Origin of the sequence: Pseudomonas sp. I2, assembly GCF_040984075.1 — a bacterium.
In the GTDB taxonomy this organism is placed as follows: domain Bacteria; phylum Pseudomonadota; class Gammaproteobacteria; order Pseudomonadales; family Pseudomonadaceae; genus Aquipseudomonas; species Aquipseudomonas guariconensis_B.
Genome location: NZ_JBCGFQ010000004.1, coordinates 55,039 through 110,830 on the forward strand (window position 1 = coordinate 55,039; position 55,792 = coordinate 110,830).

General features: G+C 66.1%; 49 protein-coding genes and 2 tRNA genes (2 of these 51 running past the window's edge). 22 read left to right on the plus strand and 29 right to left on the minus strand.

The window, feature by feature from the left end; translation table 11 throughout:
- Positions 1–1,051 carry the 5' end (the start) of a PAS domain-containing hybrid sensor histidine kinase/response regulator gene (locus tag WCE05_RS03340; protein WP_225788285.1) on the minus strand. The gene continues 2,426 nt to the left of window position 1, outside the view, so the window shows 1,051 of its 3,477 coding nt (coding positions 1–1,051); it begins with the start codon at positions 1,049–1,051; its stop codon lies off the left edge, out of view.
- Between the two features lie 359 nt (positions 1,052–1,410).
- Between WCE05_RS03340 and WCE05_RS03345 the strand changes: the two genes are divergently transcribed.
- The gene (locus WCE05_RS03345) at positions 1,411–3,285 is read left to right on the plus strand and encodes an MFS transporter (protein WP_225788284.1); all 1,875 of its coding nucleotides are present in this window, start codon (positions 1,411–1,413) and stop codon (positions 3,283–3,285) included.
- A gap of 15 nt (positions 3,286–3,300) precedes the next feature.
- Here the strand turns inward: WCE05_RS03345 and sugE are convergent, their stop codons facing one another.
- The 3 genes from sugE to rdgC all read right to left on the minus strand — a co-directional run bounded on the left by sugE (position 3,301) and on the right by rdgC (position 5,840).
- Positions 3,301–3,618 carry a quaternary ammonium compound efflux SMR transporter SugE gene (gene sugE / locus WCE05_RS03350; RefSeq protein ID WP_225788283.1) on the minus strand — a complete coding sequence of 106 codons (318 nt, stop codon included), beginning with the start codon at positions 3,616–3,618 and terminating at the stop codon, positions 3,301–3,303.
- A 205-nt stretch (positions 3,619–3,823) separates the two neighbouring features.
- On the minus strand, positions 3,824–4,786 hold the full coding sequence (locus WCE05_RS03355) for a bile acid:sodium symporter family protein (protein ID WP_225788282.1): 963 nt from the start codon (positions 4,784–4,786) through the stop codon (positions 3,824–3,826).
- A gap of 133 nt (positions 4,787–4,919) precedes the next feature.
- Positions 4,920–5,840: a recombination-associated protein RdgC gene (rdgC, locus tag WCE05_RS03360; protein WP_225788281.1), complete on the minus strand. Its 921-nt coding sequence runs from the start codon at positions 5,838–5,840 to the stop codon at positions 4,920–4,922.
- Between the two features lie 205 nt (positions 5,841–6,045).
- Between rdgC and WCE05_RS03365 the strand changes: the two genes are divergently transcribed.
- From WCE05_RS03365 to WCE05_RS03375, 3 genes are all read left to right on the plus strand, one after another.
- A tRNA-Val gene (locus WCE05_RS03365) sits at positions 6,046–6,121 on the plus strand.
- Between the two features lie 15 nt (positions 6,122–6,136).
- A tRNA-Asp gene (locus tag WCE05_RS03370) sits at positions 6,137–6,213 on the plus strand.
- Between the two features lie 160 nt (positions 6,214–6,373).
- A complete protein-coding gene (locus tag WCE05_RS03375; RefSeq protein ID WP_253091401.1) occupies positions 6,374–8,080 on the plus strand; it encodes a molecular chaperone HscC in 1,707 nt (568 codons plus the stop codon).
- Between the two features lie 84 nt (positions 8,081–8,164).
- Here the strand turns inward: WCE05_RS03375 and WCE05_RS03380 are convergent, their stop codons facing one another.
- The 3 genes from WCE05_RS03380 to map are packed head-to-tail and all read right to left on the minus strand — an operon-like array spanning position 8,165 to position 12,305.
- Positions 8,165–10,810 (minus strand): molecular chaperone DnaJ, encoded by a 2,646-nt coding sequence (locus tag WCE05_RS03380; protein WP_368815442.1) that lies wholly within the window; start codon positions 10,808–10,810, stop codon positions 8,165–8,167.
- Positions 10,807–11,499 (minus strand): DUF1266 domain-containing protein, encoded by a 693-nt coding sequence (locus WCE05_RS03385; protein WP_253081104.1) that lies wholly within the window; start codon positions 11,497–11,499, stop codon positions 10,807–10,809. Before WCE05_RS03385 ends, WCE05_RS03380 begins: the two co-directional genes overlap by 4 nt.
- Before the next feature lie 14 nt (positions 11,500–11,513).
- On the minus strand, positions 11,514–12,305 hold the full coding sequence (gene map / locus WCE05_RS03390; RefSeq protein ID WP_225788277.1) for a type I methionyl aminopeptidase: 792 nt from the start codon (positions 12,303–12,305) through the stop codon (positions 11,514–11,516).
- Positions 12,306–12,629: 324 nt separating this feature from the next.
- Between map and WCE05_RS03395 the strand changes: the two genes are divergently transcribed.
- From WCE05_RS03395 to WCE05_RS03430, 8 genes are all read left to right on the plus strand, one after another.
- Positions 12,630–16,673 (plus strand): molybdopterin-dependent oxidoreductase, encoded by a 4,044-nt coding sequence (locus tag WCE05_RS03395; RefSeq protein ID WP_368815443.1) that lies wholly within the window; start codon positions 12,630–12,632, stop codon positions 16,671–16,673.
- Positions 16,674–16,944: 271 nt separating this feature from the next.
- The gene (gene nirB / locus WCE05_RS03400; RefSeq protein ID WP_368815444.1) at positions 16,945–19,497 is read left to right on the plus strand and encodes a nitrite reductase large subunit NirB; all 2,553 of its coding nucleotides are present in this window, start codon (positions 16,945–16,947) and stop codon (positions 19,495–19,497) included.
- Positions 19,497–19,856 (plus strand): nitrite reductase small subunit NirD, encoded by a 360-nt coding sequence (gene nirD, locus WCE05_RS03405; protein ID WP_368815445.1) that lies wholly within the window; start codon positions 19,497–19,499, stop codon positions 19,854–19,856. Before nirB ends, nirD begins: the two co-directional genes overlap by 1 nt.
- A gap of 52 nt (positions 19,857–19,908) precedes the next feature.
- Complete coding sequence (gene pcaQ / locus WCE05_RS03410) at positions 19,909–20,841, plus strand: pca operon transcription factor PcaQ (RefSeq protein ID WP_253081100.1); 933 nt, start codon at positions 19,909–19,911, stop codon at positions 20,839–20,841.
- Positions 20,842–20,994: 153 nt separating this feature from the next.
- Positions 20,995–21,735, plus strand: a complete 741-nt coding sequence (locus WCE05_RS03415) for an FKBP-type peptidyl-prolyl cis-trans isomerase (RefSeq protein ID WP_225788272.1) — start codon at positions 20,995–20,997, stop codon at positions 21,733–21,735.
- A gap of 291 nt (positions 21,736–22,026) precedes the next feature.
- The gene (locus WCE05_RS03420; protein WP_225788271.1) at positions 22,027–22,467 is read left to right on the plus strand and encodes a YkvA family protein; all 441 of its coding nucleotides are present in this window, start codon (positions 22,027–22,029) and stop codon (positions 22,465–22,467) included.
- Positions 22,468–22,567: 100 nt separating this feature from the next.
- Entirely contained in the window at positions 22,568–22,918 is a 351-nt protein-coding gene (locus WCE05_RS03425; protein ID WP_225788270.1) for a helix-turn-helix transcriptional regulator, read from the plus strand.
- Positions 22,915–23,283, plus strand: coding sequence for a hypothetical protein (locus WCE05_RS03430; protein ID WP_225788269.1), 369 nt, complete (start codon positions 22,915–22,917; stop codon positions 23,281–23,283). The genes WCE05_RS03425 and WCE05_RS03430 overlap by 4 nt, the downstream gene beginning before the upstream one ends.
- A gap of 103 nt (positions 23,284–23,386) precedes the next feature.
- Here WCE05_RS03430 and WCE05_RS03435 read toward each other — a convergent pair whose 3' ends face one another.
- Positions 23,387–25,468, minus strand: coding sequence for a carboxy terminal-processing peptidase (locus WCE05_RS03435; protein WP_225788268.1), 2,082 nt, complete (start codon positions 25,466–25,468; stop codon positions 23,387–23,389).
- A 142-nt stretch (positions 25,469–25,610) separates the two neighbouring features.
- On the opposite strand from WCE05_RS03435, the gene WCE05_RS03440 reads away from it, so the two are divergent.
- Positions 25,611–26,573, plus strand: a complete 963-nt coding sequence (locus tag WCE05_RS03440; RefSeq protein ID WP_225788267.1) for an NAD(P)H-quinone oxidoreductase — start codon at positions 25,611–25,613, stop codon at positions 26,571–26,573.
- A gap of 55 nt (positions 26,574–26,628) precedes the next feature.
- On the opposite strand, the gene WCE05_RS03445 is transcribed toward WCE05_RS03440, so the two are convergent.
- The 6 genes from WCE05_RS03445 to WCE05_RS03470 form a co-directional block, all read right to left on the minus strand.
- Positions 26,629–27,282, minus strand: coding sequence for an HAD family phosphatase (locus tag WCE05_RS03445; protein WP_225788266.1), 654 nt, complete (start codon positions 27,280–27,282; stop codon positions 26,629–26,631).
- A 12-nt stretch (positions 27,283–27,294) separates the two neighbouring features.
- Positions 27,295–28,284, minus strand: a complete 990-nt coding sequence (locus WCE05_RS03450) for an ABC transporter ATP-binding protein (protein WP_225788265.1) — start codon at positions 28,282–28,284, stop codon at positions 27,295–27,297.
- Entirely contained in the window at positions 28,281–29,078 is a 798-nt protein-coding gene (locus WCE05_RS03455) for an ABC transporter permease (protein ID WP_225788264.1), read from the minus strand. The genes WCE05_RS03450 and WCE05_RS03455 overlap by 4 nt, the downstream gene beginning before the upstream one ends.
- Complete coding sequence (locus WCE05_RS03460; protein WP_225788263.1) at positions 29,068–29,907, minus strand: ABC transporter permease subunit; 840 nt, start codon at positions 29,905–29,907, stop codon at positions 29,068–29,070. The genes WCE05_RS03455 and WCE05_RS03460 overlap by 11 nt, the downstream gene beginning before the upstream one ends.
- On the minus strand, positions 29,904–30,710 hold the full coding sequence (locus WCE05_RS03465) for an alkaline phosphatase family protein (protein ID WP_225788262.1): 807 nt from the start codon (positions 30,708–30,710) through the stop codon (positions 29,904–29,906). Before WCE05_RS03465 ends, WCE05_RS03460 begins: the two co-directional genes overlap by 4 nt.
- 161 nt (positions 30,711–30,871) lie before the next feature.
- Positions 30,872–31,936 carry an ABC transporter substrate-binding protein gene (locus WCE05_RS03470; RefSeq protein ID WP_225788261.1) on the minus strand — a complete coding sequence of 355 codons (1,065 nt, stop codon included), beginning with the start codon at positions 31,934–31,936 and terminating at the stop codon, positions 30,872–30,874.
- A gap of 324 nt (positions 31,937–32,260) precedes the next feature.
- Between WCE05_RS03470 and WCE05_RS03475 the strand changes: the two genes are divergently transcribed.
- Positions 32,261–32,974, plus strand: a complete 714-nt coding sequence (locus WCE05_RS03475; protein ID WP_225788260.1) for a UTRA domain-containing protein — start codon at positions 32,261–32,263, stop codon at positions 32,972–32,974.
- Between the two features lie 114 nt (positions 32,975–33,088).
- On the opposite strand, the gene WCE05_RS03480 is transcribed toward WCE05_RS03475, so the two are convergent.
- From WCE05_RS03480 to minC, 7 genes are all read right to left on the minus strand, one after another.
- Positions 33,089–35,245, minus strand: a complete 2,157-nt coding sequence (locus WCE05_RS03480; RefSeq protein ID WP_225788259.1) for a mechanosensitive ion channel family protein — start codon at positions 35,243–35,245, stop codon at positions 33,089–33,091.
- A gap of 47 nt (positions 35,246–35,292) precedes the next feature.
- Positions 35,293–35,457 carry a hypothetical protein gene (locus WCE05_RS03485; RefSeq protein WP_225788258.1) on the minus strand — a complete coding sequence of 55 codons (165 nt, stop codon included), beginning with the start codon at positions 35,455–35,457 and terminating at the stop codon, positions 35,293–35,295.
- Between the two features lie 145 nt (positions 35,458–35,602).
- Positions 35,603–36,892, minus strand: coding sequence for a M18 family aminopeptidase (locus tag WCE05_RS03490; RefSeq protein ID WP_225788257.1), 1,290 nt, complete (start codon positions 36,890–36,892; stop codon positions 35,603–35,605).
- Positions 36,893–36,991: 99 nt separating this feature from the next.
- A complete protein-coding gene (locus WCE05_RS03495; protein WP_225788256.1) occupies positions 36,992–37,627 on the minus strand; it encodes an RluA family pseudouridine synthase in 636 nt (211 codons plus the stop codon).
- Positions 37,628–37,770: 143 nt separating this feature from the next.
- Positions 37,771–38,025: a cell division topological specificity factor MinE gene (gene minE / locus WCE05_RS03500; protein WP_021782476.1), complete on the minus strand. Its 255-nt coding sequence runs from the start codon at positions 38,023–38,025 to the stop codon at positions 37,771–37,773.
- 3 nt (positions 38,026–38,028) lie between these two features.
- Positions 38,029–38,841, minus strand: coding sequence for a septum site-determining protein MinD (gene minD / locus WCE05_RS03505; protein ID WP_225788255.1), 813 nt, complete (start codon positions 38,839–38,841; stop codon positions 38,029–38,031).
- Between the two features lie 95 nt (positions 38,842–38,936).
- On the minus strand, positions 38,937–39,695 hold the full coding sequence (minC, locus tag WCE05_RS03510) for a septum site-determining protein MinC (RefSeq protein ID WP_225788254.1): 759 nt from the start codon (positions 39,693–39,695) through the stop codon (positions 38,937–38,939).
- A 99-nt stretch (positions 39,696–39,794) separates the two neighbouring features.
- Here minC and WCE05_RS03515 point away from each other — a divergent pair, with 99 nt between their 5' ends.
- Positions 39,795–40,730, plus strand: a complete 936-nt coding sequence (locus WCE05_RS03515) for a lipid A biosynthesis lauroyl acyltransferase (protein ID WP_225788253.1) — start codon at positions 39,795–39,797, stop codon at positions 40,728–40,730.
- Between the two features lie 105 nt (positions 40,731–40,835).
- Positions 40,836–41,990: a patatin-like phospholipase family protein gene (locus WCE05_RS03520; protein WP_253102429.1), complete on the plus strand. Its 1,155-nt coding sequence runs from the start codon at positions 40,836–40,838 to the stop codon at positions 41,988–41,990.
- A gap of 56 nt (positions 41,991–42,046) precedes the next feature.
- On the opposite strand, the gene WCE05_RS03525 is transcribed toward WCE05_RS03520, so the two are convergent.
- Together WCE05_RS03525 and WCE05_RS03530 are read right to left on the minus strand one after the other, a co-directional pair.
- Complete coding sequence (locus tag WCE05_RS03525; RefSeq protein WP_225788251.1) at positions 42,047–42,862, minus strand: VacJ family lipoprotein; 816 nt, start codon at positions 42,860–42,862, stop codon at positions 42,047–42,049.
- Positions 42,855–44,153, minus strand: a complete 1,299-nt coding sequence (locus tag WCE05_RS03530; RefSeq protein ID WP_253167954.1) for a serine/threonine protein kinase — start codon at positions 44,151–44,153, stop codon at positions 42,855–42,857. The genes WCE05_RS03525 and WCE05_RS03530 overlap by 8 nt, the downstream gene beginning before the upstream one ends.
- Positions 44,154–44,491: 338 nt before the next feature.
- Between WCE05_RS03530 and WCE05_RS03535 the strand changes: the two genes are divergently transcribed.
- The 3 genes from WCE05_RS03535 (at position 44,492) to WCE05_RS03545 (ending at position 47,634) form a co-directional block, all read left to right on the plus strand.
- Positions 44,492–45,340, plus strand: coding sequence for a glycine betaine ABC transporter substrate-binding protein (locus tag WCE05_RS03535; RefSeq protein WP_225788249.1), 849 nt, complete (start codon positions 44,492–44,494; stop codon positions 45,338–45,340).
- Between the two features lie 321 nt (positions 45,341–45,661).
- The gene (locus tag WCE05_RS03540) at positions 45,662–45,973 is read left to right on the plus strand and encodes a DUF485 domain-containing protein (RefSeq protein ID WP_225788248.1); all 312 of its coding nucleotides are present in this window, start codon (positions 45,662–45,664) and stop codon (positions 45,971–45,973) included.
- A complete protein-coding gene (locus WCE05_RS03545; protein ID WP_225788247.1) occupies positions 45,970–47,634 on the plus strand; it encodes a cation acetate symporter in 1,665 nt (554 codons plus the stop codon). Before WCE05_RS03540 ends, WCE05_RS03545 begins: the two co-directional genes overlap by 4 nt.
- A 65-nt stretch (positions 47,635–47,699) precedes the next feature.
- Here the strand turns inward: WCE05_RS03545 and WCE05_RS03550 are convergent, their stop codons facing one another.
- Complete coding sequence (locus WCE05_RS03550) at positions 47,700–47,852, minus strand: DUF3309 family protein (protein WP_003252624.1); 153 nt, start codon at positions 47,850–47,852, stop codon at positions 47,700–47,702.
- Positions 47,853–48,063: 211 nt separating this feature from the next.
- On the opposite strand from WCE05_RS03550, the gene WCE05_RS03555 reads away from it, so the two are divergent.
- The 3 genes from WCE05_RS03555 to csrA all read left to right on the plus strand — a co-directional run bounded on the left by WCE05_RS03555 (position 48,064) and on the right by csrA (position 49,791).
- Positions 48,064–48,876: an SDR family oxidoreductase gene (locus WCE05_RS03555; protein WP_225788246.1), complete on the plus strand. Its 813-nt coding sequence runs from the start codon at positions 48,064–48,066 to the stop codon at positions 48,874–48,876.
- 268 nt (positions 48,877–49,144) lie between these two features.
- A complete protein-coding gene (locus WCE05_RS03560) occupies positions 49,145–49,477 on the plus strand; it encodes a YnfA family protein (protein ID WP_225788245.1) in 333 nt (110 codons plus the stop codon).
- 128 nt (positions 49,478–49,605) lie between these two features.
- Positions 49,606–49,791: a carbon storage regulator CsrA gene (gene csrA / locus WCE05_RS03565; RefSeq protein ID WP_368815446.1), complete on the plus strand. Its 186-nt coding sequence runs from the start codon at positions 49,606–49,608 to the stop codon at positions 49,789–49,791.
- Positions 49,792–49,867: 76 nt separating this feature from the next.
- Here the strand turns inward: csrA and WCE05_RS03570 are convergent, their stop codons facing one another.
- The 5 genes from WCE05_RS03570 to mnmC form a co-directional block, all read right to left on the minus strand.
- Positions 49,868–50,095, minus strand: a complete 228-nt coding sequence (locus WCE05_RS03570) for a YheU family protein (protein WP_225788243.1) — start codon at positions 50,093–50,095, stop codon at positions 49,868–49,870.
- Positions 50,096–50,150: 55 nt separating this feature from the next.
- Complete coding sequence (locus WCE05_RS03575; protein ID WP_225788242.1) at positions 50,151–51,335, minus strand: osmoprotectant NAGGN system M42 family peptidase; 1,185 nt, start codon at positions 51,333–51,335, stop codon at positions 50,151–50,153.
- A gap of 125 nt (positions 51,336–51,460) precedes the next feature.
- Positions 51,461–53,203: an N-acetylglutaminylglutamine synthetase gene (ngg, locus tag WCE05_RS03580; protein ID WP_368815447.1), complete on the minus strand. Its 1,743-nt coding sequence runs from the start codon at positions 53,201–53,203 to the stop codon at positions 51,461–51,463.
- Between the two features lie 3 nt (positions 53,204–53,206).
- Positions 53,207–54,994 (minus strand): N-acetylglutaminylglutamine amidotransferase, encoded by a 1,788-nt coding sequence (locus tag WCE05_RS03585; protein ID WP_225788240.1) that lies wholly within the window; start codon positions 54,992–54,994, stop codon positions 53,207–53,209.
- Positions 54,995–55,146: 152 nt separating this feature from the next.
- Positions 55,147–55,792, minus strand: partial view of a bifunctional tRNA (5-methylaminomethyl-2-thiouridine)(34)-methyltransferase MnmD/FAD-dependent 5-carboxymethylaminomethyl-2-thiouridine(34) oxidoreductase MnmC gene (gene mnmC / locus WCE05_RS03590; protein ID WP_253167946.1) — the 3' end only. The gene runs 1,340 nt beyond the window's last position; only the last 646 of its 1,986 coding nucleotides appear in the window; its start codon lies off the right edge, out of view — the gene reads right to left on this strand; the stop codon is at positions 55,147–55,149.

A 55,792-nucleotide genomic window follows, 5' to 3' on the forward strand; every position in this document is an offset into this window, starting at 1 on the left:
GCGCCACGGCCTCGACGATGACCATGCCGGTGGCGGCCGAGGCGCCGCCGATGAAGGCCAGCAGGGCCAGGCTCGGGTGGGCTTCGGCCAGGGGCAGGCTGATGACGAAGGAGTCGGAGATCACCGTGCCCGGCAGCAGCATCTGCCCAGCCAGGGCGATCGGCACCACGAACAGCGCGGCCAGGGCCAGGTACAGGGGGAAGACCCAGCGCGCCATGCGCATGTCCTGGGGCTCGATGTTCTCCACCACGGTGACGTGGAACTGTCGCGGCAGGCAGATGATCGCCATCATCGCCACGGCCGTCTGCACCACCATCGAGGGCCAGTTGATGGTCTCCTGCCAATAGCTTTCCAGGTGCGTCGACTGGCGCGCCTGCTCGAACAGGTCGTCGAAGCCGTCGTACAGGTTGAACACCACGAAGGCGCCCACGGCGAGGAATGCCAGCAGCTTGACCAGCGATTCGAAGGCGATCGCCAGGACCATGCCGCGGTGGTGCTCGGTGACATCCAGGCTGCGGGTCCCGAAGACGATGGAGAACAGCGCCAGCACCAGCGACACCACCAGCGCGGTGTCCTGCACGCGGGTGCCGGTGGCATCGGCGCTGGCGCCGATCAGCAGGTTGACGCCGAGCACGATGCCCTTGAGCTGCAGGGCGATGTAGGGCAGCACGCCCACCAGGCAGATCAGCGCCACCACCACGGCCAGGGTCTGCGACTTGCCATAGCGCGCGGCGATGAAGTCGGCGATCGAGGTGATGTTCTGCTGCTTGCTGATCAGCACCATCTTTTGCAGCACCCAGGGGGCGAAGATCAGCAGCAGCACCGGCCCCAGGTAGATCGGTAGGAACGCCCACAGCTGTTCGGCGGCCTGGCCGACCGCGCCGAAGAAGGTCCAACTGGTGCAGTACACCGCCAGCGACAGGCTGTACACCCAGGCACGCAGGCGCGGCGGCAGCGGGGTGCTGCGGCGGTCGCCATAGAAGGCGATGGCGAACATGATGGCCATATAGGCCAGGGCGACCACGGCGATCAGCCCGCTGGACAACGACATGCAAACTCCGGAGCAAAGAATAGAACGCGGTCCCGATCAATCAGTCTGGCATGGCGCCTGGCGTTCGTCAGCGCAGACGATGGTCGCAGTGGCAGGACGTCGCAGCCCTTGCTGCTCAGCATAAGGGCGAGGGCGGGGTTTGTCGTGCGTCTTTGTGGTGCTCAAGCTCGATGCCGGTCATTCGAGTGGCAGCGGGGCTGCTGTGCAGCCATCGTCGGGGGGACGTGGTGCTCCTTCGGCATCTGCTTGGCAGAGGATTCTGTGGGTGCGGCTTGCCAATGGCCGGCTTTCCCATGCAGATTTGTGGCTCTGTGCGGCCTGCGGGCCTCCAATGACAAAAGCCCCCAGGAACAAGGACGATGAGTCACCCCTCGCAATTCACCTTGCTCGGCAAGCGGCGTTTCCTGCCGTTCTTCATCACCCAGTCGCTGGGTGCCTTCAACGACAACCTGTTCAAGCAGTCGTTGATCCTGGCGATCCTCTACAAGCTCAGCCTGGAAGGCGACCGCTCGATCTGGGTCAACCTCTGCGCCTTGCTGTTCATCCTGCCGTTCTTCCTGTTCTCGGCCCTGGCCGGGCAGTTCGGCGAGAAGTTCGCCAAGGACGCGCTGATCCGCGCGATCAAGCTGGCCGAGATCGTCATCATGGCCATCGGCGCCACGGGCTTCGTCACCCACCACCTGGAGCTGATGCTGCTGGCGCTGTTCGCCATGGGCACCCATTCGGCGCTGTTCGGCCCGGTGAAATACTCGATCCTGCCCCAGGCCCTGCGCGAGGAGGAACTGGTGGGCGGCAACGGCCTGGTGGAAATGGGGACCTTCCTGGCGATCCTCGCCGGGACCATCGGCGCGGGGGTGATGATGTCGTCCACCCACTACGCCACGGTGGCGGCGGGGGGCGTGGTGGGCACCGCGGTGCTCGGCTACCTGGCCAGTCGCTGGATCCCTCGGGCCGCGGCAGCGGCCCCGCAGATGAAGCTGGACTGGAACATCTTCCGCCAGTCCTGGGCCACCCTGCGCCTGGGCCTGGGGCAGACGCCGGCGGTTTCGCGCTCGATCGTCGGCAACTCGTGGTTCTGGTTCGTCGGGGCCATCTACCTGACCCAGATCCCGGCCTATTCCAAGGACTGGCTGCACGGCGACGAAACCGTGGTGACCCTGGTGCTGACGCTGTTCTCGGTGGGCATCGCGGCGGGCTCGCTGCTGTGCGAACGGCTCAGCGGCCGCAAGGTGGAGATCGGCCTGGTGCCGTTCGGCTCGTTCGGCCTGACCCTGTTCGGCCTGCTCTGGTGGTGGCACTCCGGCGACGTGCCAGCCGGCGAGGCGCCGCATGACTGGCTGGCCCTGCTGGGCATGGGCCAGGCCTGGTGGATCCTGGTGTCGATCGTAGGCCTGGGGGTATTCGGCGGTTTCTACATCGTGCCGCTGTATGCCCTGATCCAGGCGCGTACCCCCGAGGACCAGCGGGCGCGGGTGATCGCCGCCAACAACATTCTCAATGCCCTGTTCATGGTGGTCTCGGCGATCCTCACCATCGTCCTGCTGAGCCTGGCGCAACTGAGCATCCCGCAGTTGTTCCTGGTGGTGTCGCTGCTCAACATCGCGGTCAACGCCTATATCTTCCGCATCGTCCCTGAGTTCACCATGCGCTTCATGATCTGGCTGCTCAGCCATTCCATGTACCGGGTCGAGCATCGGGACCTGGAGCGTATTCCCGACGAGGGGCCAGCGTTGCTGGTGTGCAACCATGTGTCCTTCGTCGATGCGCTGCTGATCGGGGGGGCGATCCGCCGGCCGGTGCGTTTCGTCATGTACTACAAGATCTACGACCTGCCGCTGCTCAACTTCGTATTCCGCACCGCCGGGGCGATTCCCATCGCTGGCCGCAGCGAGGACGAAGCCACCTACGAGCGGGCCTTCGCGCGTATCGCCCAGTACTTGGCCGCGGGTGAAGTGGTGTGCATCTTCCCGGAGGGCAAGTTGACCTCCGATGGCGAGATCGACGTGTTCAAGGGGGGCGTCAACCGCATCCTCCAGGAAACCCCGGTACCGGTGATTCCCCTGGCGTTGCAGGGCTTGTGGGGCAGTTTCTTCAGCCGCGATCCGGCCAAGGGCTTTTTCCGGCGCCTGTGGTCGCGGGTGACCCTTGTGGCTGGCGCCGCCATCCCGGTGGAGGCGGCGCAGCCAGAGGTGCTGCGCGAGAAGGTCATGGCCTTGCGCGGCGACCAGCGTTGAGGGAAGGGGAGTGGGTCAGCCGGTGCTGACCTTCAGGCCGACCAGGCCGGCGACGATCAGGGCCACGCTGGCCAGGCGCACCAGGGCCATGGATTCGCCGAACAGGATGATCCCGGCGATCACCGTGCCGACGGCGCCGACGCCGGTCCAGATGGCATAGGCGGTACCCAGTGGCAGTTCCTTCATGGCCAGGCCCAGTAGACCCAGGCTCACGGCCATGGCGGCGACGGTCAGTACGGTGGGCAGGGGACGGGTGAAACCGTCGGTGTACTTCAGGCCTACGGCCCAGCCGACTTCGAACAGGCCGGCGAAGAACAGGATGATCCAGGACATGAGAGCCTCCATCGTTTTCAAGGATGGGGCCGTCCCCGGAATGGTCACGCGGTGCGTCGTGAGGTCGTCCTCACAGTGCGCACTATAGTGCACATTTGCCATGGGTAGGGCAAGTCGGGCGGATCTGCGGTGCCTGTTCCGGCACAGTGGAGAACACCGGACGTGTGGATCAGGCTGCCGCGAACAGGCCGGTGCCGTCAGCCCATCAATGCCTGGCCGGCTCGGCCTCTACAGGAGCGCCGGGCTCTTCCATCCGGCGGAACCAGGTCGACAGCACCGCCCCGGAGATGTTGTGCCACACGCTGAACAGCGCACTGGGCACCGCTGCCAGCGGCGAGAAGTGCGCCGCCGCCAGTGCCGCGCCCAGCCCGGAGTTCTGCATGCCCACTTCCAGCGCCAGCGACTTGCGCTGGGCCAGCGGCAGCTTGCACAACTTGCCGGTCAGGTAGCCGAGCAGGAAGCCGAAACTGTTGTGCAATATCACCACGGCCATGATCAGCAGGCCCGACTCGGCGATCTTCGCCTGGCTGGCCGCGACCACCGCGCAGACGATCATGACGATGCTCACCACCGACACCAGCGGCAGCACCTGCACCGCCAGTTGCACCCGCGCGCCCAGTACCCGCTGGGCCAGCACGCCGAGGACGATCGGCAGCATCACCAACTGCAGGATCGACCAGAACATGTCCATGAAGGACACCGGCAGCCAGGCCGAGGCCAGGAACCAGATCAGCGCCGGGGTCAGCAGCGGTGCCAGCAGTGTGGTCACCGCGGCAATGGCCACTGCCAGGGCCAGGTCGCCCTTCGACAGCCAGACCATCACGTTCGAGGCCGTGCCGCTCGGGCAGCAGCCGACCAGGATCACCCCCACGGCGATCTCCGCTGGCAGGTGGAACAGCTGGCACAGCAACCAGGCCATGCCCGGCATGATCACGAAGTGCGCCACCACCCCCAGCGCCACCCGCCAGGGCTGGCGGGCGAGGGCGGCGAAGTCGTCGAGCTTGAGGGTCAGGCCCATGCCGAACATCACCAGGCCCAGCAGCGGCACGATGGCCACCTTCAGGGCGATGAACCACTGGGGTTGAAGGAAGGCCAGACAGGCGAACACCAGCACCCACAGGGCGAAGGTGTTGCCGACGAAGCGGCTGAAGGCGGCCAGGGCACGCATGGGGGGAAATCTCCGGTTTCAGCTTCAAGCTTCAAGCTGCAAGTAAAAGCGGGACGGTGTGGCCGTTCGATTCCGCATGTTCTCGAAGCTCTGTGCTGTCGCTTTGGCTTTTTCTTGCAGCTTGCAGCTGCCGTCAAACCCCTTGGGGAATCTCTTCGCCGCCCAGGGCCTCGAACAGCGCCGGGAGGAACTCGGTGAAGGTCATCATCATCAGGGTGAAGCTGGCATCGAACTGCTGCTGGGCCTCTTCGCCGCCATCCTGCTCGGCCTGCTCCTGCAGCAGCTCCTCGAACTTCAGGCGCTTGATCACGGTCTTGTCGTCCAGCACGAACGACAGCTTGTCCTGCCAGGCCAGGGCCAACTGGGTGACCACCTTGCCAGTGCCCAGGTGCAGCTGGATCTCCTCGCTGGCCAGGTCCTGGCGCTTGCAGCGCACGATGCCGCCGTCTTCATGGGTGTCGCGCAGCTCGCACTCGTCCAGGACGAAGAAGTCCGCAGCCGGCGCCTGGGACTTGACCCAGTCGGTCATGGTCGCGCTCGGGGCGGTTTTCACGGTGACCGGGCGCACCGGCAGCGAGCCCATGACCTCGCGCAGGGTCGAGAGCAGGTCTTCGGCGCGCTTGGCGCTGGCCGAGTTGACCAGGATCAGGCCCAGGCGCGGGGCGATGGCGGCGAAGATCATCGAGCGACGGATGAAAGCGCGGGGCAGGAAGCTTTGGATGATGTCATCCTTGATCTGGTCGCGTTCCTTCTTGTAGACCTTGCGCATCTGCTCGGTCTCGATCTCCTCGACTTTTTCCTTGACCGCATCGTTGACCACGCTGCTGGGCAGGATGCGTTCCTCCTTGCGTGCGGCGATCAGCAGGAAGTCACCGCTGACGTGTACCAGCGGCGCGTCCTCGCCCTTGCCGAACGGGGCGACGAAACCATAGGTGGTCAGCTCCTGGCTGGCGCAGGGGCGGGCCGGCTTGCTGGCCAGGGCGGCTTCCAGTGCTTCGGGCTCGAACGGGACATCCTGGGTCAGGCGGTAGGTCAGCAGGTTCTTGAACCACATGAGGGGGAATCTCTCCTTAATGCATAAGGCGGGCATTATTCTCCGAGTGACGGTTTGCGACCACCCCTGTCAGAGGGCCAGCAGCCATTAATCGCCAGGAAAAGGGCAGTGATGCTAGGTCTTTGAAAGGCTTCAAAAAAAATTTGAAAAAAGTGCTTGCCAGGGTGGCGGGTCCTCCGTAGAATGCGCGCCACACCGAGACGAAGGGTGGTTAGCTCAGCCGGGAGAGCATCTGCCTTACAAGCAGAGGGTCGGCGGTTCGATCCCGTCACCACCCACCAATCTCGATGTATAGCGCAGCGGTAGTTCAGTCGGTTAGAATACCGGCCTGTCACGCCGGGGGTCGCGGGTTCGAGTCCCGTCCGCTGCGCCATATTCCAGCTTCCAGGGCCCACTGAACACCCGGAAGCCACAAAGAAAGCGACCTTGAGGTCGCTTTTTTTGTTTATGGCATTGCGTCAGAATCCTTCCTGTCCGCCGGATGCGGCCAGCAGGTCGCGTTCCGGTTCTTCACCGCGAGCACGAGACCGACCATGCAGGATGCCAGTACCTCTCCATCCCCCGCGCAGCCAACCCCGCTCCTGGGCATCGACCTGGGCACCACCAATAGCCTCATCGCCGTCTGGCAGGATGGCCAGGCACGCTTGATCGCCAATGCCCTGGGCGATGTACTGACGCCGTCGGTGGTCAGCGTCGACGACGATGGCAGCATCCTGGTGGGCAAGGCCGCCCGTGCGCGCTTGACCACCCACCCGCAGCGCACCGCTGCGGCCTTCAAGCGTTTCATGGGCAGTGACAAGCGTTTCGAGCTGGGCGAGCACCGCTTCAGCCCCGAGGAGCTCTCCGCCCTGGTGCTGGGCGCGTTGAAGCAGGATGCCGAGGCCTACCTCGGCTGCCAGGTGAGCGAGGCGGTGATCTCGGTGCCGGCCTATTTCAGCGACGAGCAGCGCAAGCGCACGGTGTTCGCCGCGGAGCTGGCGGGGCTGAAGGTACAGCGGCTGATCAACGAACCGACCGCCGCGGCCATGGCCTATGGCCTGCATGAACAGGCATTCGAGCGCACGCTGGTATTCGACCTGGGCGGCGGCACCTTCGATGTCACCGTACTGGAGTACGCCCTGCCGCTGATCGAGGTGCATGCCTCCACCGGCGACAACTACCTGGGCGGAGAGGATTTCACCGACGCCTTGCTGGCCGCCTGCCTGCACGACTGGGGCCTCGAGGCCGAGGGCCTGGAACCCCAGGCGCTGGCCAGCCTGCATGACGCCATCGAGCAGTTCAAGCATGACCTGGGCGAGGGCAAGCGCACCCTGGGCTGGAATGGCGATGGCCAACTGCGCGAGTGGACGCTCGACGAGACGCGCCTGCAGTCGATCTGGGCACCGTTGCTGGCCCGGGTGCGAGCGCCCATCGAACAGGCTCTGCGCGATGCCCGCTTGAGCCCGCGCGAGCTGGACAGCCTGGTGCTGGTCGGCGGTGCCACGCGCATGCCGCAGATCCAGCAACTGGTGGCCAAGCTGTTCGGCCGTCTGCCGTACCGTCATCTCGACCCGGACACCATCGTCGCCCTCGGCGCTGCCAGCCAGGCCGCCTGCAAGGCCCGTGACCAGGCCATCGACGAGCTGATTCTCACCGACGTCTGCCCCTATACCCTGGGCGTGGCGTCCCAGCGTGGCGAGGAGGTGTCCGGCGCCTTTTCGCCGATCATCGAGCGCAACACGGTCATCCCCACCTCCAAGGTGCAGCGCTTCTACAGCAGTCATCCGCAGCAGAAAAGCGTGCGCATCGACGTGTACCAGGGCGAGCGCCCCTGGGTGCGCGACAACATCCTGGTAGACAGTTTCGAGATTCCCTTGCAGCAGACCGGGCAGGTGCAGTCGCTGGACGTGCGCTTCAGCTACGACATCAATGGCCTGCTGGAGGTGGACGTGACCTTCCTGGAAACGGGCCAGAAGCACAGCCACAGCATCGACCGCAGCCCCACTGGCCTTGACGCCGAGGCCCGCCAGGCCAGCCATGAGCGCCTGGCGCGGTTGAAGATCCACCCCCGCGACGCCTTGCCCAACCGCACCCTGCTGGCGCGCCTGGAGCGGGCCTGGATGCAGAGCCTGGGCGACGAGCGCGAGTTGATCGGCAGTTGGCTGGATGCCTTCAATGCGGTGCTGGCCAGCCAGCAGGCTGGCGAGATCAACCGGCAGCGCCAGCAGTTGAGCCAGGCGCTGGACGATCTGCGTTACTGAAAGCCAAGGCCCAGGGATCAATGCCGGTCGGTCAAGGGGGGCTGGGGCTGCAAAGCAGCCCCGGGGGCGGTGAAGAACGCAGACCTAGCGCCGCAACGCCGCTTGCAGCCCGTACTGCAGAACATCCTGCCTACTCGCGGTGATGCCATAGCGGTTAGGCAACGGATCACCTCCAAGACCGAGCAGCACCAGCACGGCGAACGGCAACAACCGGCTGACCCCCATCAGCACCAGCAGCGACGGTACGCCACGCCCCATGTCGCGCAGGCGGCGCAGGCAGGCGCTGATCAGCACCAGGGCGATCACCGGCAGCACCGCGGGCTGCGTGGTATAGAAGGGGGCCGCCAACAGGCACAGCAGCAATTGCAGGGCAAAGTTGCTGCGATCCAGGCGGCTGCGCAGTTTCCATAGCTCCCAGGCCGGTGTCGGGGGCGTCTGCGCGAACTTGAACAACAGGCGCTCGCTCCACGACAGCAGGGCGGTGAGGGCACAACGCAGGCCGAGATCGAGGTTCGGATCGTCCTTGCCCCGTTGCAATGCCCGCAGGGTACGGTGGCGTGGAATGCCATCCAGGCCTTGGCCTGCCAGGCTGCGCAGGCTGTTCAGGGCGCTGCGCAACAGGTCGTATTCCAAGCCCAGGCCAAGCGCCCTGGCATCCCGCGCAGACAAGACGGGCGTGCCCTTGACCAGGCTGTCGCGAAAGCGCAGCGCCAACTCGCTGCCCGCATCCAGGCCTTCGAGCCGTTCCAGCATGCGCTGGCGTTGCGCCCTGTCCAGGCTGGGGTCGTGGTAGAGCACGGCGTACAACAGCATCTGGTGGAGCCGATGCCCGTCAAGCAGCGGTGTGCAGTGTTCCAGGCAGGCATGCAGTTGCAGGTTGCTCGGCAGCCTGTCGCTGGCCAGCGCCTGGTGCAGGTCGAGCAGGCGTGCGCTGACGATGCGCTGTAGTGGATCATGGCCGTCCAGCCAACCGAGCAGGTGGTCGGTTTCGTCCTGGCGCTGCAGGTGCAGGAGCAGGTCGTGCAAGGCGGCGCAGGGGTGCCCGGCGGGAAACGCCAGCTGTGTGAGCAGTGTCGGCGAAACCAGCGCCAGCCAGCGGGCAGGGTCGAGCACCAGGGCGAGCATGAACAGGTTCTGCCGGTGCCAGCCCCACAAGGCCTCGTCGTCGTCGGGCGGCGCCGGCAGCAGCGCCTGCTCGGTCAGCAACGCCTGCACATCCATGGCGAAGGGGGCGGTGAACATGCGTTGCATCTGGAAGTGGTCGTTGAGCCGCTGCAGGGCGATGGCCGAGTAGGGGCGCATGCGCCGCAGCCATTCGCGGCACACCGGGTGAATGTCGACCTCGTCGAGCGCCTCGGGCAGCATGGGCGCCGGGTCGTCGCTGGCGCAGGCGCGCACCAGGGCCTGCACCACCGGCGAGTGCTCGAGCCAGTGCAACTGTTGTTCGGCCTGGCGCTGGAAGCCTTCCAGGATCAAGGCGTCGAGGGCATCTTCGCCGACAGGCTCGGCGAGGACCTGCCGCAGCAGGCCGGCCTCTCCCCGCTGCAAGGCCCAAGCATGCCGGTACAGGCGGTGCAGCGCGTGGTCCTGCTGGTCCTCCAGCAGCCAGGCGAGCAGTGGCAGTTCGTCGTCGCCATCCAGGCGCCACTCGACGAAGCGGCCGGCGATGCCGTCCAGTTCCAGGCGTGCGGCTTGTGACCAGCGCGCCAGGGTCTGCGGGCTCTGCGCCGGGCTGCCCCAGGCCTGCGCCGGATCGGCCAGGTCGTCGGGCCAGGTAGTGGGCCTGGCCTGTCGGTCGAAGGCCTGGATCAGCAGGGGCAGGCGCTGGGGCTGGAGCCGGGTGCACAGGTCGAGCAGCCAGCGTTCGGCCTCGGGGTGCGCCTGCTCGCGCCACAGCCGCAGCCAGCAGTCCAGGGCTTGCTCCTGCGCGCCGAGGGTATCGGCCTGGCGCGCCAGCAGGTAGAGCAGGTCGGGATCGTCCGGGGCCAGGCGCTGCCGTTCCAGCAGGAGCCCATGCAGGGTGCGGCTGGCGATCCCGGCCTGGCTGAATTGCACCAGCAGGCGCTGCACCAGGGCTTCATCGTCAGGGATCGCCAGGCAGGTATGCAGACTGGCGAATTGCTCGTACTCGAACAGTGGACGGTTCTGGTAGCAGTACTCCAGGCTGCGGAAGTACCACAGCGTTTCCAACTGCGCGGTGGGAGGCCAGTCGCGCATCAGGCCGGTGTCGAACGGGTCTGGCTCTTCCAGGCGTTGCAGCAGGGCCTCCACCTCTTGCGGGTTGGGCAGGCGCAGCACCTGCTCGGCCCAGCCCAGGCGCCGGGCCAGCAGGTTGGCGCAGCGGTGGCCGAGCGGCCCGCAGTTGGGCAGTAGCGCCAGCAATTGCCGGCCGAGGTCTTCCAGCGTCTCCAGCGGCAACTCGTCGAGTTCGGCGATGTAGCGCTGCCAAGCCTGGGGATCGAAGCGTTGGGTGGGCTCCTCCAGCAAGCGGTGAAAGGCCGCCAGCGCCGGATGGCGTTGCGTATCGTCGTGGTCTGGCGCTCGTTCCTCCAGGCTCGACGCTGCGCCTTCGCGGGCCAGGCGCAGGGCTTGCTCATAGGCTGCGCGCAGGGCCTGGAAGCCCTCCGGGTCGGATTCCGGGTGGTGCGCCGGCAACTGGCGGCGGTAGGCCTGGCGGATGGCGTCCAGGTCGTGGGTCGGCTCCAGGCCCAGGTGAATCCAGCAACTCATGACCAGCAGCCCTCTTCCAGCGAGGCGGGGCGTTGCGGTTCGGGCAGCGGCAGGTCCCAGGGCAGGCTGCGCAGCAGGCTGCTGGCGCCGAGCCGCAGGTTGAGCACGATGCAACGGTTCCAGTGCTCGCTGCCTTGGCGCTCGAGGTCGGCGGCGAGGCTTTCGTCGCTGCTCTGCGAGACATTCCACAAGGCCTTGCCGAACAGGTAGCCGGCCAGGTAACTGTCCCAGCGGTTGTAGTAGTGGCGCGCGCGCAGGGCCAGGCGATGGTGCAGGTAGAGGCTCTCGTCGCGGCTGACCAGGCCCTTCTTCACCCCGGCGCGCAGCAAGAAACCCATGCGCCCCAGGTCCCAGGCACGGGTACCGCCGGGGCCGCAATCGGGGAAGGTGCGCGCGGCATATTCGAACTTGATGCGTTCGCGCAGCGGCAGGCCGTCGAGCAAGCTGCGCCATTGGCTGGGCAGGCAGCGCTGGAATTGCCAGTAGGCTTCGCTCAGCTCCGTGGCGTGGCCGTTGTCGGCCATGTGCAGGGTGTCCAGCAGTTGGCTGCGGTCGTTGATGCCCCAGCCGCGTTCCAGGTCGGTCTGGTCTTCGCCTTCGAAGTACTCGGCGGCGGTATAGCTGGCGCCGTTGAGGGCGGCCATGGGCGCCGAGAGGGCATGCAGCCAGCGCTGTGCGTGTTCATCCATGAGCGGGCTCCTGATCAGACGACGTCCTGGCGCAAGGCCCGTTCCTCTTCACGCAGGGTGAGCACCTCGAAGCCTTGGCCCGTGACCGCCACGGTATGCTCCCACTGCGCCGACAGGGCGCGGTCGCGGGTGATCACCGTCCAGCCATCGCGCAGGGTGCGTGTGCCGCGCCCGCCCTGGTTGATCATCGGTTCGATGGTGAAGACCATGCCAGGCTTGAGTTTCATGCCCATGCCCCGTTGGCCCACGTGCAGCACCTCGGGTGCCTCGTGCATCTGCCGGCCGATGCCATGCCCGCAGTATTCGCGCACGACGCTGTAGCCGGCGGCTTCGGCATGGGCCTGGATGGCATGGCCGATATCGCCGAGGGTGGCGCCCGGACGGACCTGCTCGATGCCCTTCCACAGCGCCGCGTAGGTGGTGTCTACCAGGCGCCGGGCCTCGTCGCTGACCGGGCCGAGGCAGTACATCTTCGACGAGTCGGCGATGTAGCCGCCCTGTTCCAGGGTGATGTCGACGTTGACGATCGAGCCTTCCCCTAGCACCTCGTCGGCATTCGGCACGCCGTGGCAGACCACGTGGTCCACGGAGGTGTTGAGGGCGTAGGGGAAACCGTACTGGCCCTTGCTCGCCGGGCGTGCCTTGAGCGTTTCGACGATGAACGCCTCGGCGCGGTCGTTGATCTGCAGGGTGGTCACCCCGGGACGGATGAAGCCGTCGAGGTGGGCGAAAACCTGAGCCAGCAGTTGCCCGGCGCGGCGCATCAGGTCGAGTTGGGCGGGGGTCTTGAGGATCACCTGGGACATGGGGGCAGGGGCGGATCTCGATCGATAGGGGTGTTCAGGATATCCCCATGAGGATCGCAGGTGCCACCGCTTGGTGCGCGGGTCACCAGGATGGTGCGGTATCGGGGTTTCCATAGGCGAGTGCTGGGGCGCGAAACGGCCCCAAAGCACGCTTCACAGCCTCGCCCTCCCACTGGCCCGCCTTTTGCTGCAGCTCGTCCATCCAGGCCATCAACGCCGATGGCCCACATCCTCTTCACGACAAAGGCGCCGTGTTGCCCCTCCTGCTCCAGCAGGCCGGGGCGGCCGGCGCTTTTTTCGTTCATTCGGGCAGGAGACAGACCGATGAGCAGCAGCGAGGTGCGCAGCGTTTGCCCGTATTGCGGGGTAGGGTGCGGCATCGTCATGTCTGTGGTCGACGGCAAGGTCAGCAAGATCAGCGGCGACAAACAGCACCCGAGCAACTTCGGCCGCCTGTGCACCAAGGGCCTGACGGCGCACCTGCCGCTGAGCGCTGCCGGGCGCATGGAGCATGCCTACGTGCGCCAGCAGCGCCACCAGGAGCCGGCACGCGACGCCATCGACCGCGCCATCGATCAGGCCGCCGGGCGCCTGCGGCGGGTCATCGACGAGCATGGCCCGGACGCCGTGGCTCTGTACGTTTCCGGGCAGATGTCGCTGGAGGCGCAGTACCTGGCCAACAAACTGGCCAAGGGCTTCATCCGCACCCGCCACATCGAGTCCAACTCGCGCCTGTGCATGGCCAGCGCGGGCAGTGGCTACAAGCTCTCCCTGGGCGCCGACGGCCCGCCCGGCAGCTACCAGGACTTCGAGCATGCCGAGGTGTTCCTGGTGATCGGTGCGAACATGGCCGACTGCCACCCGATCCTCTTCCTGCGTCTGCTCGATCGCGTCAAGGCCGGTGCCAGGCTGATCGTCGTCGACCCCCGGCGCAGCGCCACCGCCGACAAGGCCGACCTGTTCCTGCAACTGCGTCCGGGCACCGACCTGGCCCTGCTCAATGGCCTGTTGTACCTGCTACATCAGGACGGCAAGACCGACACCGGCTTCATCGCCCGCCACACCGAGGGCTGGGAGGCGATGCCGGCCTTTCTCGAGGACTACACCCCGGCGCGGGTCGCCGCCATCACTGGCCTGGCCGAGGCCGACATCCGCCAGGCCGCCGAGTGGATCGGCACCGCGGGCGACTGGATGAGCTGTTGGACCATGGGCCTGAACCAGAGCATCCACGGCACCTGGCACACCAATGCGCTGTGTAACCTGCACCTGGCCACCGGCGCCCTCTGCCGTCCTGGCAGCGGCCCGTTCTCGCTGACCGGCCAGCCCAATGCCATGGGCGGGCGGGAAATGGGCTATATGGGGCCAGGCCTGCCGGGGCAGCGTTCGGCGCTGGTCGAGGCCGACCGCGCGTTCGTCGAGCAGCGATGGGGCCTGGCCCCGGGTAGCCTGCGCAACGAGGGCGGCGAGGGTACCGTGGCGCTGTTCGAGCATATGAAAGCCGGTGCGGTGAAGGCCTGCTGGATCATCTGCAGCAACCCGGTGGCCAGTGTCGCCAACCGCCAGCAGGTGATCGATGGCCTGCGCCAGGCGGAGCTGGTGATCAGCCAGGATGCCTTCCTCGACACCGAGACCAACCGTTACGCCGACATCCTCCTGCCTGCCGCCCTGTGGGCCGAAGGGGAGGGGGTGATGATCAACAGCGAGCGCAACCTGACCCTCATGCCCCAGGCCGTCGAGCCTCCCGGCCAGAGCCTGCCTGACTGGCAGATCATCGCCCGTATCGCCTGTGCCATGGGTTACGCCGAGGCCTTCGACTACCCCGACGCCGAGGCGGTGTACGACGAGATCCGCCGTTTCTGGAACCCCGCCACCGGCTACGACCTGCGCGGCATCGGCTATCCCGAGCTGCGCCAAAAGCCACGCCAGTGGCCCTGTGCACCGGGGCGCGAGGACGACCGCAGCCCGCTGCGTTATCGCAACGACGGCGTCAGCCAGCAGCTGTTGCGCGACGAGCAGGGCGAGCTGCCGGCGCTGGCGTTCCCCACCGCCAGCGGCAAGGCGCACTTCTTCGCCCGCCCCTGGCTGCCACCGGCCGAACTGCCCGACACGGACTTTCCGCTGGTGCTCAATACCGGGCGCGTGCAGCACCAGTGGCACACCCTGACCAAGACCGGCAAGGTACCGAACCTGAACAAGCTCGAGCCTGGGCCCTTCGTCGAGCTCAACCCCGAGGACGCCAAGCGCCTGGGCATCGCCGACAAGGACCAGGTGGCGATCCGCTCGCGTCGCGGCCAGGCCGTGCTGCCGGCGCGGATCAGCGAGCGGGTGATGCCGGGCAATTGCTTTGCGCCCTTTCACTGGAACGACCTGTATGGCGAGCAACTGGCGATCAACGCCGTGACCTGCGACGCGGTGGACCCTGTCTCGCTGCAACCGGCCTTCAAACACTGCGCCGTGGCCCTGGAGCGGCTCGCGGGAGAACGCATCGAGGCCCTTGAACTGACCCCAGCCATCACCGCGGAGCCTGCCAGCATGCCGACCGCCACCCTGTCCCGCCTGCTTGGCCTGGACACCCTGCCCACGCCCGTCCTGGCCGACGAGGAGCGTCATTACCTGCAGGGCTTCCTGCTTGGCCTGGAGCAGGGCCAGGCCAGGCAGGCGGTGCCGAGCCTGCCGGACGCCGCGCCGCTGTCACCGGCCCAGCGCTTGTTCGTCGATGGCCTGCTGGCCGGCCTGTTCGCGCAGCCGGCGACGCAGTCGGCGGAGCTGCCGGCGGCATTGCCAAAGGCACCGTGCCACCGGGTGCTGTGGGCGTCGCAGACCGGCAACGGCGAAGCCCTGGCCGAACGCTGCGCCCAGCGCCTGCGCGATGCCGGCCTGGCGGTCGAGCTCAGTTGCATGGAGGCGGTCAGCCCTCGTCAGTTGCAAGGGGCCGCCAGCGTGGTGCTGATCGCTAGCACCTTCGGCGACGGCGAGGCCCCCGACAGCGGCGCGGCGTTCTGGCAGGCCTTGCAGGGCGAGGAGGGCAGCCACTGTGCCGAGCTGCCCTATGCCGTGCTGGCCCTGGGCGACTCCAGCTACGCGCAGTTCTGCGGCTTCGGCCGCCGGCTCGACCAGCGCCTTGCCGAACTCGGCGCTCGGCGCCTGCTGTCGCGGGTCGACTGCGAGCCGGAGTTCGACGAGGCCTTCAGCGCCTGGCTCGACGCCCTGCTGCCGGAGCTGGGCAGCCCGGCAGCTCCGCCGGCGCCCCCCGTGTCGGCCCCGGTGTCCCTCTACAGCAAGCAGCAGCCCTGGCCAGCCAGGCTGCTGGAGAACCGCCTGCTCAATGGCCCGGGCGCCAGCAAGGAAACTCGCCAGTTGGTGTTCGACCTCAGCGGCAGCGATTTCACCTACCAGGCTGGGGACGCTCTCGGGGTGTGGCCGCGCAACTGCCCGGCGCTGGTCGAGGAGCTGCTGGCGCTGATGAAGCTCGACGGCCAGACACCGGTCGAGCTCAAGGGCCATCCGGCCATGCCACTGGCGACCGTCCTGGAGCGGCACCTGGAGATCGCCCGGGTCACCCGCCCGCAACTGGAGGTCTTCAGCCGTTGCGCCGACGACCTGCAGCGCCTGCTGCAGCCAGGGCAGGAAGCCGCGCTGGGCGACTGGCTGTGGGGGCGGCAACTGGCCGACGTGTTGCGTGCGTTTCCCCAGGACTTGCCGCTGGCCGACTGGCTGGCCCTGCTCAAGCCGTTGCAGCCGCGCCTGTACTCGATCAGTTCCAGCCCTGCGGCTCATCCTGGGCAGGTCCACCTCACCGTTTCCACGGTGCGCTATGGCACGCGCAAGGGCGTGTGCTCGACCTTCCTCGCCGACCGTGCCGAAGGGCTGGAGGTGGCGATCTTTCCCCAGGTGTCGAAGCACTTCCGCCTGCCGGACGATGACAGCGCCCCGGTGATCATGGTCGGCCCCGGCACCGGCATCGCGCCGTTCCGCGCCTTTCTCGAAGAGCGCCAGGCGCGTGGAGCGAGCGGGCGCAACTGGCTGTTCTTCGGCGAGCAGCACGAGGCGAGCGATTTCTACTACCGCGACCAGTTGCTGGCCTGGCAGGCCAGCGGCCACCTGCGCCTGGACACCGCCTTCTCTCGCGACCAGCAGGCCAGGATCTACGTCCAGCAGCGCATGCTCGAGCAGGGCGCGCAGCTGTGGCGCTGGCTGGAGGAGGGGGCGTATTTCTACATCTGTGGCGATGCCCAGCGCATGGCCAAGGATGTCGATGCCGTGTTGCGCCAGGTGGTGGCCGAGCAGGGCGGCATGAGCGCGGAGGCGGCGGATGCCTATGTCGAGGCGCTGAGCAGGGACAAGCGCTACCGGCGCGACGTGTACTGAAATGCACCGGGATGGGGAGAGGCGCACCGCAATGGTTCGATATCGTCAACGAGCATTCGGTTGCTCCTCCACAGGGGCGCTGCAAGTCCTGGGTTGAGCGCTTGGCACGCTCCCTGCTTTGAGAAGGTTACAACACGCCCCGCCGGTCAACGGCGACCCGCAGGGGCCTCACACTGATGAGTACAGGCAAAGGCGCCTGGAGCTTCGGCTCCAGGCGTTTTTTTTCGTCTTGAGCGCGGGTAGCCCCGCGAACCGTGAGCGAGGATCGGCGATGAAGGCAACAGAGAACGGCGGACAACGGCAACGATTGGTCATCGTTGGCAACGGCATGGTCGGTCATCATTGCATGGCGCAACTGGTCGAGCGCGGTGCCTTGGCGCACTTCGAACTGCGGGTGTTCGGCGAGGAGCGCCAGCACGCCTACGACCGGGTACACCTGTCGGCATACTTCAATGGCAGCGACGCCCAGGCCCTGGCCCTGTGCGAGGCGGGGTACCACGACCGCCATGGCGTGCACCTGCACCTGGGCGAGGCGGTCCTGGAGATCGACCGCGAGCGCCGCGAGCTGGTCACCGCCGAGGGGCGCTACGGTTACGACGTGCTGGTCCTGGCGACTGGCTCCTATCCCTTCGTGCCCTCGATCGAGGGCTCCAGCGGTGCCGCGCGCCTGGTCTACCGGACCCTGGACGACCTCGATGCCATCCGCGCCGCCGCCGGCGAGGCCCGTCGCGGCGTGGTGGTGGGCGGCGGCTTGCTCGGCCTGGAGGCCGCCAACGCGCTCAAGTCCCTGGGCCTGGAAGCCCATGTGGTGGAGTTCGCCCCACGGCTGATGCCGGTGCAACTGGACGGCGAGGGCGGTGCCGCGCTGCGTGCACGCATCGAGGCGCTGGGCGTGGGCGTGCACCTGGCCCGGGCCACCCAGTCGATCACCGCCGGGGAAGACTATCGCTACCGCATGAACTTCGACGGTGGCGAGTCCCTGGAGACCGACCTGATCGTGTTCTCCGCCGGCATCCGGCCCCAGGATGCCCTGGGCCGCGCCTGTGGCCTGGAGATCGCCCCGCGCGGCGGTGTGGTGATCGACGGCGAATGCCGCACCAGCGACCCGCGGATCTTCGCCATCGGCGAATGCGCCTCGTGGAACGGCAGCGTGTTCGGCCTGGTAGCGCCGGGCTACGCCATGGCCCGCAACCTCGCCGCGCGCTTGCTCGGCGAACCTGCCGAGGCCTTCGCTGGGGCCGATATGTCGACCAAGCTCAAGCTGCTGGGTGTCGACGTCGGCTCCATCGGCGACGCCCATGGCGCCACGCCGGGCGCGCGCAGCTACCGCTTCATCGACGAGGCCAATGCCGCCTACCGGCGCCTGGTGGTGGACGCCAGCGGCAAGCGCGTGCTCGGTGCGGTGCTGGTGGGCGACAACAGCTACTACGACACCCTGCTGCAGTACGTGCAGAACGGCATCGCCCTGCCGGTTGACCCAGCGGCCCTGATCCTGCCGCAAGGGGGTGGCGCACCGGCGCTGGGCGCCGATGCGCTACCCGACAGCGCGACGCTCTGCTCCTGCCACAACGTCAGCAAGGGAGCGGTCTGCGCGGCCATCGACAGTGGCTGCACCGACCTGGCGGCGGTCAAGGGCTGCACCAAGGCCGCCACTGGCTGCGGCGGCTGTGCGGCGCTGCTCAAGCAGGTCTTCGAGCACGAGCTGGGAGCCCGTGGCATCGCCGTCGACAAGCGCCTGTGCGAGCACTTCGCCCATACCCGCCAGGAGCTCTATGCACTGGTGCGGGTCGAGGGCATCCGAACCTTCGACGAACTGCTCGCGCGCCATGGCGAGGGCCATGTCGGCTGCGACATCTGCAAGCCGGCGGTGGGTTCGATCCTCGCCTCGTGCTGGAACCAGCCGATCATGGACCCGGCCCTGGTGCCGTTGCAGGACACCAACGACACCTTCATGGCCAACATGCAGAAGAACGGTACCTACTCGGTGGTGCCGCGTATTCCTGGCGGCGAGATCACCCCCGACAAGCTGATCGTGATCGGCCAGGTGGCGAAGAAATACGACCTCTACACCAAGATCACCGGCGGCCAGCGCATCGACCTGTTCGGCGCCCAGTTGCACGAGCTGCCGCTGATCTGGGGCGAGCTGATCGAGGCCGGTTTCGAGACCGGGCACGCCTATGGCAAGTCGACCCGCACGGTCAAGTCCTGCGTCGGCAGCACCTGGTGCCGCTATGGCGTGCAGGACAGCGTCGGCATGGCCCTGCGCCTGGAAGAGCGCTACAAGGGCCTGCGCTCGCCGCACAAGCTCAAGTTCGCCGTGTCCGGCTGCACCCGCGAATGCGCCGAGGCGCAGAGCAAGGACATCGGTGTGATCGCCACCGACAAGGGCTGGAACCTGTACGTGTGCGGCAACGGCGGCATGCGTCCACGGCATGCCGAACTGTTCGCCACCGACCTCGATGACGAAACCCTGGTGCGCCTGATCGACCGGGTGCTGATGTTCTACATCCGCACCGCCGACAAGCTGCAGCGTACCTCGGTCTGGCGCGAGAGCCTGGAGGGCGGCCTGGATTACCTCAAGGCGGTGATCCTCGACGACAGCCTGGGCCTGGCCGCCGAACTGGAGGCGCAGATGCAGCATGTGGTCGACCAGTACGAATGCGAGTGGGCCAACGCCCTGAAAGACCCCGAGAAACTCAAGCGTTTTCGTACCTTCGTCAACGACCGGCGCGCCGACCCGGACGTGCATTTCGTCCGCGAGCGCGAGCAGCGCCGGCCCGTTGCCCCCCTGCACCTGATCCCCACCATCGAGGAGGCTGTCTGATGAACCTGTCCAATGCCGCTGTCGTCCAACAACCCAACTGGCAGGCGGTCTGCCATGTCCAGGACCTGGTCGCCGATTCCGGCGTGGTGGTCTGGCACGAGGGCGCCCAGGTGGCGCTGTTCTACCTGCCGGGGCAGGCGCAGCCGCTGTACGCCATCGACAACCGTGACCCGCGTTCGGGGGCCAATGTCATCGGCCGTGGGCTGGTGGGCAGCCTGCAGGGCGAACTGGTGGTCGCCGCGCCCTTGTACAAGCAGCATTTCAGCCTGGAAAGCGGGCGCTGCCTGGAGGACCCGACCCAGGCGCTGCGCGTGTGGCCGGTGCGTTTGAAGGGCGAGGCGGTGGAGTTGGCGGTCTGAACGATTCAGCCTGCTCTTGCAGCGTACGGTGCGACGCTGCAAGCTGCCGGGCATGAACCTCGATACCCGTATCAAGTATCGCCACCTGCTGTGTTTCCTGGAGATTGCCCGGCAGGGCAGCCTGGCCAGGGCGGCCGACATGCTGGCGATCAGCCAACCGGCGATTTCCAAGACCCTCAAGGAGCTCGAGGACCTGCTCGAGACGCGGCTGTTCGAGCGTTCCCGCCAAGGGGTCGAGCTGACCCCGGCGGGGGTGCGCTTCATGCGCTATGCCGGGCCCAGCGTGCAAGCCCTGCGCGATGGTGTGAGCACCCTGCGCGGCGAGGCCCGGGTGCCGTCGCAGGTGCGCATCGGCGTGTTGTCGACGGTCGAGAGCCTGCTGATGCCCGAGGTGCTGTGTCGCCTGCACCAGCGGCACGAGGCCCTGGTGGTCGGCGTGGTGACCGGTGCCAGCGCCCAGTTGCTCGGGCAGTTGCGCCTGGGCGAGCTGGAACTGGTGGTCGGGCGCATGACCGACAGCCCGCAGATCCAGGGGCTGTCGTTCGAGCACCTGTACAGCGAATCGATGACCTTGGTGGTACGGCCAGGGCACCCCTTGCTGGCGCGCCAGCCCGTGGAGCGCGCCCGGGTCGGTGACTACCCGCTGGTCTTGCCGCCGACGGGCACCACCATTCGCCAGCATGCCGACAGCCTGTTCGTGCAGTGCGGGATACAACTGCCGGCGCAACGCCTGGAAACCTTGTCCCTGGCCTTGAGCCGGCGCTACCTGTTGGGTAGCGATGCGGTCTGGGTGGCGCCCCGTGACGCCGTCCTGATCGATCTCGGGCGCGGCGAGCTGGCCGAACTCGACCTGGGCGTGCGCGAGCCTGGCGGTTCGGTGGGGATCTGTCGTAACGCCGCCTTGGCGCAGAGCCTGCCGGCGCAGTGGGTGTGCGAAGTGCTGCGGGAGGTCGCGGCGCAGTACAGGGACGGGCACTATCCCTGAACACGTCGCTGGCACCGCCGGATGAACAAGCCTTCATCCGCTGAACTTCTCGCCCGCAGGCCGTTCCTATGCCGGTAGCCATTGGTCGTGGCAGCCTGATAAGCTCGCGGCTTTACCCTGATTGCCCTCATGGCGCATGAACAAGGAAATAGCATGAAACAGCATCGTTTGGCGGCTGCGGTTGCCTTGGTTGGCCTGGTCCTGGCGGGCTGCGACGCACAGACCAGCAGCGTCGAGCTGAAGACTCCGGCACAGAAAGCCTCCTACGGTATCGGCCTGAACATGGGCAAGAGCCTGGCTCAGGAAGGCATGGAAGACCTTGATTCGAAAGCGGTGGCCCTTGGCATCGAGGACGCGGTCGGCAAGAAGGAGCAGCGCATCAAGGACGAAGAGCTGGTCGAAGCCTTCACCGCCCTGCAGAAGCGCGCCGAGGAGCGCCTGGCCAAGGCCAGCGAGGAAGCCGCTGCCGCTGGCAAGAAGTTCCTCGAGGAAAACGGCAAGAAGCCAGGCGTGGTCACCACCGCCTCGGGCCTGCAGTACGAAGTGGTGAAGAAGGCCGACGGCCCGCAGCCCAAGCCTACCGACGTGGTCACCGTCCACTACGAAGGCAAGCTGATCGACGGCAAGGTGTTCGACAGCTCCGTCGAGCGTGGCAGCCCGATCGACCTGCCGGTCAGTGGCGTCATCCCGGGTTGGGTCGAAGGCCTGCAACTGATGCACGTCGGCGAGAAGTACAAGCTGTACATCCCGGCCGACCTGGCCTACGGCGCGCAGAGCCCGAGCCCGCTGATCCCGGCCAACTCGGTGCTGGTGTTCGACCTGGAGTTGCTCGGCATCAAGGATCCGAGCAATCCGGAAGGCGAGGCACCGCAGGCCGAAGAACCGGCCAACTGAGCCTGGCTCCAGCCACGACGCCCCGTTTTGACGGGGCGTCGTCGTTTCTGCGCCCGACTCGCCCGCGAACCTCACGGGGCCTGTACTGTCCGAACAACAGCGTAGACTTTTCACGCGAGTGCTTCGGACGTTTCTGACGCAAATCGTTTGCGGATCTGAAACGACTGTGTAAAAAACGGCCGATCTGAGCGAGGCCCTTGCCCGATGGGCACCTCGCGGCGGAAACTGCACCCTGTTCACAAGGTTATCCACAATAAATGTGGATAACCTTCCTGCCGATCTGGAGGCCCCATGAGCGCACCCTGGAATTTCGCCCGCTTCCTGCCCCTGGCCGAGCGCCTGCTCAGCCGTGGCCGGCTGCCAGCCTTGCTGTTCGCCGTGGCGCGCAAGGGCCCGCGGCTTGGCCAGTTACGCGAGGATGTGCGCCTGTTGCAGGCGTTGTGCCTGGCCTGGTGGCGCGGCGAGTACCGTGCCATCAGCCCCAAGGCCCTGTTGACCGTGGTGGCGGGGCTGCTGTATTTCGTCAGCCCCCTCGATGCCATTCCCGACTGGCTGCTGGGCGTCGGCCTGCTCGACGACATCGCCGTGCTGGGCTGGGTACTGAAGACCGTGGCCGACGAGCTGGCGCGCTTCAAGGCCTGGCGCGACAGCCAGGCGCCCGACCGGCTGCGGGTGGTCGAGCGCCTGCCGGATACCCCCGAAGCCCTGCGTCTGGAGCGGCGTGCGCCCTGAAATTGGCTTGAACTGCACAGACTCCCGAGCTTGGTAATATAATTGGCATAAGGATTATGCCTACGGATTACATGCTGTAATCCTACGTAAGGGGGTGGTAATGGGTATTCAGGTCATCAGCCGGGACGGTCAGCCCGAGTACGCCGTCGTTCCCTGGGAGCAGTACCAGGCACTGCTCAAGGCCGCAGGACAGGCGCCTGCCGATGCTGGGGAGAGCGAGGCGGCAGCGGCGGTCGACGGCAGCAGCCAAGGCACCAGCCGGCCCTCCCTGGCCGAGCTGGCGCACTTGCGTCAGGCCAAGGGGCTGGCGCCAGAACAACTGGCGCGCAATGTCGGTATCAGCCCAGCCTACCTGGCCATGATCGAGGCCGGCGAGCGCCAGCCAGATGCCGCGATCCTGCGCAGCCTGGCGTGGCACCTGGGCGTTGCCGGCTGGAGCGAGCCGTCATGAGCCAGGTCAGGATCAGCCGCCAGCATTGGGAGAGCCTGCTGAGCGAGCTTGATCTGGCCCGCCGTCAACGCCACCTGCTCACCTACCGCGCGCTGCTAGAGCGCCTGCAGTTGCCCAGCCCGGCCATGCAGACCCTGACCGCTGCCCTGGAGTACCTGGCGGTGCTCGATGCCCGGGCCGACCAGCCGCTGCGCAGTTCGCTGGTGATCAGCCAGGGCGCCAGCCGGTTGCCGCGTACGGGGTTCTTCGAATGCGTCGAGCGTCTGGGGCGCTTCTCCGGACCGGTCGACGGCATGGAGGCGGCCTCCTGGCACGCCTCGGAAGTGGTTCGGGTATTCGAGTACAGCTATCCCGAAGAGGCGTGATGCGGGCACCCAGAAAAAGGGCCGGACGTTCGCACGTCCGGCCCTTCTTGTTTGCCGATACCGCGAGGCCGGATCATTCCGCCCTCGCGCTGTCGACCCGCATTCAGTGCTTGGCCACCTGGGCGTTCAGGCTCAGGTAGTCGAGCAGGATGCGGCCCGTCTCGGACAGGTAGGCGTCGTCCTCCGGCTTGGTGTTTTCCTCCTCGGCCAGCAGGGCATCCTCGTCTTCCTTCTTCAGCTCCTTGAGCGGCTCCTCGCCCTTGGCCTTGCGCCGGGTGTTCTCCAGCGCCAGCTGCTTGGCTTCGATCGCATCGTGGCGGGCGCGGCGCTCCTGTTCGTTGAGGCTGACGGTCTTCTCGTTCATCAGCTTCTGGGTCAGGGCCAGGCGGTCGCGGATGTAGGCGAACTCCGGATCCTTGGCGCTGCGCGCATCATGCCGTGCCTTGAGCTCGGCCAGGAACGGCTTGAACGGGTCCACCGCCGGGCGTACCACCGGGCGGATGGTGTCCCACGGCATGGCCTCGGGCAGGGCGCTCTCGCCGATTTCCTTGGTGTCGATGATCGACGGGTAGTCGATGTCCGGCAGCACGCCCTGGTGCTGGGTGCTCTGCCCGGAGACACGGTAGAACTTGGCCAGGGTCAGCTTGAGTTCGCCATGGTTGAGCGGCTGGATGGTCTGCACGGTGCCCTTGCCGAAGGTCTGGCCACCGATGATCAGGGCGCGGTGGTAGTCCTGCATGGCGCCGGCGAAGATCTCCGAGGCCGAGGCCGAGAGGCGGTTGACCAGCAGCGCCAGCGGGCCTTTGTAGAAGGCGCCGGTGTTCTCGTCCTCGAGCACGTCGACGCGGCCATCGCTGTTGCGCACCAGCACGGTGGGGCCCTTGTCGATGAACAGGCTGGTCAGCTCGGTGGCCTCCTGCAGGGAGCCGCCGCCGTTGTTGCGCAGGTCGATGACCACGCCGTCGACCTTTTCCTTGTTCAGCTCGGTGAGCAGCTTCTTCACGTCGCGGGTGGTGCTCTTGTACTCCGGATCACCGGCACGGTAGGCCTTGAAGTCCAGGTAGAAGGCCGGGATCTCGATGATCCCCAGCTTGTAGTCACGACCGTCCTGCTTGAGCTTGAGCACCGACTTCTTCGCCGCCTGCTCCTCGAGCTTGACCGCCTCGCGGGTGATCGACACCACCTTGGTGGTCTGGTCGTTGGGCGCATTGCTGGCCGGGATGATCTCCAGGCGCACCACCGAGCCTTTCGGGCCACGGATCAGCTTGACCACTTCGTCCAGGCGCCAGCCGACCACATCGACCATCTCCTTGTCGCCCTGGGCCACGCCGATGATCTTGTCGGCCGGGGCCACCTGCTTGGTCTTGGCCGCGGGGCCGGCTGGCACCAGGCGAACGATCTTGACCTGGTCGTTGTCGCTTTGCAGCACCGCACCGATGCCTTCGAGCGACAGGCTCATGTTGATGTCGAAGTTCTCGGCGTTGTCTGGCGACAGGTAGTTGGTGTGCGGGTCGTAGGATTGGGCGAAAGTATTGATGTAGGCCTGGAAGATGTCCTCGGCGCGGGTCTGGTCCAGGCGCGACAGCTGGTTCTTGTAGCGCTTGGTCAGGGTTTCCTGGATCTGCTTGGGTTCCTTGCCGGCCAGCTTCTGGCGCAGCACCTCGTCCTTCACGCGCTTGCGCCACAGGTCGTCGAGCTCGGCCTCGTTCTTCATCCAGGGGGCGTCCTTGCGGTCGACCAGCAAGGTTTCACGGACGCTGAAGTCCATCTTGTCGACGCCCTTGCCCAGTTCGGCCAGGGCGAACTCCAGGCGCGACTTCACCCGGTCCAGGTAGCGTTTGTAGATGGTGAAGCCGGGGTCGAGGTTGCCACTTTTGAGGAAGTCGTCGAACTGGGTCTTCCATTTGTCGAACTGGGCGATGTCGGCCGCGGTGAAATAACTGCGCGACGGGTCGAGCAGCTTGATGTAGCTGTCGTAGATGATGATCGAACGGGCGTCGTCCAGGGGGGGCTTGCTGTAGTGGTGGCGCTTGAGCAATTCGACCACGTTGAGGCTGGCGACGATCTCGTCACGGTCGGGCTGCAGGCTGTCCCATTTGTTGGCGGCCGCCGCATTGCCACCGAGCGTCAGGCTGCCGAGGCCGATCATGAGGGCCAGGGCCGTGCTGGGCAGGAAATGCTTCATGCTGATTCGACGTAAAGGCAATTGATCACGCATAGTAGGCCGTCTTTTCCGTTCGCCGGTTCCACAGGAGCCGGACGCATACTGCAAAAAGCCTGGGACATGGCGATCCCAGGCTCAGTCATGACTCAACTATGGAGGCACTGTGAAGGCATTGCAAGGCGTTGACGGACATGTGGTGTGGGGCGAGGTCGAGCGCCCGATCTGTGATGCGGGCCAGGTACGCATTCGGGTGGCGGCCGCGGGACTCAACCGCGCCGACCTGCTCCAGCGCGCGGGCCTGTACCCGCCGCCGCCGGGTGCCAGCCCTTACCTGGGCCTGGAGTGTGCCGGGGTGATCGAAGAGGTCGGCGCCGGTGCCGACTGGCGTGTGGGCGATCGGGTCTGTGCGCTGCTGGCCGGGGGTGGCATGGCCGAGGAAGTGGTGGTGGATGCCCGCCATGTGTTGCCAGTGCCCGAAGGCCTGAGCCTGCACGAGGCGGCGGGGATTCCCGAGGTCTATGCCACGGCCTGGCTGAATATCTTCCAGCTCGGCGGGCTGAAGGCCGGCGAGAAGGTGCTGGTGCATGCCGGAGCCAGCGGCGTTGGCTCGGCGGCGATCCAGCTGTGCAAGGCGTTCGGCAATCCGGTGTGGGTCAGCGTCGGCTCCCGGGACCGCCTGGCCTACTGCCAGGGCCTGGGGGCGAGCGGTGGCGTGGTGCGCAACGAGAACCTCGACGACCTGGAGGGCCTTGCCCCGTTCGACGTGATCCTCGACCCGGTGGGCGCCAGCTACGGGCCGCTCAACCTCAAGCTGCTGGCGCGTGACGGGCGTTGGGTGATCATTGGCCTGATGGGCGGGCGCAAGGTCGAGCTGGACCTGGCGCTGGTGCTGGGCAAGCGCTTGCAGGTGACCGGTTCGACCCTGCGTAACCGCGACGATGCGTTCAAGGCGGAGTTGCTGCGCGACCTCGGCCAGCAGGTGTGGCCGCTGTTCGCCGAAGGGCGGCTCAAGCCGCAGTTGGTGGACAGCTACCCGGCGGCCCTCGCCGAGGCGGCATTTGCCGAACTGGCCAGCAACCAGGTATCGGGCAAGCTGGTGCTGGTGATCGACGAGACCCTCGTCTAGCCAGCGCCGTTCCATTCGCGGCGGTCCAGCGCTCCGGCCCGCCGCGAATGGAGCCTCAGCTCCAGCTCAGGATCGGCCAGCCATTGATCTGGGCATGCTCGCGCAGCACTGGGTCCGGGTTCACCACGTGGGGGTGGTCCACCCTCAGCAGCAACGGCAGGTCATTGCGCGAGTCGGAATAGAAACTCGCTCCTTCCAGGTTCTCCTGCTCCTGGTCCAGCCACTCCAGCAAGCGGGTGATCTTGCCCTCGCGGTAGGTCAGCACGCCGTGGGTCTTGCCGGTGTATACGCCATTGACCGCTTCCAGCTCGATGGCCAGGTACTCCTCGACCCCGAGCCGCGCGGCGATAGGGCCGACCAGGTGGGTGCCGGAGGCGGAGATGATCAGGATGCGGTCACCCAAGCGGCGGTGCTCGGCGATGCAGCGGCAGGCATCGCCATAGATGATCGGCTCGATCACGTCCTCGACCCAGGGCTCGACCAGGTGCTCCACCTCTTCCAGGGTGCGCCCGGCGATCGGCTCCAGGCTGAACGCCATGTAGTCCTCCATCTGCAGGTGGCCCTTGCCGTAGGCCTCCATCAGCTCATGGTCGCGGCGCAGGAATTCCTTGCCATCGACCCAGCCCAGGCGGGCCATCTGCTCGCTCCACAGCGATGCACAGTCGCCGTGGATGAGAGTTTCGTCCAGATCGAAAATTGCCAATGCCATTGCGTTAGTCTCCTAGGCCACTTCTCGTAGCGCCGTGGGGTCGATCGACAAGCCTACCTGCTGCCCGTCGGCATGCAGGTCGGCGGACGAGCGATTGAGCACGTCCACCACCAGTTCCACGCCACGAACCTCGACCCGGTAGCGGATCACGTTGCCCAGCAGGCTGTGGCTGCGTACGTAGCCTTGCAGCTCGCCGCCCGCGCCCAGGCTGATGGCCTCCGGGCGGATCGCCAGGCGGCTGGCCACCGGGCGTTGCAGCAGGCGGCTGGCACTGTCGGGGTCGAGCAGGTTGTAGTTGCCGATGAAGCCTGCGGCGAACAGGTCCACAGGTGCGGTGTAGAGCGTCTCGGCATCGCCGCTCTGGACGATGCGCCCTTGGTTCATCAGGAAGATGCGGTCGGACATCGTCAGCGCTTCTTCCTGGTCGTGGGTAACGAAGATGGTGGTCAACCCCAGCTCGCGCTGGATGGCGCGGATCTGTTCGCGCAGGTGCTTGCGGATGCGCGCATCCAGGGCCGACAACGGCTCGTCGAGCAGCAGCAGGCGCGGCCGGGTCACCAGCGAGCGGGCCAGGGCCACGCGCTGGCACTGGCCGCCCGACAACTGATGCGGGTAGCGTTCGGCGAAACTGCCCAGCTCCACCAGCTCCAGGGCCTCGCGTACCCGCGCCTGGCTTTCGCCGGCCTTGATCTTCTGCATGCGCAGGCCGAAGGCGACGTTCTGTTCCACGGTCATGTTGGGGAACAGCGCATAGCTCTGGAACACCATGCCGACTCCACGCTTCTGCGGGCTGAGTGGCACCAGGTCGTGGCCATCGAGGAGGATCTGGCCGCTGTCCACCGGGGTGAGCCCGGCAATGCAGCGCAGCAGGGTGGACTTGCCGCAGCCGGAGGGGCCGAGCAGGGTGACGAATTCGCCGCGCTCGATCTGGCAGTCGATGTCGTGGAACACCGGGTTGCCGGCATAGCGCTTGTGCAGTTTGCGGATGCTGACGAAGCTCATCGTTGCGATTTGTCCTTGTTCAGGCGGTTGGCGACCCAGGTCAGCGCCAGCACGAAGGCGAAGTAGGATATTACCAGCGCGCTGTTGAAGTGGCCGCTGCTGTTGCGCATGTTGTTCAGGTACACCTGCAAGGTCTCGTAGCGGGTACCCACCAGCAGGTTGGCGAAGACGAATTCGCCGAACAGGAACGAGAACGACAGCAGCAGCGCCACCATCAGGCCCTTGCGCAGGTTCGGCAGCACCACCAGCAATGCCGCCTGCCAGGTGCTGGCGCCGAGCAACTGGGCGGCGTCCATCAGGTCGCGCAGGTTGATCGCCTGGAGGTTGTTGGTGATGGCCCGGTACATGAACGGCAGGGCGATGGTGAAGTAGCAGCCGATGAGGATCCACGGCGTGCCGACCATGGCCATCGGGCCGCTGCCATACAACTGCAGCAGGCCCACCGAGGACACCACCGGCGGTACCGCGAAGGGCAGCAGGATGAGGATGTTCATCAGTGCATCCAGGCGCGGGAAGTGGTAGTGCACCACGAACAGCAGCGGCAGGATCAACAGCACCGACAGCACCAGGGCCGCGACGCACACCAGCAGTGACTGGCCGAAGGCGGCGAGGAAGCGCGGTTCGCTCCACAGCGCCAGGTACCACTTGAAGGTCAGGCCGCTGGGCAGCAGGCTCGCCGACCAACTGGTGGCCAGGGAGTAGAGCAGGGTGCCGGCCAGCGGCAGCAGCAGGATGAGAAACAGCAGGTACACCACCATCCGGTGGTAGAGGCTGCCGCGGGGTTCAGCGCGCATGGTAGCTCCTTCTCAGCAGCCATTGGTGGACCACCGTGACCAGGGTCATCAGCCCCACCAGCACCATGGCCAGGGCGCTGGCCAGGTTCGGGTCTAGGGTGATGTCGCCGGCCACCAGGGCGGCGATGCGGATCGGCAGCACGTTGAAATTGCCGGTGGTCAGGGCGTAGACCGTGGCGTAGGCGCCCAGGGCATTGGCCAGGAGGATGACGAAGGTGCCCAGCAGCGCCGGGGTCAGCACCGGCAGGCCGATGTGTCGCCAGTACTGCCAGTGGCTGGCACCGAGCAGCGCGGCGGATTCGCGCCAGTCTTCGCGCAGGGCGTCGAAGGCCGGGTAGAGCAGCAGCACGCCCAGCGGGATCTGGAAGTAGGTGTAGACCAGGATCAGCCCGCTCTTGGAGTAGATGCTGAAGTCCTCCAGCAGGCCGACCTGCTTGAGCAGCAGGGTCAGGGCACCGTTGAAGCCCAGCAGGATGATGAAGGCGAAGGCCAGCGGCACCCCGGAGAAGTTGCTGGTCATGTTGGCGAAGGCGCTGACGAAGTCGCGCAGCTTCGAGTCGACCTGGCGCAGGGAGTAGGCGCCCAGGGTGGCGATCACGATGCCGAACAGGCTCGACCAGAAGCTGATTTCCAGGCTGCGTTGCAGCGCCTGCAGGTAGAACTTCGAGGCGAAGATCCGGCTGAAGTTGTCCAACCCCCAGCCGCTTTCGCCTTGCAGGCTATGGAGGGCGACCCAGCCCAGCGGGGCGATCTGGAAGATCACGAAGAACACGGCGAACGGCAACAGGCAGAGCAGGGCGAGGTAGCGGCCTCGAGGGCGGGCATTCACTTGAGCAGCTCCCGGCACAGCGATTTGTCGTGGGGGGCTCCGAGCAGTTCGCAGAGGGTGCCGCACAGCTCGGTCTGCAGGGGCTTGGCAGCCGGGTCAAGGCTGAATGCGTCGCCGAAGACGAACAGCGGCACCTCCCGTTCCTCGGCCAGCAGGCCGTTGTGCGAGCGATCGTTGTTCATGCCGTGGTCGGCGGTGACCAGCACCTGGTAGCCCTCTTCCAGCCAGCGTGGCAGGTAGTCGGCCAGGAGGATGTCGGCCGTGCGCGCGGCATTGCGGTACTGGGCGCTGTCCAACCCATGGCGATGGCCGGCGTCGTCGATGTTCATCGGGTGCACCAGCAGGAAGTTCGGGGCATGGCGGCGGCGCAGGTACTCGGCGTCGGCCAGCAGGTGCGAGTCGGGGTAGTGGTCGGCGTAGTAGAACAGGCCGTGCTGGATCGGCAGCTTCGGCGCGTGGGTGTGGCGGTCGCGCAGCGGGTCGAACGGCGAGCGGTTGTACAGCTCGCTGATCCAGTGGTAAGCCGCCGCCGCGGTACCCAGCCCGGCTTCGCGGGCATAGTGGAACACGCTGCGTTGGGTGGACAGGCGGTTGATGTTGTTGTGCACGATGCCGCTGTCGATCGGTGCGACACCGGTGAGGATGCATTCGTACAACGGCCGGGACAGTGCCGGCAGTTCGCACTCCAGGCGGTACAGGGCGGCGCGGTCGGCCTCGACGTAGGCATGCAGGTGGCCCATGGCATGGTGGGCCACCTGGTGGTTGAGGCCGTCGAGCAGGACCAGGATGACGTTGTGTTGCATGGGGGGCTCCGTTCAGCGGCAAGCTACAAGCGGCAAGTAAAAGCAGGGCGTGCGATGGGCCGCTTTTTTCGCACGGCTTGAAGCTGCGGTCTTCAAGCGGCAGGAAGAAGCGGGTCTATGCACGGCCCGCTTTTACTTGCCGCTTGCAGCTTGCAGCCGCCTCATTCCATCTCGATGATCACTTGCTCCTGCCACATCTGCGGCAGTTTCTTCGAGGTCGCTTCCCAGGCCTCGGCGTTCTTGATCGGCTGGGCGGCGGCGTACTGGTCGTTGGGCAGCAGCTTGGCCTGTACCTCGGCCGGCAGCTTCAGGTGCTCGGCGCGGATCGGGCGGGCGTGGCCGATGGCCAGGTTGGTCTGCCCGGCATCGCTGAAGATGTACTCGCGCGCCAGCTTGGCGGCGTTGGGGTGCTTGGCGTACTTGTTGATGAGCGTGGTGTAGCCGGAAATCACCGAGCCGTCGGACGGGATCAGCACCTCGAAGCGCTTGGGATCTATCTGTTCACGATAGCTCAGGCCGTTGAAGTCCCACACCACGCCAACCTCCACCTCGCCCTTCTCCAGGGTCTGGATGGTCGGGTTGGCCAGCGACAGGCGCTTCTGCTGGGCCAGCTTGGTGAACAGCTGCAGGCCAGGGGCGATGTTGCTTTCGTCGCCCTTGTAGGCGATGGCGGCGGCCAGCACGCCATTGGCGGCCTGGGCGGCGGTGCCGACGTCACCGATGGCGACCTTGTACTTGCCTTTTTCCAGGTCGTGCCAGGTTTTCGGGCGTTCGTCTTCCTTGACCAGGTCTTTGTTGATGATGAAGGCGATGGTGCCGGTATAGGCCAGGGCCCAATGGCCATCCTTGTCCTTGGCCCAGGCTGGGACCTGGTCCCAGGTGCTCGGCTTGTACGGCTGGGTCACGCCCTTGGCGACGGCGATCGGGCCGAAGGCGGCGCCGACGTCACCGATGTCGGCGCTGGCGTTGTCCTTCTCGGCCTCGAACTTGGCGATTTCCTGGGCCGAACTCATGTCGGTGTCGCTGTGCTTGAGGCCGTACTTGCTGGCCAGGTCTGCCCAGGTGTCTTTCCAGTTGGCCCAGGCATCCGGCATGCCCACGCTGTTGACCGCGCCTTCCTTGCGGGCGGCCTCTTCCAGGGCCTTGAGGTCGGTATCGGCGGCCATGGCCGAGGTGCACAGGGCGATGGCCGAGCCGAGCAGTGACGCCATGAAGAACTTTTTCATCCGAAGCTCCTTTGGTGGGGGCCTTGCAGTCGTCAGGGAGAAAACCTTGCGTGCGAACCTTTGGTCTAGGTCAGCAAACCTTGAGCCAAGGTAGGCCCGTTGCGTGACAGTTTGATGTAAGCGCCTCGCTGGCCCGGTATGCCAGCGACCTTGGAACTACAGCGTAGACCAGATCGAAGGCCTTGATTCCCAAGGCCTGGTTCGGTTCTGGCAAGGGGCTTGGGGATGCCTTTGTCACAGGATGTTCATCGGCCGTGCCTAGGCTTGCACTATTCTCCAACTGCCCTGTTCTGGGGCTGGACTAGTCCAGATAGGTAACCATCGATGCAGTCGACGCCACCGCGCGCGGTAACAGCCATCTGCCATGCCTTGCAGGAGCAGATCGAACACGGCCTGCTGGCGCCAGGCGGCAAGCTGCCGGCCGAACGCAAGCTCAGCGAGGTGTTCGACACCACCCGCATCACCCTGCGTGAGGCGTTGGTGCAACTGGAGGCCCAGGGCCTGATCTATCGCGAGGAGCGGCGGGGCTGGTTCGTCGCCCCGCAGCGGCTGACCTACGACCTGATCGAACGCAGCCACTTCCACGCCATGGTCCGCGACCAGGGGCGGGTGCCGAGCACCGAGCTGTTGTCAGCGCGCCTGCAGCCGGCTTCGGCGGCCATCTGCGCGCGATTGCGCCTGCCAGCGTTGTCCAGCGTGGTGCGCATCTGCCGGCTGCGGCGCATCGATGGGCGGGCGGTGCTGTATGCCGAGCACTATCTCGACCCGCGCTACTTCCCCGGGATTCTTGAACAGGACCTGAGCCAGTCGCTGACCGAGATCTATGGCCGGGCGTACGGCATCGCCTATGGCCAGGTGTGCTTCGAGATCCTGCCGACGGCCCTGCCGGTGGCGGCGGCCAGTGCCTTGAAAGTGTCGGTCGGCAGCCCGGGGTTGCATATCACCCGGGTCAACAGTGACCAGCATGGGCACCTGATCGATTGCGACCTGGAGTATTGGCGACATGATGCGATCCGCATCCGGGCGCAGGCGGGGTAGGGAAGGGGCTGCCTTGCAGCACATCGCCGGCAAGCCGGCTCCCACACGTTCGGCGCCGACCTCAAGGGCCGTGTGGTTCCTGTGGGCTTACCGGCGATGGGGCGCGAAGCGGCCCTAGCTGCCGGCACCTGCGGCCTCGCTCATTGCGCCGCCGCCGGCCGTCACCACCTGCACCGACAAGCGCGGCGTCGCCAGGTCCAGCCCGGCCTCGTCCAACTGCCGCTTGAGCGCCAGGTTGAACGCCCGCGACACTTCCCACTGCTTGATCGGTGCGGTCTTGAACCGCGCTCGCAGGATCGCCGACCCTGACTCGAAGCTCTCCACCCCCTGCAGCTCCAGCGGCGACCAGATGTTGCGGCGCATCAGCGGGTCGTTGCGCAGTTTCTGCCCCACGTCGCGAATCAGCGTGATGGCCTGGTCGATGTTCATGCTGTGGGGGATGGCCACGCGGAAGATGGCGTAGCCGAACTCCCGCGAGTAGTTCTTGATGCTCTTGATCTCGCTGAACGGAATGGTGTGCACGATGCCGTCGATGTCTCGCAGGCGCACGGTGCGGATGGTCAGGCCTTCGACGGTACCCAGGTGGCCGCCGACGTCCACGTAGTCGTCGATGGCCAGGGAGTCTTCGATGATGATGAACAGGCCGGTGATCAGGTCGGCCACCAGCGACTGCGCACCGAAGCCGATGGCCAGGCCGATGACGCCGGCACCGGCGAGCAGGGGCGTGACGTTCATGCCCATGTTGGCCAGGGCGACGATCACCGCGATGATGAAAATGGCCACGAACATCACGTTGCGGATCAGCGGCATCATCGTTTGCGCCCGGGCATTGGCCATGCCCCGGCGCGACCGCACCAGGGCATGGTGCACGGCGGTGTCGGCGAGGATCCACACCAGCCAGGCGACGATCAGCGTACCGGCCAGGCCCAACAGGCGCAGGCTGACCTCATGCCCCTCGCCCTCGGCGAAGTCGATCATCGACAGGCCCCAGACCCGCAGGCCCAGCTCGATGAACACCAGCCAGATGAACAGGTGCACCAGGGCATAGCCGAAGTTGCGCAGGCGCTCGGCATACACTGCCTGGCGCCGGCTGGCCCGCTTGGGATTGTTGGCCTGGCGGCGCACCAGGCCGTTGAGCACCATGCACACCACCACCAGCACCGTGCACATCAGCGACTGGCGCAGGGCCGTGCTGGTGTCGCCGGCGGAGACGAAGGTGGCGAACAGCGAGATGGCCACCAGGATCAGCGCCGGCACGAACCAGAAGCTGCCGAGGATCTCGATGGTATCGCTGAGGGTGCGACGGGTCAGGCGCCGGGACAGGGGCTGGTTGCGGATCAGGTGGGCGATCGGCCGGCGGAAGCGCAGGATGAACAGCCCGGTGCACAGCGCCGCCAGGACGTTGGCCAGGGTCGCCAGGGAATGTGCCAGGTGGCTGCCCAGCGCGGTAGTCATGCGCGGGTCGCTCATCGCCTCGCCGAAGGCGGCGAAGCTACCGATCAGCCACAAGGGGCGGAACGCCTGGCGGCGCAGGATGTACAAGGCACGGTGGCGGTGCGGGCCGTCCAGCAGGGAGAAGGCGATCACGCAGATCGCCGAGAAGCAGGTGCCGACCACCAGGGCATAGGCCAGGACCATGGCCAGCGACTTGCCGAGTGACGGCGGCAGGGCGAAGCTCAAGTACACGGTGAACACCAGGGCCACCAGCCATGGCCCGAGCTTGCGCAGGGCGAAGCGCACCAGGTCCCAGGTGCGCGGGTGTTGCGGCAGTTCCTCGGTCAGGCCGAAGCGCAGGCGCACCCGGTGGCCGATCCAGTTGAACAGGTAGGCCAGCAGGCTCCACACCGCGATGATCGCGGCGAAGCCGAACAGGATCGTCGGCCATTGGTGTACCGGCACCACCAGCGCGGTCAGTTCCGACTGGGCCTGGTCGATCTCCAGGGACCAGCGGCGGAATGGGCTGGCATCGCCGCTGAACTGTTTTTCCAGGTCATGCAGGGCGCCGCCGATCAACCCGAGCACGCCCTGTTCGGCGGGCGGTTGCGATTGCCGGGTGGCGTCGCGCAGCTTCTTCAGGTCGCTCAGCAGCTTGGTCCGCTGCTGGTCGTTCTCCAGGGTCTTGATCACCTCGTCCAGCGACTTGCCCAGCGGCTCGGTGGCTTCGGGCTGCGCTGGCGCGCTAGAGCCGAGCAGACCGGGCAGGCCAGCGGCCTGCACCGGGGCGATGAACAGGAACAGCAGCAGGGTCAGGCAACGCAGGAGGGCAGGCACCGGGAAATCTACCTCAGGTCAAACGATTGCCCGAGTGTAGAGGTTTCTCAGGCCAGTTTCTCGAGGATCTTCCAGCACATGATGCCGATCATGCCGAGGGTGCCGATCCACATCATCAGCACGCCGATGTTGCGCTCGCGCAGGCTGAAGCCGATGGTCAGCAGAAGCAGGCCAGCGAAGACCGGCAGGAACAGGGAAAGGAACGGCGACATGGACAGGGATCCTTCTGTATGGGGGGCCATGTCCTAAGCATAGCGGTTTGGCTTGCCGGGAGGATTGATCGAGGGCAGGTAGGAGGCTGCTGTGCGGCTTGGGCTGGCCTGTTTGCGGGCAGGCCAGCCCAGGCACCGTGATGCTTCAGGGCAACTCGCGGCTACGGTAGAACGCCGTCAGCACCTTCACCAGGTGCGCCAGGTCGTGACTGCCGCACAGCTCGCGGATCGAGTGCATGGCGAAGGTCGGCAGGCCGATGTCGACCGTGCGCACGCCCAGGTGGCTGGCGGTGATCGGGCCGATGGTCGAGCCGCAGCCCATGTCGCTGCGCACCACGAAGCTCTGCACCGGTACCTCTTCGGCCATGCACAGGTGGCGGAAGAAGCCCGCGGTCTCGCTGTTGGTGGCGTAGCGCTGGTTGGTGTTGACCTTGATCACCGGCCCGGCGTTGAGCTTGGGCCCATGGTTGCCGTCGTGCTTGTCGGCGTAGTTGGGGTGCACGCCATGGGCGTTGTCGGCCGAGACCAGCAGCGAGCGCTGGATGGTGCGTACGTAGTCGTCGCCGTCCGGCAGCAGGCGCTGCAGGGTCTGCTCGAGCATCGGGCCGTCGGCGCCGCAGGCCGAGCACGAGCCGACTTCCTCATGGTCGTTGCACACCAGCACGCAGGTCTCGTCGCTGTCGGCGGCCAGCAGCGCCTGCAGGCCGGCGTAGCACGACAGCAGGTTGTCCAGGCGGGCACCGGCGATGAAGTCGCCGTTCAGGCCGACCAGTGCGGCGTCCTGGGTGTCGTAGAAGCTCAGCTCGTAGTCCAGCACCACATCGGCGTTGAGCTGGTGCTCGCGGGCCAGTTGCTCGGTGAGCAGGGCGCGGAAATCGACTCGCTCGTCGCCGGCGACCTGGGCGAGGATCGGCGGCAGTTCGTGCTGCGGGTTGATCGCCCAGCCTTCGTTGGCGGTACGGTTGAGGTGGATGGCCAGGTTGGGAATGATCGCGATCGGCAGCTTGAAGTCCACCAACTGGCTCTCGACCTTGCCATCGCGGCGGAAGGTGACCCGCCCGGCCAGCGACAGGTCGCGGTCGAACCAAGGCGCCAGCAGTGCACCCCCATAGACTTCCACGCCCAGTTGCAGGAAACCCTGGCGCTGCAGCTCGGGTTGTGGCTTGACCCGCAGGCACGGGCTGTCGGTGTGGGCGCCGACCATGCGGATGCCACCCAGCAGCGGTGAATGCTTGCCGAGCTTGATGGCGATGATCGAGGAGTCGTTGCGGGTCACGTAATAGCGCCCGCCGGGCACCGTGGCCCAGCTGTCACGCTCGTCCAGGCGCTGGTAACCAGCGGCCTCCAGGCGCAGGGCGAGGCTCGCGGTGGCATGGAAGGGCGTGGGGGAGGCCTTGAGGAAATCGATCAGGCCGGCATTCAGGGAATCGCGCATAACTCACTCCAACAAATCGAGCTGCAAGCTTCAAGCTTCAAGCAAGAGCGCCCACCGGAGCAAGCACCAACGCGATCCGCTCTGGTTTTTTCTTGCAGCTTAAAAAGGTGCCGGGCACTCGAATTTCAATCGTTCACCGGAAACCGGGTGGGTAAAGCCCAGCATGCTCGCATGCAGGCACAGCCGCTCATGAGCCGCCAAGGCCTCGGGGTTGGCATACAGACGGTCGCCCAGCAACGGGTGCCCGATCGACAGCATGTGCACGCGCAACTGGTGCGAGCGCCCGGTGATCGGGGTCAGCTCGACCCGGCAATGGTCGCCGCAGCGCTCGAGGATGCGCCAGAAGGTCAGGGCATGCTTGCCCTGCTCGTGATCCACCACATGGCGCGGCTTGGTCGGCGGGTCGTAGCGCAGGGGCAGGTCGATGCTGCCACTGTCCAGCGCCGGCTGCCCCCAGCACAGGGCGGTGTAGGCTTTCTCGGTCTCGCGGTCGTGGAACTGGCGCGACAGCTCGCGATGGCTGTCGGCATCGCGGGCCAGCAGGATGATCCCGGATGTCTCCCAGTCCAGGCGGTGGACGATCAGGGCGTCGGGGTAGCCGTTCTCCTGCAGGCGGGTGATCAGGCAGTCCTTGTTGTCCTCGGCACGGCCCGGCACCGACAGCAGCAGGGTCGGCTTGTTGACCACCAGGATGGCGGCGTCCTCGTGGAGGATCTGGATGTTCGACAGCGGCATTGTCGCAGGTTCTCTAAAGCACTGTGGGAGCGGGCTTGCCCACGAACGGGCCGGTAGGCGCCGTGGAGGATGGCGCCGGTACCGGCCCGTTCGCGGCACAAGGCCGCTCCCACAGGGATCGCGGTGTGCCCGGAAGCGCTGGATCAGCGGTCGGGCAGGGTGATGTTCAGCTCGAGGATCGAGCAACTGCCCTGGTTCTCCAGCTCGATGTGCACGTCGTCGTTGCCGATGTTCACATACTTGCGGATCACTTCGAGCAGTTCTTTTTGCAGGGCTGGCAGGTAGTCCGGCTCGCTGCGCTGGCCTCGCTCGTGCGCCACGATGATCTGTAGACGCTCTTTCGCTACCGACGCGCTGCTCTGTTTCTGTCTGCCACGAAAGAAGTCAAAAAGGTTCATGGTTTATTTGCCTCCAAACAGGCGCGCGAAGAATCCTTGCTTCTGCACATCGATGAACCGCAGTGGCTTCTCTTTACCCAGCAGACGGTCGACCGTGTCGCTATACGCCTGGCCGGCATCGCTCTGGTCATCCAGGATGACCGGGATGCCCTGGTTGGAGGCCTTGAGTACGGCCTGGGATTCGGGGATCACGCCCTTGAGTTTGATGGCCAGGATCTCCTCGACATCGGCGATGCTGAGCATCTCGCCCTTGCTGACGCGCTCGGGGTGGTAACGGGTGATCAACAGGTGTTCCTTGATCGGCTCCTCGCCGTTCTCGGAGCGGCGCGACTTGCTCGAGAGGATGCCCAGCATGCGGTCGGAGTCGCGTACCGAGGAAACTTCCGGGTTGGTCACGACGATCGCTTCGTCGGCGAAGTACATGGCCAGGTGGGCGCCTTTCTCGATACCTGCCGGGGAGTCGCAAATCACGTAGTCGAAGGTTTCCTTCAGTTCCATCAGGACCTTCTCGACGCCTTCCTGGGTCAGCGCGTCCTTGTCGCGGGTCTGGCTGGCGGCCAGGACGTAGAGGTTCTCCAGGCGCTTGTCCTTGATCAGGGCTTGCTGCAGGTTGGCCTCGCCGTTGACGACGTTGACGAAGTCGTACACCACGCGGCGCTCGCAGCCCATGATCAGGTCGAGGTTACGCAGGCCGACGTCGAAGTCGACGATGACTGTCTTGTAGCCACGCAGTGCGAGGCCGGTACCGATAGCGGCGCTGGTGGTGGTCTTGCCCACGCCCCCCTTGCCGGAAGTAACCACGAGAATCTTGGCCAAGGTGTTTCACCCCTAAATAAACGGGACGCGAGTCCCTGCAAATACGAAAAACGGCAACAGCAAAAAAGTTGCGCTAAAAATGGCGGCAGTATCCGTTAAAGACGGGTGATGTTCAACACATCGCCAGACAGGCTGACCTGCACGCCGGCCCCCCACAACGGGTCGCGGCGCAGGTCTTCGCAGACCTTGTACTGGCCGGCGATGGACACCAGTTCCGCAGTCATCTGCTGGCAGAAGATACGCGCCCGGGTATTGCCCTTGATGCCGGCCAGGGCGCGGCCACGCATGGCGCCGTACACATGGATGTTGCCATCGGCGAGAAGTTCCGCACCCGGGCTGACCGAAGCGGTCACCACCAGGTCGCCGCCCTGGGCGTAGATCTGCTGGCCGCCGCGCACTGGCGAGGTGATGATGCGCGTGGGGCGCACCTCGGGCTCCGGCGCTGCCGGGGGGGCTGGCGCGGGCTCGGGCTTCTTCACCTCGGGTTCGGGCTCCAGCGGCCGCTCGCGGGCACCGGAAGGCGGCAGCACCGGCAGGTCGATGGCGATCGCCGCGGCGATGTCCTCGATGCGGTTGGCGCGGATCGCCAGGGTGCGCAGGCCGTGATGGCGACAGATGCGCATCAGCCCGGGCAGGTCGATCGCCCCTTCGCCGGCCGGCAGCTTGTCCAGGGCCAGCACCAGCGGCGTGTTGCTGAAGAAATTGGGGGCCTGGGCCACTTTCGCCGCCAGTTGCAGGTCGAGGGCTTCGAGGTCGTTGCGCGCGAGTTCCAGCACGGTGATGGCAAGCATGCTGCCCTTGAGCTGGAACACGGAGGCGATATCGGGTGTCTGGTTGAGGCTCATGGTCTGCATAGACGGCTTGTTGCGGAAAAAGTGCCCTGACTTATAGCGATAAGACCCGTTGGCCGCAACCGATGTAGAATGCCCACCTTTGTCTTTCCGGAAGCTTCAATGGAACGCCCGCGTTTTCGTCCCTCTTTCCTTCACCCGCGATTCTGGGGCCTGTGGCTGGGGCTCGGCCTGCTGTGGCTGGTGGCCCAGTTGCCGTACCGCGCCCTGCTGTGGCTCGGCCGTGCCCTGGGCGCGCTGATGTACCGGGTGGCCGGCGAGCGTCGGCGTATCGCCGCCCGCAACCTGGAGCTGTGTTTTCCTGAACTGTCCGGCGACGAACGGCAGCGTTTGCTGAAGGAAAACTTCGCCTCCACCGGCATCGCCTTCTTCGAGATGGCCATGAGCTGGTGGTGGCCCAAGGCCAGGCTGGCACGCCTGGCCCACATCGAAGGGCTGGAGCACCTGCAGGATGCCCAGCGCGAAGGGCAGGGCGCGATCCTCATGGCCGTGCACTTCACCACCCTGGAGATCGGCGCCGCGCTCCTGGGTCAGGCCCATACCATCGACGGCATGTACCGCGAGCATGGCAACCCGGTGTTCGACTACATCCAGCGCAGCGGCCGCGAGCGCCATAACCTCGACTCCCTGGCGGTGGAGCGCGAGGACGTACGCGGCATGCTCAAGCTGCTGCGCGCCGGCCGGGCGATCTGGTACGCCCCGGACCAGGACTACGGCGCCAAGCAGAGCCTGTTCGTGCCGTTGTTCGGCATTCCGGCAGCGACGGTCACCGCCACCACCAAGTTCGCCCGCCTGGGCAAGGCTCGGGTGATTCCCTTCACCCAGAAGCGCCTGGAAGACGGCAGCGGCTACCGCCTGGTGATCCACCCGCCGCTGGCGGACTTCCCCGGCGAGAGCGAAGAGGCCGATTGCCTGCGGATCAACCAATGGGTCGAAAGCGTGCTGCGCGAGTGCCCCGAGCAGTACCTGTGGGCGCACCGGCGCTTCAAGTCGCGACCGCCAGGGGAGGCGCGGCTGTATGACAAGAAGAAGCGTTGAGATGCGTGGCCTGCGCCGGCGATGGGGCGCGAAGCGGCCCTAAATGGCAGTTGAGCGTCATGGCTGACTGGCTTCGGTACTGACACCCCACCAGGGAGGCATTCGATGGCTTCACCCCCCACCACCGGCCTGATTCTCTCCGGCGGCGGTGCCCGCGCCGCCTACCAGGTCGGTGTGCTGGCCGGCATCGCCGAGCTGCTGCCAGCCGGTGCGGCCAACCCCTTCCCGGTGATCGTCGGCACCTCGGCAGGTGCCATCAATGCCGTGACCCTGGCCAGTGGCGCCACCCGTTTCACTGAGGCGGTTCAGCGGCTCACCGCCTTCTGGCAGCACTTTCGCAGCCACCTGGTGCTGCGCAGCGACTGGCCCGGGGTGATCCGCCAGGCCAGCCGCTTCGTCAGCCACAACCTGCTGGGCCTGGGGGGCCAGGTGCCGGTGGCCCTGCTCGACAGCAGCCCGCTGCGCTCGCTGCTGCAGTCGCACCTGGACCTGGACGGCATCACCCATGCCCTGGCCGCCGGGCAACTGCGGGCTGTCGCCATCACCGCGTTTGGCTACGAGTCCGGCCAGGCGGTGACGTTCTACCAGGGCCGTGGCGCCATCGAGCCCTGGCTGCGCCACCGGCGTATCGGCCTGCCGACGGCCCTGACCATCGAGCACCTGCTGGCCAGCGCGGCGATCCCGCTGCTGTTCGCCCCGGTCAAGCTCGGCGAGGAGTACTTCGGCGACGGTGCGGTGCGCCAGTCGGCACCGATCAGCCCGGCGCTGCACCTGGGCGCCAGCCGCGTGCTGGTGGTCGGGGTCAGCGGCAACCCACAGCGGCCCGCGCCTCCCTTGCCGACCCAGCGGGTCTTCAGCGGCCAGCAACCGAGCCTGGCGCAGATCGGTGGGCACATGCTCAACAGCACCTTCATCGACAGCCTGGAGGACGATATCGAGCTGCTCCAGCGCCTGAACCACCTGAGCCACCTGTTGCCGGCCCACCTCGACGCCCGACGCCTGGGGCTGGCGCCGATCGAGGTGCTGGTGGTGGCGCCCAGCCAGCCGCTGGACGAGATCGCCGCGCGGCATCGGCGCGAGCTGCCGGCGGCGTTGCGCCTGTTCCTGCGTGGGCCGGGCGCGACCCGTACCAGCGGGGCAGGGGTGCTCAGCTACCTGCTGTTCGAGGCCAGCTATTGCAGCGAATTGATCGAACTGGGGCGCAAGGATGCCCTGGCCAAGCGACGGGAGCTGTGCCAGTTCCTGGGGCTGGCGGGGTAGCTGCCGGGCCAGCGGCCTTGAGGCCGCTTCACGCCCCAGGCGAACAGGGCGGCGCCTTACTCGGCGATCTGCAGCTTCCTCGCCTGGGTATACACGTACCGCACCTTCTCGTACTCGAACGGCGAGTTGAGCTGCCCATAGCGGAAGTTGGTCGTGTAGCGCTTGTCCACCGCGCGCAACACGGTGATCTCCGGGTGGTCGCTGCTGGCCTCGGCCACATTGAGGAAGTTGGCCTCCTGCTCGCCCACGTAGTCCACCACCAGCCCGGCGGTATCGCGCAGGTTCGACGGCCCGAGGATCGGCAGCATGATGTACGGTCCGTTGGGGACGCCATAGAAGCCCAGGGTCTGGCCGAAGTCCTCGCTCTGCCGTGGCAGGCCCATCTTCGTGGCTGGGTCCCATAGCCCGCCGACGCCGATGATGGTGTTGAACATCAGCCGTGCGGTGATTTCCGCCGAGCGCTTGCCCTTGAGCTGCAGCAGGCTGTTGAACAAGTTGGGCACGTCGCCCAGGTTGTTGAAGAAGTTGCTCACCCCCGTGCGCACGAAGCGCGGGGTGACATAGCGGTAGCCGTCCACCACCGGCAGCATCACCCACTGGTCGAAGCGGTAGTTGAAGTGGTAGATGCGCCGGTTCATCGACTCCAGCGGGTCATAGACGTTCAGTGCGGTCAGGGTCGAGCGCTCGAACTCGCGCTGGTCGAGCCCGGGGTTGAACTTCAGCTCGCGCAGTGGATCGAGGAAGCCGTCGGTTTCCACGGCCGGTGTGTCGATCGGGTCGGCCTCGACCACGCTGGTCCGTGGCGCGGTCTCCGCCGCCAGGGCATTGCCGGCGGCGAACAGGGCGGTGACGAGCAGCAGTTTGTTAACCACGGAAGAACTCCAGCATGGCGTCGCTGTTGACGCGGTAGTTGAGGTTGCCGCAATGGCCGCCATGGGGGTACAGGGTCAGGCGATCGCCGAACACCCTGCGCAGAAAGCCGATGTCGCCGGGGCCGAGGATGACATCGTCGGCGTTGTGCATCACGGCGATCTTCGTGCTCTGGCGCAGGTAGTCCTCCAGGGCGTAGAGGCTGGCCTGGTCGATCAGTTGCAGGATGCTGCCGCCGTCGGTGCGGGCGCGCCACATGGGGATCACCTGCTCGGTCATGTAGCACTCGAAATCACACTGCAAGGCACGCTTGAAGAACGGCGTGAGGCTGCTACCCTCGGTGATCGGGTACTTCGGCGGGGTGATCAGCCCACGACGGTTGATCAGGTCGGAGGTGAAGGCGATGTCGGCCGCCGAGAAACGGAACGAGGTGCCGATCAGCATGGCCATCTGTTCGTTGGACAGGTGTTGACGGGACTTCTGGAAGTCGTAGAGCAAGGCTTCGTTGAGGTCGATGTAGCCCTTTTCCTGGAAGTAGAGCGTGAGCTTTTCCAGCATCAGCTCGTAGAAGGTGGTGCTGCGGTCGATGCCCCTGACCCGCGTCTGCACCAGCTTGTCCAGGTTGCTGACCGAGGTGTACAGGTTGACCGGTGGGTTGAGCAGCAGCACACGCTTGAAGTTGAAGCTGCGCCGGGTTTCGTCCAGGTGGCTGACGAAGGCGGCGTCGAGGGCGCCGAGGCTGTAGCCGGTGAGGTTGAAATCGCTGACCGGCAGGCGCGGATGCTGGGCACGCACGGCCTGCATGACCCGGTACAGGTCCTCGGCATCCTCGCTGCTGATGCCAGGGGTGGCGAAGCGCGAGGCGGCGCTCATGAAGTCCCAGCTGGTGGGCGACGACAATTGCACCACGTGGTAGCCGGCCTGGTAGAACAGCTTCTTCAGGTATTCGTTGATGGTGCTGGTGTAGGGCGCGCCGGTGCCGGCGATGATGAAGATCAGCGGCGCCTCGCGGTCCTGGCGGGCCAGGCGGTACTTGAGCTTTTTCACCGGCCAGAAGTTGGCCGGTAGGTTGAAGGTTCGCTCCGGGCGCAGGTTCAGGCTGTAGTCGGCCTGGGTGATGTCCTCGTCGCTGGGCAGGGTAGGGCGTTGGTCCGGCGGCGTGGTGGCGATGGTCGCCTCGAACGGGTTGGTCAAGGGGTAGCCGTAGCTGGCGGCGTCGATATCCCGCGCCGAGGCGGCCGCAGCCAGGAGCAGGCCGCCGAGCAGGGCGGCGAGGCGCAAGGGTCGAAGCATGAATTCCCCCAAAGAGATCGGCAAGGCGAAGCGATGACGAGCCTAGGACCGCAACGAACAGGGCAAAGTTGCCCATCGCCCCGCCATTTGTTGCACCAGATGTTGCCGCGAAGGTCTACGGCGCGGCAATGCTCGTTCTGTGGAACATAGCGCAAAGTGATGATTTTGCCTGGGCAGCGGGCCGCAGGCATGCAAGGATCGCGCAGGCTGGCGGGGCGATCTGGCGTTAATGGCGAAATGCTGTCGCTTACTGTTCGGTGAAGGTCGCTGACAGAGCAGGTCGCCTCGTGTGGCAGGTTGATGATGCAGTTTCCGAGACCTGACGAGGGGATGCTTTGATGAAAATGCGACGTTTCCTGGGCGTGGGGACAGCCCTGGTATTGGCCATGAGCGCTGCGCAGGCGATGGCCAAGCAAGTGAGCATAGGTTACGTGGATGGTTGGTCCGACAGCGTGGCGACCACCTTCGTGGCCGCCGAAGTGATCAAGCAGAAACTCGGTTATGACGTGGACCTCAAGCCCGTCGCCACCGGCATCATGTGGCAGGGCGTGGCCACCGGCAAGCTCGACGCCATGCTGTCGGCCTGGCTGCCGGTGACCCACGGCGAATACTGGGCCAAGAACAAGGACAAGGTGGTCGACTACGGCCCCAACTTCACGGATGCCAAGATCGGCCTGATCGTGCCCGAGTACGTCAAGGCCGCCAGTATCGGCGACCTCAAGACCGATGACAGCTTCAAGCACAAGATCGTCGGCATCGACGCCGGCTCCGGCGTGATGCTCAAGACCGACCAGGCGATCAAGGACTACGCCCTGGACGGCTACAAGCTGCAGGCCAGCTCCGGTGCGGCGATGACCGCCGAGCTCGGGCGTGCCTATGCCAAGCAGCAGTCCATCGCCGTGACCGGCTGGGTGCCGCACTGGATGTTCGCCAAGTGGAAGCTCAAGTTCCTCGAAGACCCACAGGGCGTGTATGGCGCTGCCGAGACGGTCAACAGCATCGGCAGCAAGGAATTGGCGAGCAAGGCACCGGAAGTGGTCGAGTTCCTCAAGAACTTCCACTGGCAGTCCAAGGACGAGATCGGCGAGGTGATGCTGGCGATCCAGGAAGGCGCCAAGCCCGAGGCGGCGGCCAAGGACTGGGTGGCCAAGCACCCGGAGCGGGTGAAGGCGTGGACCGGCAAGTGATCGGCTGGTATTGAGCGATCATCCAGGGCCGCTTCGCGCCCATCGCCGGCAAGCCGGCTCCCACAGGGACCGAGTCGACCACATATGATGCGGTTTGCAGGGGCCATGTGGGAGCCGGCTTGCCGGCGATGGGGCGCGAAGCGGCCCCGGCATGACAAAGCCCTACCTGGCCGGCCTTGGGCCTTGCTGTGCCCCCCAGGTTGTTACCGATCCTGCAAAACAGTTTCTCATCTAAGACTAAGGTCGTCTGGTTGGTGTCCATCGGCAGCATAAAGTAAGGGCGGGTTCTCCCTTATTTGTGTTGCTGCTAGGACAAAAACAATGAACGACAGCATCTACCAATCGATACAGAACAGTCCGCGCTTCAAGGAACTTGTCACCAAGCGCGAGCGTTTCGCCTGGATCCTCTCGGCGATCATGCTCGGCCTGTACTGTGCCTTCATCCTCCTCATCGCCTACGGTCCGCAGGTACTGGGCGCCAAGCTCAGTGTCGGCTCGTCGATCACCTGGGGTATCCCCCTGGGCGTCGGCCTGATCGTCTCGGCATTCATCCTCACCGCCATCTACGTGCGTCGCGCCAATGGCGAGTTCGATGAGCTGAACAAGGAAATCCTCAAGGAGGCGCAGCAATGATCCGCCAAACCAAAGCCTTGGCCGTGCTGGCCTTCGGTGCCTTCGCACCCGCCGTGTGGGCCGCCGACGCCCTGACCGGCGAGGTGCACAAGCAGCCGCTCAACGTCTCGGCGATCGTCATGTTCCTGGCTTTCGTCTGCTTCACCCTGGGGATTACCTACTGGGCCTCCAAACGTAACAAGTCGGCGTCCGACTATTATGCCGCCGGCGGCCGTATCACGGGCTTCCAGAACGGCCTGGCGATCGCCGGCGACTACATGTCGGCGGCCTCCTTCCTGGGGATTTCCGCCCTGGTGTTCACCTCCGGCTACGACGGCCTGATCTACTCGATCGGCTTCCTGGTCGGCTGGCCGATCATCCTCTTCCTGATCGCCGAGCGCCTGCGCAACCTGGGCAAGTACACCTTCGCCGACGTGGCCTCGTACCGCCTTGGGCAGAAGGAGATCCGCACCCTGTCGGCCTCTGGCTCGCTGGTGGTGGTGGCGTTCTACCTGATCGCCCAGATGGTCGGTGCCGGCAAGCTGATCCAGCTGCTGTTCGGCCTGGACTACCACGTCGCGGTGATCCTGGTGGGTATCCTGATGTGCCTGTACGTGCTGTTCGGCGGCATGCTGGCCACCACCTGGGTACAGATCATCAAGGCCGTGCTGCTGCTCTCCGGTGCCAGCTTCATGGCGCTGATGGTGATGAAGCACGTGGGCTTCGACTTCAACACCCTGTTCTCCGAAGCGATCAAGGTGCACGCCAAGGGTGAGGCGATCATGAGCCCGGGCGGCCTGGTCAAGGACCCGATCTCGGCGTTCTCCCTGGGCCTGGCGCTGATGTTCGGTACCGCCGGCCTGCCGCACATCCTGATGCGCTTCTTCACCGTCAGCGACGCCAAGGAAGCGCGCAAGAGCGTGCTCTACGCCACTGGCTTCATCGGCTACTTCTACATCCTGACCTTCATCATCGGCTTCGGCGCGATCCTGCTGGTCAGCACCAACCCGGACTTCAAGGACGCCGCCGGCGCCCTGATCGGCGGTAACAACATGGCAGCGGTGCACCTGGCCAACGCCGTGGGTGGCAGCGTGTTCCTCGGCTTCATCTCGGCGGTGGCCTTCGCCACTATCCTGGCGGTGGTCGCGGGCCTGACCCTGGCCGGTGCCTCGGCGGTGTCCCATGACCTGTACGCCAGCGTCTGGCGCAAGGGCAAGGCCAACGACAAGGACGAGATCCGCGTGTCGAAGATCACCACCATCGCCCTGGGCGTGCTGGCGATCGGCCTGGGCATCCTGTTCGAGAACCAGAACATCGCCTTCATGGTCGGTCTGGCCTTCTCCATCGCTGCCAGCTGCAACTTCCCGGTGCTGCTGCTCTCGATGTACTGGAAGAAACTGACCACCCGTGGCGCCATGATCGGCGGCTGGATGGGCCTGGTCAGCGCGGTGGGCCTGATGGTCCTCGGCCCGACCATCTGGGTGCAGATCCTCGGCCACGAGAAGGCGATCTACCCGTACGAGTACCCGGCGCTGTTCTCCATGATCATCGCCTTCATCGGCATCTGGTTCTTCTCGGTCACCGACAAGTCCAAGGCCGCCGACGAAGAGCGTGCGCTGTTCTTCCCGCAGTTCGTGCGTTCGCAGACTGGCCTGGGGGCCTCCGGCGCCGTCTCCCACTGATAGCGCAGGCCTGACGGCAAGCCGCAAGCGAGTGCCTGGTGCACTGGCTTGCGGCTTTTTCTTTTCTAGATCATGCCCAGCAACAACAGCACCAGCAGGATCACCAGCACCACGCCGATGATGCCGGAGGGGCCATAGCCCCAACTGCGCGAGTGAGGAAAGACCGGTAAGCCACCAATCAACAGCAGGATCAGGATGATGATGAGGATCGTGGTCATGGCGGAGTCCTTGCGTGGTTGAGGGTCAAGGGCCTCGGAATGCTGGCCTCTTGATAATTCCGACTGGGGGCGATGGCTAAAGATTCCATTTGCGGTCAGTTGGGGCTGCTCTGCAGCCATGCTCCTGCATTCACCAGCCTGATAGCAGCGCCCTGCACGCCAGGCCTTGTATAGACTCCCTCCATCACCTGTCAGCACAAGGCTTGCCACCATGCACGACCGCATCATGATCACCGGAGCCGGCTCCGGCCTCGGCCGCGAGATTGCCCTGCGCTGGGCCCGCGATGGCTGGCGCCTGGCGCTGGCAGACGTCAACGAGGCCGGGCTGCGCCAGACCCTCGAACGGGTCCGCGAGGCCGGTGGCGACGGTTTCGCCCAGCGTTGCGACGTGCGCGACTACAGCCAGCTCACCGCCCTGGCCCAGGCCTGCGAGGAGCAGTTCGGCGGCATCGACGTGATCGTCAACAACGCCGGGGTGGCCTCGGGCGGTTTCTTCGCCGAGCTGTCCCTGGAGGACTGGGACTGGCAGATCGCGGTCAACCTGATGGGCGTGGTCAAGGGCTGCAAGGCTTTCCTGCCGCTGCTCGAGCGCAGCAAGGGGCGGATCGTCAACATCGCCTCCATGGCTGCGCTGATGCAGGGGCCGGGGATGAGCAACTACAACGTGGCCAAGGCCGGCGTGCTGGCCCTCTCGGAGAGCCTGCTGGTCGAGTTGCGCGCGTTGGACGTGGCGGTGCATGTGGTGTGCCCATCGTTCTTCCAGACCAACCTGCTCGACTCCTTCCGTGGGCCGAACCCGGCCATGAAGGCCCAGGTCGGCAAGCTGCTGGAGGGTTCGCCGATCAGCGCCGCCGAGATCGCCGACTACATCCATGCCCAGGTGGCCGCTGGGGTGTTTCTCATCCTGCCCCATGAGGCTGGGCGCCAGGCCTGGGAGTTGAAGCGCCAGGCGCCGGCGCGGCTGTATGACGAGATGGCCGACATGGCGGCGAAGATGCGGGCCAAGGGGCGTAGTGGTACCTGATGTATCTTGGGGCCGCTGTGCGGCCCATCGCCGGCAAGCCCCACAAGGGATGTGGGGCATTCTTCAGATCAGGCTCCCAGGGAGGTGGGCCATTCTTCAGATCAGCGCTATCCCTGTGGGAGCGGGCTTGCCCGCGATGGGCTGCAACGCAGCCCCAAGGACCCTGGCTGACCGGTGCTGGAGCGTACCTTGCGCGAACCGGACGCTCTGGCCAGGGCGCTCGATCAGGTATGCTGTGCGCCGCTTTGGACTGGCAAGGGTGCCTGGCGTGATCAATTACCTGTGGTTCTTCCTGGCGGCGATGTTCGAGATCGCCGGCTGCTATGCCTTCTACCTGTGGCTGCGGCTGGGCAAGAGTGCCTGGTGGCTGCTGCCGGCGCTGGTCAGCCTGACCTTGTTCGGGCTGATCCTCACCCGCGTCGAGGCCGCCTATGCCGGTCGGGCCTACGCCGCCTATGGCGGTATCTACATCGTCTCCTCGCTGCTCTGGCTGGCGCTGGTGGAGCGGGCGCGGCCACTGGGCAGCGACTGGATCGGCGCACTGCTGTGCGTCGTCGGGGCGACCATCATCGTGTTCGGGCCACGGCTGCAACAGGGCTGAAACCAGGCGATTTCTGTAGGGATAGTTACCCGTCTGCGTAGGCTGCGTCTATTTAATGGGTGAAGTGTTGAGTGGCCGAATGTACCCGATGCAGTCTCCGATTTTCCCTTGGGGTGGAGGATCGGATCATGCTGGTTATAGGGCGCGAAGTCGGGCAGGTCATCAACATCGGTGACGACATCCAGCTCAAGATCATGGCGATCGATGGCGGTGTGGTGCGTTTCGGCATCAGTGCGCCGCGCCAGGTCCAGGTGCATCGGGCGGAGGTCTACAGGCGCATCAAGGAAAAGGTCGAGCGGCAGTCTGATGGCTGACAGGGGGCTATTCGCGGCCCCAAATGGCAATTCGAAGTCTTGTCTGACCGTATTGAGCGAGCCAACCGCTTCCCCGCTACTCAAGCCACTCCCGCGGCACCTCATGCCGGGCCAGCAGTTGGCACTGCTGGCTCTCGGGGTCGAACAGGATGAATGCCTGCCCCTTGGCCAGGGCCTGGCGTACTCGCAGCACGCGGGTTTCCAGCGGCGTGTCGTCACCGTTGTCGGTGCCGTCGCGGGTGACGAAGTCCTCGATCAGGCGGGTCAGGGTTTCGGCTTGCAGTTGGTCGTAGGGGATCAGCATGGCGGGCAGGGTTCGTTCATGAATGCCGCCATGCTACGCCAAACCCGCCGGGACATCAGCTTTTGTTGCCCAGCAGGCTGTCCACCGCCGGGACCCGGGTATCGCTTTCCATCTGCGCGTCGTGCTCCAACTGGTGGCTGAAGCGCTCGAGGGAGGCATTGGCCGGTTGCGAGTCGCTGGCGAACACCGGCGGGCTGAGCAGGTAGCCGGTCAGCAGGCGGCTGAGCGCTGCCAGGCTGTCGATGTGGGTACGCTCGTAGCCGTGGGTGGCGTCGCAACCGAAGGCCACCAGGGCGGTGCGGATGTCGTGGCCAGCAGTCACCGCCGAGTGGGCATCGCTGAAGTAGTAGCGGAACAGGTCGCGGCGCACCGGCAGGTCCTGGTCGGCGGCGAGCTTGAGCAGATGGCGCGACAGGTGATAGTCGTAGGGCCCGGAGGAGTCCTGCATGGCCACGCTCACCGCATGCTCGCTGGAGGCCTGGCCCGGTGCCACCGGGGCGATGTCGATGCCGACGAATTCGCTGACGTCCCAGGGCAGCGCCGCGGCGGCGCCGGAGCCGGTCTCCTCGGTGATGGTGAACAGCGGGTGGCAGTCGATCAGCGGCTGGCGGCCGCTCTCCACAACGGCCTTGAGCGCCGCCAGCAGCGCCGCCACGCCGGCCTTGTCGTCCAGGTGTCGGGCACTGATGTGGCCGCTCTCGGTGAACTCTGGCAGCGGGTCGAAGGCGACGAAGTCGCCGATGGCGATGCCCAGCGCCTCGCAGTCGGCGCGGGTGGTGCAGTAGGCGTCCAGGCGCACTTCCACGTGCTCCCAACTGATCGGCATCTGGTCGATGGCGGTGTTGAAGGCATGCCCGCTGGCCATCAGCGGCAGCACGCTGCCCCGGTACACGCCGGTGTCGGTGAACACACTGACCCGGCTGCCTTCGGCGAAGCGGCTGGACCAGCAGCCTACCGGCGCCAGGGCCAGGCGGCCGTTGTCGAGCAGTTGGCGCACGCTGGCGCCGATGGTGTCCAGGTGCGCCGAGACGGCGCGGTCGGGCGAACTCTGCCGGCCCTTGACGGTGGCACGGATGGTGCCCCGGCGGGTCAGCTCGAAGGGGATGCCCATCTCGTCCAGGCGTTCGGCCACATAGCGCACGATGGTGTCGGTGAAGCCGGTAGGGCTGGGGATGGCGAGCATCTCCAGGAGGACTTTCTTCAGGTAGTCCAGGTCGGGTTCGGGATGTCGGTCCGGCATGTCCATTCCTCTGTTGGCATGGGCTGGGTGATGCATGGCTGACGCCTGTGGAGGGGGCACTTCGTGGGAGCGGCCTTGTGTCGCGAAAGGGCCGCTCCCACGAAGGCTGCTCCTGCAAGCGTGCGTCAGGCCAGCGGCCGGCTGTGCGGGAACAGCAGGTCGACGAAGCGTTCGGCGGTAGGTTGCGGTTCGTGGTTGGCCAGGCCGACCCGTTCGTTGGCCTCGATGATCACGTAGTCCGGCTGGCTGGCGTCGCGCACCATCAGGTCGAGGCCCACCACTGGGATGTCCAGGGCACGGGCGGCGCGTACCGCGGCATCGGCCAGCACTGGGTGCAGGCGCTCGGTGACGTCCTCCAGGGTGCCGCCGGTGTGCAGGTTGGCGGTGCGGCGCACGGCCAGGCGCTGGCCGGCCGGTAACACGCTCGTATAGTCAAGGCCCACGGCGCGCAGGGTGCGCTCGGTTTCCTCGTCCACCGGGATACGGCTCTCGCCACCGGTGGCAGCCTGGCGCCGACGGCTCTGGGCTTCGATCAGCGCGCCGATGCTGTGCTTGCCGTCGCCGATCACCTGGGCCGGATGGCGGATCGCCGCGGCGACCACTTCGAAGCCGATCACCACGATGCGCAGGTCCAGCCCCGGGTGGTAGCTCTCCAGCAGCACGCGGCTGTCGAAGCGGCGAGCCTGCTCGATGGCCTGGCTGACCTCCTCATGGCTGCGCAGGTCGACTGCCACGCCCTGGCCTTGCTCGCCATCCACTGGCTTGACCACCACTGCGTGGTGTTCTTCGAGAAAGGCCAGGTTGTCGTCGGCATTGCCCGCCAGCTGTTGCACCGGCACCTGCAGGCCGGCGGCCTGCAGGGTGTGCTGGGTCAGGCGCTTGTCCTGGCAGAGGGTCATGCTCACCGCGCTGGTCAGGTCACTCAACGATTCCCTGCACCGGACCCGGCGCCCGCCGAGGCTCAGGGTGAACAGGCCGGCGGCGGCATCGTCCACCTGCACCTCGATGCCCCGGCGGAAGGCTTCGTCGACGATGATCCGGGCATAGGGGTTGAGTTCGGCCTCGGGGCCGGGGCCGAGGAACAGCTGCTGGTTGATGCCGTTCTTGCGCTTGACGGCGAAGGTCGGCAGGTTGCGAAACCCCAGCTTCTGGTACAGGCGCTTGGCCTGGCGGTTGTCGTGCAGCACCGACAGGTCGAGGTAGGCAAGGCCGCGGCTCATGAAGTGCTCGATCAGGTGGCGTACCAGCACCTCGCCGACGCCCGGGCGGCTGCACTGCGGGTCGACCGCCAGGCACCACAGGCTGCAGCCATGCTCCGGGTCGTCGAAGGCTTTGTCGTGGTTCAGCCCCATGACACTGCCGATCACCGCACCGGTGTCTTCGTCCTCGGCCAGCCAGTACACCGGCCCGCCGAGGTGACGCGGGGTGAGCAGCTCGGGGTCGACCGGCAGCATGCCGCGAGCCTGGTACAGGGCGTTGATCGCCTGCCAGTCGGCCTCGGCCTGCGCCCGGCGGATACGAAAGCCGCGGAACACCCGTTGCGCCGGGCGGTAGTCGGTGAACCACAGGCGCAGGGTGTCCGACGGGTCGAGGAACAGTTGCTGTGGGGCTTGGGCCAGCACCTGCTGGGGGGCGGCCACGTACAAGGCGATGTCGCGCTCGCCAGGGCGTTCGTCGAGCAGCGCCTCGGCGAGCACGGCCGAGTCAGGGTAGGTGTGGCCGATCAGCAGGCGGCCCCAGCCGCAGTGCACGGCACGCGGCTGGTCGTGGGGTTCGCTGCCGTCGCCGGCCAGGCGCGCCTGCAGGCGCTCGTACGAAGGGGCTTGCCCGCGAAGCAGGCGCTGACCGTAGGCAGTATGGGCTTTCATCGGTCAGATTCCTTGTTCGCTGAGCCACAGGTTCAGGGCCGCCAGTTGCCACAGCTTGGAGCCGCGCAGCGGGGTGAGCTGGCCGTGGGGATTGCTCAGCAGGCGGTCGAGCATCGCCGGGTTGAACAGGCCACGGTCCTGGCTCGGGTCGGTCAGCAGCTCGCGTACCCAGTCCAGCGTGGCGCCTTGCAGGTGCTTGAGGCCGGGCACCGGGAAGTAGCCTTTCTTGCGATCGATCACTTCGTGGGGGATGACCCGACGCGCAGCGGCCTTGAGCACCTGCTTGCCACCGTCCGGCAGCTTGAAGCGTGCCGGGATGCGCGCCGACAGTTCCACCAGGCGGTAGTCGAGGAACGGCGTGCGCGCCTCCAGGCCCCAAGCCATGGTCATGTTGTCGACGCGCTTGACCGGGTCGTCCACCAGCATCACCGTGCTGTCCAGGCGCAGTGCCTTGTCCACCGCCTCGGACGCACCGGGGCGGGCGAAGTGCTCGCGGACGAATTCGCCGGCCACGTCGGTCTCCAGCAGCCAGGGCGCCAGCACCGTGTCGCGGTATTCGGCGTGGCTGCGGTCGAAGAAGGCTTCGCGGTAGGCGGTGTAGGCATCGTCGGCGCCATCGACCTGCGGGTACCAGTGATAGCCGGCGAACAGCTCGTCGGCGCCCTGGCCGCTCTGCACGCCCTTGCAGTGCTTGGCCACCTCCCGCGAAAGCAGGTAGAAGGCGATGCAGTCGTGGCTGACCATCGGCTCGCTCATGGCGCGGAAGGCGGCCGGCAACTGCTCGATGATCTCGCTTTCGGCGATGCGCAACTGGTGGTGACGGGTGCCGTAGTGACGGGCGATCAGGTCTGAGTATTGGAACTCGTCGCCGCGCTCGCCGCCGGCGTCCTCGAAGCCGATGGAGAAGGTCGACAGGTCGTCCACGCCGACGTCTCGCAGCAGGCCGACCAACAGGCTGGAGTCGACGCCACCGGACAGCAGCACGCCCACGTCCACCGCCGCGCGCTGGCGGATCGCCACGGCATCGCGGGTGGCGTCGAGCACGCGGGTGGTCCAGTCGTCCAAGTCCAGCTCTTGTTCGTCAGGGTTGGGGCCGTAGTGCAGTTGCCACCAGGTCTGGCGTTCTACCTGGCCATGGCGGTCGAGGCGCATCCAGGTGCCTGGCTCGAGTTTCTGCACGTTGGCCAGCAGGGTGCGCGGTGCAGGGACCACGGCGTGGAAGTTGAGGTAGTGGTTGAGCGCGACAGGGTCGAGCACCGGGTCGATGTCGCCGCCCTTGAGCAGCGCCGGCAGGCTCGAGGCGAACCGCAGGCGCTCGCCATTGCGCGACAGGTACAGGGGCTTGACGCCGAGGCGGTCGCGGGCGAGGAACAGGCGCTGGTTGTCGCGCTCCCAGATGGCCAGGGCGAACATGCCGTTGAGCTTGGGCAGCAGTGCCGCGCCCCAGGCGTGGTAGCCCTTGAGCAGCACTTCGGTGTCGCCGTCGGAGAAGAAGGTGTAGCCCAGGTCCTGCAGCTCTTGGCGCAGTTCCGGGAAGTTGTAGATGGCGCCGTTGAAGGCCAGCGACAGGCCTAGGGTGTTGTCGATCATGGGCTGGGCCGAGCCGTCGGACAGGTCCATGATTTTCAGGCGGCGGTGGCCGAGGGCGATCGGGCCCTGGCTATGGAAGCCCCAGGCGTCGGGGCCACGGGGTGCCAGGTGATGGGTCATGCGCTCCACCGCGGCGAGATCCGCCGGGCGAGGGGCTTGGTCGATGGGGGTGAAACGAAACTCTCCTGCTAATCCGCACATAGGTCCTTACCGGTTTTGCCGTTGGGGAAGTCTTTTTTAGGTATACCCCGAAATGGGGTGGTATGGAACCGACCTTTGAGATTTATGAGAGTTTTAGAACGATTTGCTATAAGCGTGGATGTTGGGGGCCGCTTCGTGCCCCCAAGGAGTCCCTACTTGCCGCGAATCAACCTGCGCAACGCAAAGCGATTCGGGTGACAGGCCTCGGCCACCGCGCGAGGCACCGGCAGGGGCTCGCCACTGGCCCAGGCCGCGATCAGCTCACCGCTCAAGGGCGCCGTGATCAACCCCCGCGAGCCATGCCCGCTGTTCACGTACAGCCCTTCCAGCCACGGGCAGGTGGTGTCGGGCACCTGGCGGGCATCCTTGGCCAGCACCGCATAGGCCTCGGCGAACGCCTGGGCATCGGCCAGCGGCCCGACGATCGGCAGGTAGTCGGGGCTGGTGCAGCGGAACGCCGCGCGGCCCTCCAGGTGTTCTGGGTCTAACTCATCGGTGTGCAGTCGCTGGGCAAGATCGGTGGAAATCGCCTCCAACAAAGCCAAGTTGCCTTGGTGTTCGGCGACAGTCGGCGCAAGGTCGTCACTGTGGAAGTCGAAGCTGGCGCCCAGGGTATGCTCGCCCTCGCGCGGGGGCGCCACGTAGCCTTCGGCACAGACCACCGTGCGCAAGGCGCGGCTGGCTTCGGTGCTGGGCAGGCGGGTAACTTGCCCGCGGATACGTTTGAGCGGCAGGCCGGCGCAAGGCGCGAAACGACGCACGTCGGCGGCGCCGGCCAGCACCACCAGCGGCGCACTG

What these genes read in the sequence shown, in the direction of transcription:
- WCE05_RS03345 (WP_225788284.1), top strand. Translation starts at nt 1,411, where the DNA reads ATGAGTCACCCCTCGCAATTCACCTTGCTCGGCAAGCGGCGTTTCCTG.
- sugE (WP_225788283.1), bottom strand. Translation starts at nt 3,618, where the DNA reads ATGTCCTGGATCATCCTGTTCTTCGCCGGCCTGTTCGAAGTCGGCTGG.
- WCE05_RS03355 (WP_225788282.1), bottom strand. Translation starts at nt 4,786, where the DNA reads ATGCGTGCCCTGGCCGCCTTCAGCCGCTTCGTCGGCAACACCTTCGCC.
- rdgC (WP_225788281.1), bottom strand. Translation starts at nt 5,840, where the DNA reads ATGTGGTTCAAGAACCTGCTGACCTACCGCCTGACCCAGGATGTCCCG.
- WCE05_RS03375 (WP_253091401.1), top strand. Translation starts at nt 6,374, where the DNA reads ATGCAGGATGCCAGTACCTCTCCATCCCCCGCGCAGCCAACCCCGCTC.
- WCE05_RS03380 (WP_368815442.1), bottom strand. Translation starts at nt 10,810, where the DNA reads ATGAGTTGCTGGATTCACCTGGGCCTGGAGCCGACCCACGACCTGGAC.
- WCE05_RS03385 (WP_253081104.1), bottom strand. Translation starts at nt 11,499, where the DNA reads ATGGATGAACACGCACAGCGCTGGCTGCATGCCCTCTCGGCGCCCATG.
- map (WP_225788277.1), bottom strand. Translation starts at nt 12,305, where the DNA reads ATGTCCCAGGTGATCCTCAAGACCCCCGCCCAACTCGACCTGATGCGC.
- WCE05_RS03395 (WP_368815443.1), top strand. Translation starts at nt 12,630, where the DNA reads ATGAGCAGCAGCGAGGTGCGCAGCGTTTGCCCGTATTGCGGGGTAGGG.
- nirB (WP_368815444.1), top strand. Translation starts at nt 16,945, where the DNA reads ATGAAGGCAACAGAGAACGGCGGACAACGGCAACGATTGGTCATCGTT.
- nirD (WP_368815445.1), top strand. Translation starts at nt 19,497, where the DNA reads ATGAACCTGTCCAATGCCGCTGTCGTCCAACAACCCAACTGGCAGGCG.
- pcaQ (WP_253081100.1), top strand. Translation starts at nt 19,909, where the DNA reads ATGAACCTCGATACCCGTATCAAGTATCGCCACCTGCTGTGTTTCCTG.
- WCE05_RS03415 (WP_225788272.1), top strand. Translation starts at nt 20,995, where the DNA reads ATGAAACAGCATCGTTTGGCGGCTGCGGTTGCCTTGGTTGGCCTGGTC.
- WCE05_RS03420 (WP_225788271.1), top strand. Translation starts at nt 22,027, where the DNA reads ATGAGCGCACCCTGGAATTTCGCCCGCTTCCTGCCCCTGGCCGAGCGC.
- WCE05_RS03425 (WP_225788270.1), top strand. Translation starts at nt 22,568, where the DNA reads ATGGGTATTCAGGTCATCAGCCGGGACGGTCAGCCCGAGTACGCCGTC.
- WCE05_RS03430 (WP_225788269.1), top strand. Translation starts at nt 22,915, where the DNA reads ATGAGCCAGGTCAGGATCAGCCGCCAGCATTGGGAGAGCCTGCTGAGC.
- WCE05_RS03435 (WP_225788268.1), bottom strand. Translation starts at nt 25,468, where the DNA reads ATGAAGCATTTCCTGCCCAGCACGGCCCTGGCCCTCATGATCGGCCTC.
- WCE05_RS03445 (WP_225788266.1), bottom strand. Translation starts at nt 27,282, where the DNA reads ATGGCATTGGCAATTTTCGATCTGGACGAAACTCTCATCCACGGCGAC.
- WCE05_RS03450 (WP_225788265.1), bottom strand. Translation starts at nt 28,284, where the DNA reads ATGAGCTTCGTCAGCATCCGCAAACTGCACAAGCGCTATGCCGGCAAC.
- WCE05_RS03455 (WP_225788264.1), bottom strand. Translation starts at nt 29,078, where the DNA reads ATGCGCGCTGAACCCCGCGGCAGCCTCTACCACCGGATGGTGGTGTAC.
- WCE05_RS03465 (WP_225788262.1), bottom strand. Translation starts at nt 30,710, where the DNA reads ATGCAACACAACGTCATCCTGGTCCTGCTCGACGGCCTCAACCACCAG.
- WCE05_RS03470 (WP_225788261.1), bottom strand. Translation starts at nt 31,936, where the DNA reads ATGAAAAAGTTCTTCATGGCGTCACTGCTCGGCTCGGCCATCGCCCTG.
- WCE05_RS03475 (WP_225788260.1), top strand. Translation starts at nt 32,261, where the DNA reads ATGCAGTCGACGCCACCGCGCGCGGTAACAGCCATCTGCCATGCCTTG.
- WCE05_RS03485 (WP_225788258.1), bottom strand. Translation starts at nt 35,457, where the DNA reads ATGTCGCCGTTCCTTTCCCTGTTCCTGCCGGTCTTCGCTGGCCTGCTT.
- WCE05_RS03490 (WP_225788257.1), bottom strand. Translation starts at nt 36,892, where the DNA reads ATGCGCGATTCCCTGAATGCCGGCCTGATCGATTTCCTCAAGGCCTCC.
- WCE05_RS03495 (WP_225788256.1), bottom strand. Translation starts at nt 37,627, where the DNA reads ATGCCGCTGTCGAACATCCAGATCCTCCACGAGGACGCCGCCATCCTG.
- minE (WP_021782476.1), bottom strand. Translation starts at nt 38,025, where the DNA reads ATGAACCTTTTTGACTTCTTTCGTGGCAGACAGAAACAGAGCAGCGCG.
- minC (WP_225788254.1), bottom strand. Translation starts at nt 39,695, where the DNA reads ATGCAGACCATGAGCCTCAACCAGACACCCGATATCGCCTCCGTGTTC.
- WCE05_RS03515 (WP_225788253.1), top strand. Translation starts at nt 39,795, where the DNA reads ATGGAACGCCCGCGTTTTCGTCCCTCTTTCCTTCACCCGCGATTCTGG.
- WCE05_RS03520 (WP_253102429.1), top strand. Translation starts at nt 40,836, where the DNA reads ATGGCTTCACCCCCCACCACCGGCCTGATTCTCTCCGGCGGCGGTGCC.
- WCE05_RS03530 (WP_253167954.1), bottom strand. Translation starts at nt 44,153, where the DNA reads ATGCTTCGACCCTTGCGCCTCGCCGCCCTGCTCGGCGGCCTGCTCCTG.
- WCE05_RS03535 (WP_225788249.1), top strand. Translation starts at nt 44,492, where the DNA reads ATGAAAATGCGACGTTTCCTGGGCGTGGGGACAGCCCTGGTATTGGCC.
- WCE05_RS03540 (WP_225788248.1), top strand. Translation starts at nt 45,662, where the DNA reads ATGAACGACAGCATCTACCAATCGATACAGAACAGTCCGCGCTTCAAG.
- WCE05_RS03545 (WP_225788247.1), top strand. Translation starts at nt 45,970, where the DNA reads ATGATCCGCCAAACCAAAGCCTTGGCCGTGCTGGCCTTCGGTGCCTTC.
- WCE05_RS03550 (WP_003252624.1), bottom strand. Translation starts at nt 47,852, where the DNA reads ATGACCACGATCCTCATCATCATCCTGATCCTGCTGTTGATTGGTGGC.
- WCE05_RS03555 (WP_225788246.1), top strand. Translation starts at nt 48,064, where the DNA reads ATGCACGACCGCATCATGATCACCGGAGCCGGCTCCGGCCTCGGCCGC.
- csrA (WP_368815446.1), top strand. Translation starts at nt 49,606, where the DNA reads ATGCTGGTTATAGGGCGCGAAGTCGGGCAGGTCATCAACATCGGTGAC.
- WCE05_RS03570 (WP_225788243.1), bottom strand. Translation starts at nt 50,095, where the DNA reads ATGCTGATCCCCTACGACCAACTGCAAGCCGAAACCCTGACCCGCCTG.
- WCE05_RS03575 (WP_225788242.1), bottom strand. Translation starts at nt 51,335, where the DNA reads ATGCCGGACCGACATCCCGAACCCGACCTGGACTACCTGAAGAAAGTC.
- ngg (WP_368815447.1), bottom strand. Translation starts at nt 53,203, where the DNA reads ATGAAAGCCCATACTGCCTACGGTCAGCGCCTGCTTCGCGGGCAAGCC.
- WCE05_RS03585 (WP_225788240.1), bottom strand. Translation starts at nt 54,994, where the DNA reads ATGTGCGGATTAGCAGGAGAGTTTCGTTTCACCCCCATCGACCAAGCC.